This is a genomic window from Polaribacter huanghezhanensis, assembly GCF_030444335.1.
Lineage (GTDB): Bacteria > Bacteroidota > Bacteroidia > Flavobacteriales > Flavobacteriaceae > Polaribacter > Polaribacter huanghezhanensis.
On record NZ_CP128595.1, the window covers coordinates 1,556,053 to 1,613,723 of the forward strand.

Sequence of the window (57,671 nt, forward strand, 5' to 3'; positions counted from 1 at the left end):
AAAAGTTTCTTATGTTCCAGGAAAAGAAGATTTTATTCCGACCAATTTAAGATTGGGTGGAGGCTTTGATTTTATTTTGGATGATTATAATATCATTGGAATCAATTTAGAAACCACAAAACTATTAGTGCCAACTCCGCAGCCAGATAATTCTGATAAGGATAAAGGATTTTTATCAGGAATGTTTTCTTCTTTTGGCGATGCGCCTGGCGGATTTAGCGAAGAATTAAAAGAATTTACCTATGCTTTAGGTGCCGAATATTTGTACAATAATGCCTTTGCTTTAAGAACAGGATATTATCACGAAAGCGAAATGAAAGGAAATAGACAATATTTTACAATGGGCGGCGGATTTAAAGCCAGATCTTTTTCGCTAGATTTATCTTACTTGATAAATGCCTCAAATGTAAATCATCCTTTAGAAAACACGTTACGGTTTTCTTTATCGTTTGATTTAGGTGAAATTTATGAAGATTATTAGTACCTTCGTTTATACACTAGTTCACAAGATATATGAAAAAAATTGATGTAGTAGCTTCTGCAACCGTTTATGATGATGTTTCAGAATTGCCTTCAAATGTTCAATTGCTAATGAATAAAGCAATTGAAGCCCGTAATAACGCATACGCACCGTATTCTAAATTTAGTGTTGGAGCCGCAATGTTATTAGAAAACAATCAAATTATTTTAGGAAATAACCAAGAAAGTGCTGCATATCCGTCCGGAATGTGTGCAGAAAGAGTTGCAATTTGGAAAGCTGGCTCAGATTTTCCTGGAGTTAAAGTAAAACAATTGGCAATTACAGCAAGTTCTAGTATTTCTAAAGTTGATAGGCCTGTTGGTCCTTGCGGCGCTTGTAGACAAACCTTGTCAGAATACGAAATCAACCAAAAAGAACCAATAGAAATTTATTTTATGGGCGAAGTTGGTAAAATTGTAAAAACAGAATCGTTGTTGTCTTTATTGCCGTTTTCATTTGATAGCACTTATTTGTAATGCAGCAAGACATTTCTTCTAGAGAAGATATTCATTTTATTATTACAGAATTTTATCAAAAGTTAATTTCTGATTCAGAGATGCTTCCCTTTTTTGAGGAGATAGTGCGACAAAATCATTTAGAGAAACACATCAATACTATTACAGATTTTTGGCAAGATATTTTGTTGCAAACAGATTCTTACAAGAATAATGTTTTACAAAAGCATTTAGATTTTGATAAAAAAGTTCGATTTAAAAAAGAACATTTCACGAAATGGTTAGGCTATTTAACAACTATAATTGACGCTTCTTTTGAAGGTCAGGTTACTCAAAACATGAAAGACAGAGCAAATTCTATTGCAATGGTAATGCAAGTCAAATTTAAACTTTACGATTAGTTTAAATTATTCCATTAAAAAAGCATATTTATTTAAAATGAATTCTCAATTTTAGAGAATCCGTAAAAATGAATAAAAGGACATTTTGTTTTTATTTTTACCAGTAAAAATGTGTTACTTTGTTTAAGGTGAACTAATTCATAAAACAATTAATGAATAATGATGAATTCGAAAATTACAGGAACTGGTTGTTACGTGCCAACAATTATCCAAGGAAATGAAACCTTTTTGGAACACAAATTTTTAAATGAAGATGGTTCTAACTTTGAAAGCAGTAATGAAGTAATTATAGAAAAATTTAAATCAATTACTGGAATCGAAGAAAGAAGATACGCTACTAGTAATTATTCAGCTTCAGATTTGGCTTTTTTTGCTGCCCAAAAAGCAATAGAAAATTCGGGTGTAAATCCAGAAGAATTAGATTATATTATTTTAGCACATAACTTTGGCGATGTAAAAAAACCAGCTGGGCAAAGTGATATATTACCAAGTTTAGCAACAAGAGTAAAACACAGTTTAGGAATTGAAAACCCTAATTGTGTTGCGTATGATATTTTATTTGGATGTCCAGGTTGGATCGAAGGTGTTATCCAGGCGCACGCATTTATAAAAGCCGGAATGGCTAAAAAAGCGTTGGTGATTGGTGCAGAAACTTTATCGAGAGTTGTTGATAAATCGGATAGAGATTCTATGATTTTTAGTGATGGAGCAGGAGCTTGTATTTTAGAAGCTACAGAAGAAAGCAAAGTCGGAATTTTAAGTCACGCTACACAAACATTTTCAAAAGAAGAAGCGTATTATTTGTACTTCGGAAAATCAAATGCAATAAATTCTAAGGATGATGAAAAATACATCAAGATGGAAGGACGTAAGATTTACGAATTTGCATTAAATCATGTGCCAGCAGCAATGAAATCTGCTTTAGATAAAAGCGGAGTTCATATTAATGATGTGAAAAAAGTGTTCATTCATCAAGCAAATGAAAAAATGGATGAAGCAATTATCAAGCGATTTTATAGATTGTTTAAGCAGCACGTTCCAGATGGAATAATGCCAATGAATATTCATGAGTTTGGCAATAGTTCTGTTGCTACAGTTCCTACTTTATTAGATTTAGTTTTAAACGGGCAAATTGAAAATCAAGAAGTTCATAAAGGCGATGTCGTAATTTTTGCGTCTGTAGGTTCGGGAATGAATATCAATGCAATTGTGTATCAGTTTTAAAGACTTATTTTTCATTTTTAGAGGAATAAAAAAAATGAAAATTCTTGTAAAAAAATCTAAATTCTTGTAGTATTTTTGCACATGCAACAACACAACGTACTTATCTTAGATTTCGGTTCGCAATACACGCAGCTTATTGCGCGTAGAGTTAGAGAATTAAACATTTATTGTGAAATTCATCCGTACAACAATCCACCAAAAGACTTATCAAACTTTAAAGCAGTTATCCTTTCTGGGAGTCCATTTTCTGTTCGTTCAGAGAATCCACTACATCCAGATTTATCAGAAATTAGAGGGGAAAAACCTTTGTTAGCAGTGTGTTATGGCGCACAATATTTAGCACATTTTTCTGGCGGATTGGTTGGTCAATCGAACACAAGAGAATACGGAAGAGCTCATTTATCTTTTGTAAAAGAAGATGAGCTTTTCTTTGAAAATATTTCTAAAGGAAGCCAAGTTTGGATGAGCCATTCTGATACCATCAAAGAATTGCCAACAAACGGTTTGCGTTTGGCAAGCACAAATGATGTTGAAAATGCAGCGTATAAAATTAAAGGAGAACAAACCTTTGCAATTCAGTTTCATCCAGAAGTGTATCATTCTACAGACGGAAAACAATTGTTAGAAAATTTTTTAGTGAAAATTGCAGGAGTTGAACAAACGTGGACACCAGATTCTTTTGTAGAAAGTACCGTTGAAAATATTAGAGCAAAAGTTGGAACAGAAAAAGTAGTTTTAGGATTGTCTGGTGGTGTAGATTCTACCGTCGCAGCAGTTTTATTACACAAAGCAATTGGAGAAAACCTGCATTGTATTTTTGTAAATAATGGGTTGCTTCGTAAAAACGAATTCACCGATGTTTTAAAGCAATATGAAGGAATGGGCTTAAACGTAAAAGGTGTTGATGCATCAGATCGTTTTATGGACGCTTTAAAAGGATTGACAGATCCGGAAGCAAAAAGAAAAGCAATAGGAAATGCGTTTATAGAAGTTTTTGACGCGGAAGCAAATCAAATAGAGGATGCAAAATGGTTGGCGCAAGGAACAATTTATCCTGATGTGATAGAATCAGTTTCTGTAAATGGAGGTCCATCAGCAACGATAAAAAGTCATCATAATGTTGGCGGTTTGCCAGATTTTATGAAATTAAAAATTGTAGAGCCTTTGCGCATGATTTTTAAAGATGAGGTTCGTAGAGTTGGCGCATCAATGGGAATTGATACAGCATTATTAGGAAGACATCCTTTTCCTGGTCCAGGTTTGGGAATCCGAATTTTAGGAGATATTACAAAAGAAAAAGTACGAATTTTACAAGAAGTAGATGCTATTTTTATAGATGGATTAAAAGAAAGCGGTTTGTACAATAGCGTTTGGCAAGCAGGAGCAATGTTGTTGCCGGTAAATTCTGTTGGTGTTATGGGAGATGAAAGAACTTATGAAAAAGTTGTAGCTTTAAGAGCTGTAGAAAGTACAGACGGAATGACAGCAGATTGGGTAAATTTACCCTACGAATTTTTACAAAAAACATCTAACGATATCATTAATAAAGTAAAAGGTGTAAATAGAGTTGTGTACGATATTAGCTCTAAACCACCAGCAACAATTGAGTGGGAATAATATACTAAGTTGCCTTATTTAATGTTATACTAAATAAAATTGTTAGTTTTAGAAAATGGTTTCTAAAAGCAGAAAAATAAATTACATGAAGCATTTTAAATTATTAATAACCCTTTTTGTTTTTACGATTGCAGTTTCTTGTGGGCAGCAAAAAAAATACATTACGTATAAAGTAAAGAAAGGAGAAACCATGCGGATTATCGCTAAAAAGTTAGATATTGCTACTAAAGATTTGTTACGCTTAAATCCGGATGTTGGTAGAAGACCAAAACCAGATACAGAAATTTTTATTCCGAGTAAAAACGCCACGAAACTGTTACACAAAAAAAACAATTCGAAAGATCTTGTTGTAAAAGAGACCATCCAAAAAGACACCATAAAACAACTAGATGACTTAGATGATTTAAATGAAGATTTTATCCTACATACCGTTCGTAAAGGCGATACTTTTTACAGTTTAACCAGATATTACAATGTATTAAAATCAGATTTATTGGCGTTAAATCCAGCCTTATCTGAAGGATTAAAACTCGGCGCAATTTTAAAGATTAAAGAACGCGTTGAAGGTGAAAAAATAGATGTAATTTACAAAGACACAATTACAGATAATGCTGTATTAAAAGTTGCTTTGTTGTTGCCTTTTAGAGCAACAGTTTTTGATACTGTTTCATCACAAGACATATTTAAAAATAGAGCCTTGCCAAATATTGTTACCGATTTTTATCTTGGAGCAGAACTGGCAATTGATTCATTAAGATATCAAGGAATTCAAATTGATTTTTCTGTTTTTGATACAGAAGATAGAAACACAAAAATAAACGATATTATTACAGATAATTCTTTAGAAGATAAAGATGTAATAATTGGTTCTATTTATTCTGATGAAACAATAAAATTAGCAAACAGCGTAAAAGCGCCGCTTGTTTTTCCTATTTTTTCTAAAGCACAAACTTCTTTTAGATCTTCTAGAATTGTAAAAACATCGCCAGATAAAAATTTGTATAAAGAGAAGTTGTTGTCATACATTTCTAAAGAATATAAGAATGAAAATATTATTATTGTTGGAGATTCTACAACAGCATCTATTACAGAAATAACTCAGATTGCAAATATTTTAAAACAGCACGATTCTATTAAAGAAGTTCATCAGATTGTTCCACATTATGGATACATCGCGCAAGAACGTTTTTTAGAAATGATGAAACCCGATTCTACACAAGTTACCAATTGGGTAATTATTGCAACAAATAATGATGTTATTGCTTCAGATGCAATCAATAGCTTAATCAGTTTTCCTGATCCACCAAAACCAGAAAAACCTAAAAATGGTGAAGAACCCGAAGAACCACAAGAAAAAATTAACTATAAAGTTAAATTATTTGGTTTTGATAAATACGATTATGTTGCTTACAACAAACTTGCGCAATTAGGATTTGTATATGTTACAGATTCTTATGTTGATGAAAGCTCTTTAGCGGCTCGGGTTTTTAACAATCAGTATTTGCGTAAGAATAAAGCATTGCCTTCTTATTACGCAACGCGTGGTTTTGATGTTACGTATGATGTAATTATGCGATTGGCGTCCGGAAAAGATTTGTATGACACCTTTAAAGACGGAGTTTCTTACCGAGTAGAAAGTAAATTCGACTTTAGCAAAAGACTGTTTGGGATATCACAAAACAGAGGCTTATTTTTGTTAGAATTTCAGCCAGATTTAAGTTTAAAAAGAATTGAGTAAACTAAAAAAGCTTCTGAATTTTCAGAAGCTTTTTTTTATACTATTAAGAAGAAACTAGATTTTTTTCATCTGTTGTTTCATCATTTTTATTTGATCGTTTAGCATGCCTTGTTTGTCTAATTTCTTAGCCTCGTTCATAAGCATTGTTGCTTCACGTTTTCTTCTTTTTGTCATCGCAATTCCAGCTAATTGTAGCTTTGCCATTGCCAAATCATGACTCATAGATAATCCAAGTTTCACCGCTTTCTTTAAATATCTTTCTGCTTGTGTAATGTTTGTTTGCGATAACATAATTCCGTGTAAAAAATTATAATATCCTTCTTGTTTTTTAGTTAAAGCTGCACTCGGATTTTTAATGTAGTTCAGCCATTTTTGTGCTCCAGGAAAATTTTGTTTACGCAATTGTAAAAACGCCAATAAAATAAATTCGTTTTTAAAATACAAAAGGATAAAAATTCCTGCTAGTAATAAAATAGAAATTCCATTCATGATATGTCCTTGCGAAAATTCGTACACAGACCAAGCAGTAATTAAAGTTGCAATTATTAATTTAAAATTTTTATGAAACATATATTGTTATTTTAATTTTAGGAAAGCAAAAATACAGCTTTCATTTTATTTTTGTTTGTCACTTCGGATGAAATCTCGGTAAATAAATTTCATCTCGATAAACTATTTTTTATAATATTTTTTATATTTAAACCAAGCAAAAGTTCCTAATATTGCTACGAATCCAACAGAGTAATATACCGAAGTTGGTGTAATAACTTTATCTCCACTTGCATACGAATGCAATCCAGATAAGTAAAAATTCACTCCAAAATACGTCATCATAATAGAAGCGTAGGTTATAATAGACCATAAGTTAAAAGTAAATCTACTTCTTAAACCAGGAATTAAACGCATGTGCAACACAAAAGCATATAACATAATGCTAATTAATGCCCAAGTTTCTTTTGGATCCCAACCCCAATAACGTCCCCAACTTTCGTTGGCCCACATTCCGCCTAAAAAGTTTCCAACAGTTAGCATAATTAAACCAACTGTAATAGACATTTCGTTAATAATGGTTAATTCTTTAATAGCTAAATCTAATTTTTTATGATTCTTTTTAGTAGTGAAAATCATTAAGAATAAAGAAAATATTCCTAAAATCATTGCCAAAGAAAATGGTCCGTAACTAGCAACAATAATAGATACGTGAATTAATAACCAATACGAATTTAAAACAGGCTGTAAGTTTGCAATTTCTGGATCTAACCAGTTTTGATGTGCAAATGCAAGAATAACTGCTGTTAAAAAAGTTGTTGCTGCAATTGTTAAAGAAGATTTTCTTCCAAAAACCAAACCAAATAACATGGTGGCCCAAGCAACATAAATGATGGACTCGTAGGCGTTACTCCAAGGAGCGTTTCCGCTAATGTACCAACGCGCACCTAATCCTAAAGTATGGAAAACAAACAATCCTATAATGATTGCAATCAATCCTTTGATTAAGTAATTGAGTACTTTTTTATCAGAAAAAATTTGAGCAATTACCACAAAAATTAACAGCGCTCCAGCCAAACCTAAATATTTTGCCAAGCGACTAAAAATGTTGAATTTATTGTAGGCAATTTCTAACTCAATTTTAGTGTCAGAAGGAATTACTTTTGCGCCAAATTTCTTTTGGAATTTTTTAATTCCAGTTAATATTTTATCTGCCTGTGTGTAATCTTTCGTTTCTTTTGCTTTTTGCAGCATCTGAATATAAACAGGTAAAACTTGACGAACAAAAACAGAATCGGTTCCTTTAAAACCTGCGTGTAATGTTTCTGGTTGAGAAACCCATTTGTTATTTGGATCATTTGGAATTGGAAAAATTTTAAATATTTGTCCGCCAATTGCCCGGTACAATAAACCAACTCTTTTGTCAATGTTTATTAAATCTTTTTCAAACTTATTTTTTACATTTTTCTTTTGAGCGTAATCAACTTTTGTTTTTATGATATACACACCTTCGTTAGATAAAAAGTCAGACAATCTTGCATGTGTAGCATCTTTTGGAACGCCTAAAATTTCTCTTATTTCTGTATTTCCTTTTTCTAAATAAATCATTGGAACTTCAATCCAAAACCGTGGATTTTCAATGATAGACAATAACACTTGACTAGGGCTCATTCCTTTGAAAGTCTCTTCATGCGTTACTTTTCTAACCAATTGAGAAGCAAAAGTATGTGCAGGTTTCATTCGCCCACCAGCATCTTGTATAACCAACGTATTAAATAATTCTGCATGTTTTGCATCTACAGAATTAGCAGCTAAAATGGAATCTACTTGCTGTTCTGAGATTGCATGTTCTTGGTGTTGTGCCGAAACAGCAACTGAGAAAAATAAAAATCCTAAAAGCGATAAAGCGGCTTTTTTCTTTCTAATTTTTTTCAACGTACTTTTTAAATAATCAAATCGAGTATTTTTTGCAAATAGAATGCAAATCAACCCAAAATACAACATTGAATAACCGATGTACGTAATTAAAGTTCCCCAAAAATCATGATTTACAGATAAGTGTGTTTCTTCAACTTCTTTAGAATTATCATAACTAGATTGAAATAATTTATAGCCTTTATAATCTAAAATATGATTCATAAATATTCTATAATCAAATGTTTCTTCTTTTGTAATTACAGTTACTTCACTTGCATACGAAGCGGCACTTTCTGAGCCAGGATATTTTTCTAACTGAAAATCTCTTAATTTCACGTGAAATGGGGTTTCTATGGTTTTAGAACCATACAACATTCTGAAATTTAAATTATCAACACTCAATTGTTCAGAGTTTTGCGTGTTGTACTGTCCACCTAATAATTCTACTCTTTTTGTTTTGTTATTTGTAGTGACTTCTATAACAATAATGTCGTGTTTTTTATCATCTTTTGGGCCGCTAACCATTTTTAGAATTCCTTTTTCTGCGGGTCTTGGAATTACAAATTGCAAACCAGAAATGTGATGTAATGATAAATATTTGAAAGTTGCTGTAGAATCTTTTACGATTTTTCCTTCGGCTTGATCGGCCATTCGCAACCAATTTCCGTCTTCTTTAGACGTCATTTTTAGCTCTCCATCTACAGTTGTAAAATTAATTGTCGAATTATTTTTAGAATCAAATCCAACTAAAACATTATGAATGTTTTGTGTAGTTCCTTTTTTAATATAATGTTCGTGTCTGGCGCCTTCGCTAGATTCTACAAAGAATAAATATTCATCCCCTTTTTCATCTTCAATTAATTTTTTTTCTGCCCACGGAATGTAATCTACTAGTTTGAAATCTACTTCTTGACCTCTAAATTTTGTAGAAAAACCCCAATTATTTTTTCCCCAAGTCGATAATAAAATCGGTTGATGAATGGTTGGTTTTTGTTGATTATTATCATCAATTACAACATTTAAATAGGTTTTTTCTGTAATAAATTTATTGGTAACTTCCCCTTCCTTAATAATCATTAAACCTTCATACCCAATATAACGCGTAACTCCCGCGCCAATCAATATGAATAAGAAAGCAGAATGAAATAATAAAACAGGCCATTTTTCTTTTTTGTACAACCTATACCTAAAAATATTTCCAAAAAAGTTGATTACAAAAAACACCATAATAGCTTCAAACCACCATGTGTTATAAACTAATGCTTTAGAAGTTTGTGTGCCGAAATCATTTTCTATAAAAGTGGCTACGCCCATTGATGCTGCAAACAGGAAAAATAAGACAGCCATTAAACGAGTAGAGTAAAGTATATTTAAGATTTTTTTCATCTTTGAAAAGTGTAAAATAAAAGTTTACAAATTTAAGGATAAAAGCTTGAATAAACGTTTGGATTTAACTGTTTTTTAAATAGAAGAAGTGTTAAAAAAAGAGTTTTTTAGATTGTGCTGTTTTGAGAATTTAGCTAACGTGTTTGTACAAGGTTAGTTGCTGTGGTTATGCTATAAATTTAATAAATAATTACTAACAAAGAATATTCGCGAGGGCTTTTATAAGTAGTCTAATTACTAGGTAATTAATTTAAGATGTTGTTGTGTGTCATTTTTTATCCGATATTTACATTGAAGAAATAACCAACTAAAGCTGTCAGTCCCATTGCGACAGTTCCCCAGAAAGTAATTCGGATTATAGCTCTTCCAATACTCGAGCCACCTGTTTTGGCCGCTAATGCTCCTAAAATTATTAGAAAAAATAATGCAAATCCGTAAAGTGAATATTCCATACTTTTTAATGGTAAAAAAAGCGTTACTAAAAAAGGAAGTAATCCGCCAACTGTAAATGCTGCACCAGAAGTAAATGCAGCTTGCATTGGCTTGGCTTGGCTAATTTCATTAATTCCTAATTCATCTCTAATGTGTGCTCCTAGCGCATCGTGTTCTGTTAATTCTTTAGCAACAGTTAATGCAGTCTCTTTTTTTAGGCCTCTTTTCTCATAAATTTCAGCTAATCTTTCTAATTCGATTTCAGGCATTTCATTTAGTTCTTGCTTTTCACGTTCGATATCAGCATTCTCCACATCAGTTTGTGAGCTAACAGAGACATATTCTCCAGCTGCCATTGATAAAGCCCCTGCGACAAGTCCAGCTAATGTTGCTAAAATAATAGGTTCTCGCATATGGCTTGCAGCTGCAACTCCAATAGCAATACTTGCTGTCGACAAGATTCCATCGTTAGCTCCAAGAACAGCAGCTCTTAACCAATTACTTCGGTGGATGTAATGGTTATCTAAATAATTGTCTAATTCTTTTGTTTTTTTTGTCATTTCTACTGTTTGTTCAAACTTCAGTGAATGTTAAGAATATGATTTTGTTTTAATAAAATCTATTCAGTGTTAGCGAAGTTACCGAAAAAGGAGTTTAGAAAAAAATCAAGTTATTTCCTCTTAAACAACCACAATCCAACGAAGGTAATCAATCCATTTAGTATCAATAAAGCAAAACTAAAATCAAAACTTAAATAGGTTATGCACAAATAATTGATTAAAAAAGTAAGTATTGGAGAAGATAAACATATAAACGGAACAGCTTTGTCTTTTACGTTGAGTTTGGTAAATAAACCAAAAGCATACAAACCTAATAAAGGTCCGTACGTATAATTTGCAAACGTAAATATCTTGGCAATAACACTTGCATCCGCAATAAAATATTTAAAAATAAGAATGGTTGCTATCAACACAAAAGAAAACAACACATGAATTTTCTTACGAATTTTCTCTTGTTCACTTTTCTCTTTTTTCTTGTCAATTTCTAAAATATCAATACTAAAAGAAGTAGTTAAAGAAGTTAATGCAGAATCTGCACTAGAATATGCAGCGGCAATTAATCCTAATAAAAAGAAAATAGCAGTTGCCAAACCTAACGTTCCTTTGGTAGCGATAATCGGAAATAATTGATCTTTGTGTGCGTTTATTCCGTTTTTCTGAGCATAATCTGTTAGTAAAATTCCCAATGCTAAAAAGAAAAAGTTGACAATTACCAACACAATGGTAAACCAAAACATGTTTTTTTGAGCGTCTTTTAAATTTCTACAGGTTAAGTTTTTCTGCATCATATCTTGGTCTAATCCTGTCATTGCAATGGCAACAAAAGCTCCGGCTAAAAATTGTTTCCAGAAATAATTTCCTGCTTTTGGATCATCAAAAAAGAAGGTTTTAGACAAATCGCTATCCGCAACATAACTAAATATATTGCTAATTTGCATTTCGCTAGAAATGGTGTAAATACAAACTCCAACTGCAATTAACATAAATAAGGTTTGCAAAGTATCTGTCCAAACAATGGTTTTAATTCCGCCTTTAAAAGTGTACAACCAAATTAATAAAATGGTAATTGAAACGGTTACCCAAAACGGAATTCCGTATGCATCAAACAATAATAATTGCAATACATTTGCCACTAAAAACAAACGGAAAGCTGCGCCAATAGTTCTAGAAATTAAAAAGAACGTTGCGCCAGTTTTGTAAGAATATTTTCCAAATCTGTCTTCTAAATACGTGTAAATAGAAGTTAAATTCAATCTATAGTACAAGGGCAATAACACCAAGCCGATAATTGCATATCCAACAACATACCCCAAAACCATTTGCATATAACTCATGCTTTGATCTTCTACCCAACCAGGAACGGAAATAAATGTGACTCCAGATAATGAAGCGCCAATCATACCAAAAGCCACTAAATACCAAGGCGATGAATTATTTGCTTTGAAAAATGTTTGGTTAGTTGCTGATTTCCCTGTGATGTAAGAAATCAATATCAATACACTAAAATAAGCGACGATTAATAAAATAATATGAAGTGGTTGCATTGTTAAGTTGTAAATGTTGAATGATCAGTTTTGAGTTACGAATATAGTTTTTTTAGAGGATAGATAAGAAGGAAAATAAAATAGATCAACTGAAAACTATTTTTTCTATTTTCTCTCTTCTTTTTTCTTTTGAAATTGTAGATTTGCATCTATGGATTTTTCATCAAAATTGTTAGAAAATGCAGTGAACGAAGTTTCGCGTTTGCCGGGAATTGGGAAGCGAACTGCTTTGCGCTTGGTGTTACATTTGTTAAAACAACCAACAGAACATACCAATTATTTGTCAGAAGCTTTGTTGCATTTGCGCAACGATGTAAAGTCGTGCGAAAAATGTCATAATATTTCTGATACCGTTTTATGCGAAATCTGTAACAATCCGAAACGAAATTCAGAAATTGTGTGTGTTGTAGAAGATATTCGTGATGTAATGGCGATAGAAAGTACCTCGCAATTTAAAGGTTTGTATCATGTGTTGGGCGGAAAAATTTCTCCGATTGAAGGAATTGGTCCACACAATTTACAAATAGAATCTTTGGTGGAAAAAGTAGGGAAAGGAGAAATTAAAGAATTGATTTTTGCTCTGAGTTCTACCATGGAAGGCGATACAACCAACTTCTATATTTTTAAACAAATAGAAAAATTTGAAATAATAACTTCTACCATAGCACGCGGAATTTCTGTTGGAGACGAATTAGAATACGCAGATGAAGTTACGTTGGGAAGATCTATTGTAAATAGAATTCCGTTTGAACAAAGTCTTAGTAAGTAGCAGTATTCAGTTGCAGTTTTCAGTGTTTTACTGAATACTTTAACCTAGGTTTCTTCTTTTAAAAACAGCTTTTGTAGAGAATGGAACTAAAGTTCGTGTTTATGAACAATTGTTAATTATAAATTGGAATTAAATTGCATTGTATTACAATGCAAATGCAATAGTTTTTTATATTTGTATTATAACTACTTAATAGTTGTAAAAAAAAACGCCAATGCTACGAACATTGACGTTTAAATAAGGTAGTTAGCTTTGGACACTATACTGGTTATTTTGTTTTCGAATTTATAAGGTTTGGAATCTTATAAATTGCTCATCAAATTCAAATTAACTTTTACCTTAAATGAAGAACATTAATTAAAGGTCTTCATCTCTTCAAAGATACTTCTAGTTGTCTGTAAGTCAAAGTTATACTTATTCACGAAAAGTTGAAGTTTTTAACAAAACGTTCACATTTACTGAGGTTTTATTGATGAAAAAATAACAGTTAAGTTGTTGGTTAACAATATATTGAAAATAAGTATTTTTTTAAACCCTTGATTTTACTGACTTTGTAAAAATTAGTTTTTTATAAAAGAAAGATTCTTAAAATCTCTAATATTTAAAAGTTAGTCTTCTAAATCTTCTTCTTCCAATGCATCATCTTCGTCAGAAGTATCCCAATCTTTTTTAGCTCTAATATTTTTATAGAGTTTGATTCCGAGCATTAATAAAATTCCGAAAAGCGCAATTCCAACAACTCCCCAAATCCAGTTGATAGCACTTTTTAAAGTGACTAAAAATACAATTGCAAATAAAATAATAGTAGCTACTTCGTTCCAAATTCGCAGTTTAAAAGAAGAATATTTAATAATGTCGTTTTGTAATTGTGTGTATATTTTTTGACAAGCGCCGTGATAAAAATACAATGCTAAAACAAAAGCCAGTTTCACCAACATCCAATCCATTTTTAAATACGCAGGGTTTTTATACAACATCCAAAAAGCAAAGAAACTCGCCAAAACTGCAGATGGCCACGTAATAATGTACCACAATCTTTTCGCCATCAATTTGTATTGAGTTTGTAAAATTTCTTTTGCTGGTTCTTCTTTATCTTCTGCTTCTACATGATAAATAAACAAGCGAATAATGTAGAACAAACCGGCGAACCAAGTGACTACAAAAATAATGTGTAATGCTTTTACGTATAAAAAATCCATAGTTTTTAATTTAGTAGCAAAGTTAAAAGTAATTATTCTAATTTTAATGAGATTGCCGCGTCATGCTTCCTCGCAATGACAACTGCAAACTGCTTCTGAATACTGCCAACTAATTATTTGCCCATTCATCAATCCAAGTATTCATTACTTGTACCCAATCATCATTGTCGTTCATACACGGAATGTGTTTGTAATCGGTTCCGCCGCCAGCAAAAAATTGTTTTTCTCCTTCCATGGCAATTTCCTCTAAAGTTTCTAAACAATCAGAAACAAAAGCTGGAGTAACCACTGCCATTTTTCGTTTTCCTTCTTCTTTCGGAATTCTATCAAATTCAAAATCTGTGTATGGTTTTAACCAAGGATCTTTTAATAAGCGAGATTGAAAAGAATTGCTATACGTTCCTTCTTTTAAATTCAACGTTTTTGCAATCTCTTTGGTCGTTTCAAAACATTGATGACGGTAACAAGTTTCGTGCGCTTTCGATGGTTTTTCACAACAAGAACCATCAATTTTACAATGATTTTTTGTTGGATCTGTTTTTAAAATATGACGCTCTGGAATTCCGTGATACGAAAACAAAATATGATCATACTCAAAACCGTTTAAATGATTTTGGATGTTGTCAGACATCGCTTTAATATATCTCGGTTCGTTGTAAAACGATTGTATTTCTGTCGTTTTTATATTCGGGTAAAATTGCTTTCTAACTTCTTCTGCTTTTACCAAAACGGTTTCTGTAGAAGACATTGCAAAGTGTGGATACAAAGGCACAATTAAAATTTCATCAACTCCTTTTTTAGCCAATTCATCAAAACCTTTTTTAATTGTCATCGTTCCGTAGCGCATTGCTAAAGCAACAGGAATTTCTGTATTGTCAGCAACTTTTTTTGCAAAACGTTCAGAAATTACAACTAAAGGCGAACCTTCTTTCCACCAAATTTTTTTATACGCAGCAGCAGATTTTTTTGGACGTACGTTTAAAATGATTCCTTTGATCAATAAAAAACGTTTCCAATACGGAATGTCAATGACGCGTTCGTCCATTAAAAATTCGTCTAAATAAGTACGAACGTCTTTCGTTTTTGTGCTTTCTGGTGATCCTAAGTTGATTAATAAAACTCCTTTCATTGTTGTCTGTTGATGCGTTTATTTATTGATGAAGTTGATCATTGTTTATTGTTAATTGATTTGTTACTTCATACAGCGCAATCGATAAACTATGGATTACGTTCATGGAAGAATTTCTTCCGTACATTGGTATTGCAACCGTTTTATCAACGATATTGATGTTTTCAATTCCGTTGCGTTCACTTCCTAAAAGCAATACAATTTTTTCGTGTTTTGTAAAATCAAACTCTTGAATTGAAGTGCTTTTATCCGTAATTTCAATTCCGATAATGGTGTTTTCTTCTGCTTTTAATTGCTTGATGATTTGCGTAAAATCCGAATACGTTTCATGTTCAATTTGATTGAGCGTATTTCTCGCTGTTTTTTGTACAATTCTGTTTTCAATTGACGGCGAAGTTTTGTGTAAATAGATTTTTTGCACACCAAAACTTTCAGAAATCCTAAAACACATTCCGATGTTTTCCGGAGTTCTTATTGCGTCACAAACAATGGTAATTGGGAAGCTTTGTTGTTTGTTTTCTATTTCTGTGTGATGTAGTTGTTTCATTAAATGATTTTACAAGGAATTCACATATTTTTTTGGAGTGGTTCCAAATTTCTTTTTAAAAGCAGCAATAAAATGACTTGAGGTGCTGTAGCCGATTTTAGAACCAACTTCATTTACATTGTGTTGATTGCGTTCTAATAATCTCCTGGCGTGTTCCATTTTATAATCTAATAAAAAAGCATAAACGGTGTCGCCATAAATTTGTTTAAAACCTTCTTTTAATTTTTTTAATGACAAGCCAATTTCGTTAGATAATTCTTGTAAACTTGGCGGTTCTGCCATTCTAGAAATGATAATATCTTTTGCTTTCCTGATTTTTAAAACATTCTGTTCGTCAACCAAAAAAGGACAAAAATCGGCATTTGCTGTATCTTCTTGCTGAAAATGCAAACTCAATAATTCGTAAATTTTCCCTTTGATAAACAATTCTTTTATTGAACTATTTACATTAGAATTGATGATTTGTTGCAAAACAATTAACACCGAAGGCTTGATAATATCGTCGTTGTAATATTTTCTATTGATGTTTTCATCGCTTAAAAAAGGAATGTGATTTGCCTCTTTAGAAAACAACGAATGAAATTTTTCTATAGAAATCAACAAAGAAACCAAAGAAGTATTCGGGTCAATTTCTAAATTAATTGGTAATTTTTGTTGTGGATTGTACAGTAAAATACAATGCTGATTTAAAACATCAAGTGTGTAACTTCCGTTATTAAATAAAAACTTAGCGTTTCCTTTAATACAAAAATGCAACTGAATAAAAGAGTTATCTATGTCTCTTTCAAATCGTTGTGTTTTTTTGCTTTCGTTGTCAAAGTGCAATAAGAAAAATAAATTCTCAATACTGATTTCTTTGAAAGTACTTTCTGCGTTGTTTTTTGTCATTTTAAAAATTTAATAAGAATTCTTTTTATTTAGAATCGTTCTATATAAAAATCAATAGAAGCCCTTATTTTTCAACAAAAATACATAAATTTTAGTTTTATTAAATATTAAATTGTTAAAAAACGTAGAACGACATTAATAGTTCTTTAAGCGATACTTTTATTGATAGGAAGTTTTTACTTTTGAGCTACTTTTTGAAAAACAATACATGACAACCAAAAATCATCAAGTAAGTTTATACAATATCGGAGTAAGCTATAAAAAAGCAGAAGCCGATGTTAGAGGTAAATTTTCGTTAACCAAAGATGCTCAAGTTAAAGTCTTAAAAGAGGCAAAAGAAAGCGGAGTTGATGGTATTTTTGTATTATCAACCTGTAATAGAACAGAAATTACTGGTTTTGCAGAACATCCTTTTCAATTAATTAATTTATTGTGTAAATATTCTAAAGGAACGGTAGAAGAATTTGCTGCTGTTTCTAATGTGTATAAAAACCAAGAAGCTATTTCGCATTTGTTTAGAATGGGAACGGGTTTAGATAGTCAGATTTTAGGAGATTACGAAATTGTAGGTCAATTAAGAAACTCTTTTAAGCAAGCGAAAAAGCAGAAAACAACCAATGCTTATTTCGAAAGACTTTTAAATCAGGTGATGCAAGCAAGCAAACGTGTTAAAAACGAAACGCGTTTAAGTTCAGGTACAACATCAGTTTCGTACGCGGCAGTTCAATATATTATCGCCAATTTATCAAATTATAATCACAAGAACATGTTGGTTTTTGGTTTGGGTAAAATGGGAAAACATACCTGTAAAAATTTAGCGGAATACACAGAAAATAAATCGGTTTGCTTGATCAATAGAACTGAAGAAAAAGCAACAGAGTTTGTTAAAGAACATCAATCAATTAGAAAAGCAACGATAGAAAATTTAACTTCTGAAGTAAAAAAATCAGATGTTTTAATTGTTTCTACTGGTGCTGATGTTCCAACAATTACTTTAGCCCATATTCCTACGGATAAAGAAATTCTAATTTTAGATTTATCAATGCCCGCAAATGTTGCTGTTGAGGTGAAGAACTTGCCAAATGTAACGCTTGTAAATGTTGATGAATTGTCAAAAATTACAGATAAAACCTTAGCAATTCGTCAACAAGAAATTCCTTTTGCAGAGTCAATTATAGAAACGCATAAAAATGAGTTTAATGAATGGTTAAATCATCGTAGATTTACACCAGCAATTAATGCGTTGAAACAATCGTTAGAAACGATTCAGCAAGATGAAATTGCTTTTCATAAAAAGAAGTTGAAAAATTTTGATGAAGAACAAGCAGAAGCTATAACATCAAGGTTTATTCAAAAAATAACAACACAGTTTGTAAAACATTTAAAAGACGACGAAACGTCAATTCCGCAAAGTATTGATGTGGTTAGTAAAATGTTTGGAACTGAATTAGAAAAACTACATGCAGAAGATCATTAGAATTGGTACAAGAGACAGTGAACTAGCACTTTGGCAAGCGAAAACAGTTCAACAACAATTAGAATATTTAGGACACAAAACAGAGATCGTTGCCGTAAAATCAACAGGAGATTTAGTCTTAGATAAACCTTTGTACGAATTAGGAATTACAGGAATATTTACGAAGAATTTAGATATTGCTTTAATGAATGATGAAATTGATATTGCAGTTCATTCTTTAAAAGATGTGCCAACAATATTACCAAAAAGTATTGTTCAAGCTGCAGTTTTAAAAAGAGGAAACTCTAATGATATGCTTGTTTTTAAAGACAACGAGGAGTTTTTAACGCAAGAAAACGCCATTATTGCTACTGGAAGTTTAAGAAGAAAAGCACAGTGGTTGCATCGTCATCCAACACATCAAGTTGTTGGTTTAAGAGGTAACATACAAACCAGATTAGAGAAATTAAAAAACAACGATTGGAATGCCGCAATTTTTGCAGCTGCCGGATTGGAAAGATTAAAGCTAAAACCAGATGGCGCTTTTAGTTTGGACTGGATGATTCCTGCTCCAGCGCAAGGAGTTGTAACTATTTCTGCATTGGCGGAATCTACGGGTGTTTTAGAAATATGTAAAGAATTAAATGATGAAGAAACAGCAATGCTTGCAAAAGTAGAGCGCGATTTCTTAAATATTTTAGAAGGTGGTTGTACCGCGCCAATTGGTGCCTTAGCTTTTATAAAAGAAGACGAAGTGTATTTTAAAGGTGTTTTATTAAATGCTGATGGAACCAAAAGAATAGATGTTACTTCTAAAGAGAAAATTGGGAGACATAATTACATCGCCAAAGAATGTGCAGATTTTGTACTGAATAGAGGCGGAAAAAAAATAATGGATTCGCTAAAAGGAAATAAAGTAAAAGAATTTGCAGTGTATTCTACAAAGAAACTTTCTGAAATTCAAAAACGATTATTGCCAGAAACTGTTGCAATTGATGACAGTGATTTTATAAAAATTCGTTTTAATAGGATTGCACCAAAAGTGATCAAAAATGACATTGAAAATGTGATCATAACAAGTAAAAACGGTGTAGAATCGTTGTTGAATAGTTTTGTGAAACAGGAATTAAATTTCAAAAATATTTACTGTGTTGGTAGAAGAACAAAGAAGTTAATCGAGCAGAAAATAGGAAAAGTAACGCATTCAGAAAAGAATGCAGAGAAGTTAGCTGAATATCTTTCAAAGAATATTAAAGGACAAGAAGTAACGTATTTTTGTAGCGATTTACGTTTAGATACCTTGCCAGAAGTGTTGACAAAAAGCGAAATTACAGTAAACGAAGTAGAAGCATATAAAACCATGTTTAGTCCAGTAAATGTGAGAGAACAATTTTCTGGAGTGCTATTTTACAGTCCATCTACCGTTGAAAGTTATTTGCAAGATAATCAACCAAATAAAATTGCTTTTTGTATCGGAGAAAGTACCGCGAAAGAAGCAAGAAAACATTTCGAAAATGTACAAGTTGCCAATTTACCAACTGTAGAAAGTGTGTTGGAATTGGTGAATTTACATTATGTGAAAGAATAAATTAAAATGTCTCCACGAGTGGAGTAGAGAGGTTTTAATTAGGTCTCGACTCCGCTCGACCTGACATCGACATAAATAAAGATAATGTTCAGAACAAGAAGACTTAGAAAATCAGAAGCAATCCGCAGATTGGTTAGAGAAACCAAATTGTCTGTGGATGATTTTATCTATCCACTTTTTATTGAAGAAGGAGAAAGTATAGAAACAGAAATTGTTTCGATGCCCGGAATCAAACGTTTTTCTTTGGATAGAATCTCTAAAGAATTAGGTGAAGTTGTTTCTTTAAATATTCCTGCAGTTTTGTTATTTGGAATTCCGTCTAAGAAAGATGATGAAGGAACAGAAACTTGGAATGATAACGGAATTATGCAACAAGCAATTCGTTTTATCAAAAAGAAGTATCCGAGTTTATATGTCATTACTGATGTGTGTTTTTGCGAATACACGTCTCACGGACATTGCGGAATTATCCATGACAATGATGTAGATAATGATGCAACTTTGGTGAATATTGCAAAGCAAGTAATTTCGCATGCAAAAGCTGGAGTTGATATGGTTGCGCCATCAGGAATGATGGATGGAACAATTGATATGGTGCGTCAGTCTTTAGATAATTCGGGTTTTGTGAATTTGCCAATTATGGCATATGCTGTAAAATATGCATCTGCTTTTTATGGTCCTTTTAGAGATGCGGCAGATTCTGCTCCAACTTTTGGAGATAGAAAAACCTATCAAATGGATCCTGCAAACAGAGATGAAGCAATGCGGGAGGCAACTTTTGATGATCAAGAAGGAGCAGATATTTTAATGGTAAAGCCAGCACTGTCTTATTTAGATATCATTAGAGATTTAAAAAATAATTTCGACCGACCAATTGCATGTTATAATGTAAGTGGCGAATATGCAATGATAAAAGCAGCGGCAGAAAAAGGTTGGATTGATGGCGAAAAAGTAATGATGGAAAGTTTATTGTCCATGAAAAGAGCAGGAGCAGATATTATCATTACCTATTTTGCGAAAGAAGCAGCAAAGGTTTTGTTGAAAAAAAGATAGAATGTCTCCTCGAGCGGAGTCGAGAGGTCTCGAATGCGTTCAATCAGACAAAAAAATAAAAAAAATGAAATTCGAAAAATCACAAAAACTATACGAAAAAGGATTGGTACATCTTGTAGGAGCAGTAAATTCTCCTGTAAGAGCATTTTCTTCTGTTGGAGGAAACCCATTGTTTATCAAAAAAGCTAAAGGAACTAAAATTACCGATGTTGATGGAAATGAATATGTAGATTTAGTATTGTCTTATGGACCAATGATTTTAGGGCATCGTCATAAAAAAGTACAAAAAGCAATTAGCAAAGCGTTAAAAAAAGGGTATTCTTTTGGAGCATCAACCAAAAATGAAATCAAACTTGCAAAAATTGTTTGTGATGCTTTTCCAGGAATGGACAAAGTACGTTTTGTAAACTCAGGAACAGAAGCTGTATTAAGCGGAATCCGTTTGGCAAGAGCATTTACAGGAAAAGATAAAATCATCAAATTTTCGGGTTGTTATCACGGACATCAAGATGCGTTATTAGTTGCAGCAGGATCAGGATTGGCAACGTTAAGTTTGCCGGGTTCTAAAGGAGTTCCGGAAGGAGCAGTAAAAAATACTTTAATTGCAGGATTTAATAATTTAGAAAGTGTAAAAAAGCACTTTGAAAATGATGATAATATTGCTGGTGTAATTATTGAGCCAATTGCAGGTAATATGGGAGTTGTAATTCCGCAAGATAATTTCTTGGTAGAATTAAAAGCGTATTTAGAAACAAAAGGAGCTTTGTTAATTGCTGATGAAGTAATGACAGGCTTCCGTTCTAAATTTGGTGGAGCGCAAGAGATTTTGGGAGTTGAAGCAGATATTACGTGTTTAGGGAAAGTAATCGGAGGAGGTTTTCCTGTGGGAGCATACGGAGCCAGAAACGAAATCATGCAAGAAGTTGCACCTTTGGGCGGAATGTATCAAGCTGGAACTTTGAGTGGAAATCCGATTGCTATGGCAAGCGGAATAGCTACGTTAAAAGAATTAAAGAAACAAAATCCATATGCTGAATTTGAAGAGTTTTCGAGTATTCTAGAAGTAATTTTATTAGAAACTGCGAAAAAATACGATGTAGATCTAGTTGTAAATAGATTTGGATCAATGGTAAACCCATTTTTTAGAAAAGGAGAAGTTACCAATTTCGAAGAAGCTCAAGAATCTGATACAAAGAAGTTTGCAGTTTTCTTTTGGGAAATGATTAAAAATGGAGTGTTTTTGCCGCCATCGCAATTTGAATCTTGGTTTTTATCATCAGCATTAACAAAAAAAGATTTAGAAAAAATAACAAAAGCTATTGATTTGGCAATGAGAAAAGTAGCTGATAGCTTTTAGCCTTTTGATTTTAGAATTAATTGAAAAAGAAGGAAAAATGATTAATGGATTAATAAATACGATAAAGAATAGCTAAAAGCCAAAGCGAAAAGCTAAGTGCTAATAGCCAAAAGCTATAATATGATAAAAACGATTTATTTTTAAGAGCATTAAAAGGAGAAGTAGTAGATCGTCCTCCAGTTTGGATGATGCGTCAAGCAGGAAGATTCTTGCCTGAGTTTAGAGAAATTAGAGACAAATATGATTTCTTTACGCGTTGTAGAACTCCAGAATTGGCGTCAGAAATTACGGTGCAACCCATTCGTAGATTTGGAATGGATGCTGCAATTTTGTTTTCTGATATTTTGGTGATTCCACAAGCAATGAATATTGAAGTGGAAATGAAACCCAATTTCGGCCCGTATTTGCCAAATCCAATTAGAGATCAAAAAGGTGTTGATGCTGTAATTATTCCTGATGTTCATCAAGAATTAGGATACGTAATGGAAGCAATAAAAGCAACCAAAGAAAAGCTAAATGATGAAATTCCATTAATTGGTTTCGCAGGTTCTCCTTGGACCATTTTATGTTACTGTGTACAAGGTCAAGGTTCTAAAAACTTTGACAAAGCAAAAGAATTTTGTTTTACAAATCCGATTGCTGCACATCAATTATTACAAAAAATTACAGATACCACAATTGCATATTTAAAAGCAAAAGTTGCAGCTGGTGTTGATGCTGTTCAGGTTTTCGATTCATGGGGGGGAATGTTATCTCCTGTAGATTATCAAGAATTTTCTTGGCAATACATTCAGCAAATTATTGATGCTTTAAAAGAGGAGGCGCCAGTAATTGCTTTCGGAAAAGGGTGTTGGTTTGCACTTAATGAAATGTCAAAATCTGGTGCTTCTGCATTAGGAGTAGATTGGACCTGCTCTCCAAGAAATGCACGTTATTTATCTGGTGGAAATATCACTTTACAAGGAAATTTTGATCCAACAAGATTGTTTTCTCCGCCGGCGGAAATCAAGAAAATGGTGCATCAAATGATCAATGAATTTGGAAAAGACAAGTACATCGTTAATTTAGGTCACGGTATTTTACCAAATATTCCGTTAGAAAATGCAAAAGCATTTATTGATGCTGTAAAAGAATATAAAGTAAATTAAAATGTTTTGGGCGTTCCCTAAAGGTCGCGCTTTCCGTTATATCTTTTTGCAAAAAAGCAAAAAGGATGTCACTTCAATCGCTAACGCACATTTTAGTCAATACAAACAATGAAGAACAAGTTTTACGCTTACATAGAAAACTTACAAGACAGCATTACTTCAGCATTAGAGAAAGTTGATGGAAAAGCAATGTTTCAAGAAGATAATTGGAAACGCGCTGAAGGCGGTGGAGGTAGAACTCGTGTTATTGAAAATGGAAACATTTTTGAAAAAGGTGGCGTAAATATTTCTAAAGTCTTTGGTGAATTGCCAGAAGCATTGCGTAAACAATTCGGAGTAGAAGAAGGAAATTTCTTTGCTTGTGGATTGAGTTTGGTATTGCATCCAAAAAATCCGTTTGTGCCAACTGTACACGCAAATTGGCGTTATTTTGAAATGTATAATTCTTCTGGAGATGTTGTTACCCAATGGTTTGGTGGCGGACAAGATTTAACTCCGTATTATTTGTTGGAAGAAGATGCAGTTCATTTTCATACCGTATGTAAAACAGCTTGTGACAAACATCATTCAGAATTTTATCCGAAGTTTAAAGAAACCTGTGATACTTATTTTTGGAATGCACACAGAAATGAAGCGCGTGGAGTAGGAGGTTTGTTTTTCGATTACTTAAAAGAAACAGATGAGTTTTCAATAGAAGACAGATTTAATTTTGTAACAGAAGTTGGCAACAGTTTTTTAGAAAGTTATGTACCTATTGTAGAAAAAAGAAAAGATATTGAGTACTCTAAAAAACATAAAGATTGGCAAGAAGTGCGCAGAGGTCGTTATGTTGAGTTTAATTTGGTACACGATAGAGGAACCTTGTTTGGATTGAAAACAAATGGAAGAATAGAAAGTATTTTAATGAGTTTGCCTCCAGTTGTTCAATGGAAATACAATCATCATCCAGAAGAAAATTCTGAAGAAGCCAAATTATTAGAAGTGTTGGCAAATCCGAAAGATTGGATTTAAAATATTATTATATATTTATTAATAAATCATATTAACTGCGAATATGATTTTTGATAAACAAATAGTTGTACTTATTTGCGAATAGTGTAATTTTTTATTTTACTTCATTTTTATTTTTCAATAAAAATTTCAATAAATAATCATTGAAATTTAGTACTTTCGCATTCTATAAAACAAATAATGTAATGGCTAGATTTGAATTAAAACTTCCTAAAATGGGTGAAAGTGTTGCAGAAGCAACAATTACATCATGGTTAAAAGAGGTTGGTGATACGATAGAGTTAGATGAAGCAATTGTAGAAATTGCTACAGATAAAGTTGATTCTGAAGTGCCGAGTGAAGTAGAAGGAACTTTAGTTGAAATTTTATTTGAGAAAGATGATGTTGTTGCAGTTGGTGCAACAATCGCAATCATTGAAACCGAAGGCGGAGAAACTGTTGCGGTTTCAAATAAATCGAATGAGTCTCCAAAAGAAGTTGTTGAAATAGAAAAAGAAGTAGAAGCAACAATAGAGCAGGTTGCTACCCCGATTACAAAAACTTCTGAGAGTGGTAAATTTTACTCTCCTTTAGTTAGAAATATCGCTCAGAAAGAAGGCGTTTCTATGCAAGAATTAGAAGCAATTTCTGGTAGTGGAAAAGACGGAAGAGTTACCAAAGACGATATTTTATCATACATAGAAAACAGAAGTGCTGCTCCTCAAGAAATTACAGAGCAACCAAAAACTACACCGAGTAAACCTCAAACTACAAAAGAAGTTTCTAAAGCTGCTCCTGTTTCTGTAAACGGAGAAGATGAAGTAATTGAAATGAGTAGAATGGGAAAATTGATTGCCAAACATATGGTAGATTCTGTGCAAACATCTGCGCATGTACAATCATTTATAGAAATTGATGTTACAAATATTGTAAAGTGGAGAACTAAAGTAAAAGATGCATTCTTTAAAAGAGAAGGAGAAAAATTGACTTTTACTCCAATTTTAATGCAAGCCGTTGCATCTACAATTAAGAAATATCCAATGATAAATATTGCTGTTGATGGTGATACTATCATTAAAAGAAAAAATATTAACTTAGGAATGGCAGCTGCTTTAGCTGATGGTAATTTAATTGTACCTGTAATTAAAAACGCAGATCAGTTAAACTTAGTTGGTATGACAAAAGCGGTGAATGATTTAGCAGGAAGAGCAAGAGGAAATCAATTAAAACCAGACGATATTCAAGGTGGAACTTACACAGTTACTAATGTTGGAAGTTTTGGTTCTGTAATGGGAACACCAATTATAAATCAACCACAAGTGGCTATTTTAGCATTGGGTGCAATTCGTAAAGTTCCTGCTGTCATTGAAACTCCAGATGGAGACTTTATCGGAATCAGACAAAAAATGTTTGTTTCTCATTCGTACGATCATAGAGTTGTAAACGGTGCTTTGGGCGGAATGTTTATCAAAACATTGAAAGAAACATTAGAAGCTTGGGACATCAATCAAGATTTTTAAAATAAATTAGATATTGATTATTAAAAAAACGCTTGGATTTTCCGAGCGTTTTTTATTTTCTAATAATTACAGCATAAATCAATAATTGATAGTATATTTAGCTCCTTAATTATATATCTAAGAAAAATGAAAAAACTACTTATTTTAATTGTAATTGCATTTACAGTTAACATTAACGCACAAGAATCAGCTTTATTAAGGTTAAACTATAAAAAAGGAGATTCGTATGTAATGCACATGAAGATGTCTCAAGACATGGGTGCTGTTATGTCTATGGATATGGGCATGAAAATGAAACAAGATATTACTAGCGTAACTAAAGATGCTTATATAAGTGAAATGAAGATTACTCAGATATCTATGGATATGAGTCAAGGAGGAATGAATATGAGCTATGATTCTTCTAAAAGTGATGAGGAATTAGATGCTACAGGGAAAATGATGAAAGGTCAAATGGGACCAATGATGCAAGCTGTAATTACAATTAAAGGAAACAATATTGGAGAAGTTTTAGAGACTACAGTTGTGCCAGATATCCCAGGAACGAGTGATTTTGCAAATCAATCTAGTAATGTGGTGTACCCAAAAAAGGTTGTTAGAGTTGGAGATACTTGGACAATGAATAAATCTGATAAAGGATTGGACATGAATTTTACCTATACAGTGAAATCAATTACTAAGAGCAATGTTCTATTAGAGGTCTCTGGAGTTGTATCTGGAGTAGGTGAAGGTACAATTACGGGTGATATGAAAGTGGATAGAAATTCTGGAGTGCCTTTAGTTTCTAATATAAACATGATTATCTTAGTACAAGGGCAAGAAATGAGTACAAAAATGACTGCAACTATGACTAAGCAGTAGTTTTATGACTATTCTAAAATAATAAAAAAGCCTCAAGAAAATTCTCTTGAGGCTTTTTTATTATTCTACACTTACATGAAAAAGTGCATCTCCTTTATTTACAATCGGAGTTTTATTCGTGCAAAAAATATGGCAATCAAAAGGCGCATAAATTTTTTTCTTGAATTCTCCAAAAGGATCTTCAATAACTCCTAAAACTTCTTTCTTTTTTACTCGAGCCCCGTTTTTTACTGAAATTTTAAACATACCAGAATGTAAAGCGCGTAGCCATTTTGCTTTTTTAATATAAACAGAAGGTTCTTTTACCGTAATTTCTCCTTCTATCAACCCTAAATAAATCAATACATTTTTTGCGCCATTTACGCCTTCATTAATAACGGAAGCGTTAAGTTCTTTAGATTTTCCACCTTCAAAAAGCAATACGGTTTTTCCCAATTTATCAATGGATTCTCTTAAAGATTTTGCAATATTATTAGAAAAAACTATGATTGGCGGATTAAAAACTTTAGCCAATTCTAATCCTTTTTCATCATCATTATTAATTCTTATTTGAGGAATATTATCGCGTTCGCCACCACCTGTATGAAAATCGATTACATAATCTACATGTGGAGCAATTTCTTTGGTAAACTGATAGGCAAACTGACTTGCTAAAGAACCATTTAAAGAACCAGGAAACATTCTGTTTAAATCTCTGCCGTCAGGAAACTCTCTAGTTTGAATTAAGTATCCAAAAATATTAAAAACCGGAATACAGATGATCGTTCCGTTTAAAGGTTTGTTGATTTTTTGATCAATAATTTCTCTTAAAATACCAACACCATTTGTTTCATCGCCATGAACACCTGCTAATAATAAAACTACTGGCCCAGGATTTAAAGACCGCTCAATAATCACAGGAACTTTTAAAGTAGTTCTTGTGTGTAATTTAGCAACTTCTAAATCTAAAACGGTGCGTTCTCCTTTAGGAATCTCTTTTCCTAAAATAGTAAAAGGTTTATTCAACATTTAATTCTAAATAACGAATGATTTCTTTCGCAATATTTTTCTTAGTAGCAATTTCTATTCCTTCTAAACCTGGAGAAGAATTTACTTCTAAAACTAATGGACCTTTAGAAGATTGCAACATATCAACTCCAGCAACACCCAGTCCCATTGCTTTGGTAGCTTTTAAAGCTGTTTTTTCTTCTTCGTCTGTTAGTTCAATTACATTTGCATTTCCTCCTCTGTGTAAGTTAGACCGGAATTCACCTTCTTTCCCTTGTCGTTTCATGGCGCCAATAACTTTTCCATCAACAACAAAAGCTCTAATATCTGCGCCGCCTGCTTCTTTGATAAATTCTTGTGCAATAACTCTTGCTCCAAGTCCATTAAATGCTTCTAAAACAGAGGTGGCTGCATTTGGAGTTTCTGCTAATACAACTCCTAATCCTTGAGTTCCTTCTAGTAGTTTTAAAACCAAAGGTGTTCCTCCAACAGATTCTACAACATGCTCAACATCTTTTGTGTAATTTGTAAAAACTGTTTTTGGTAAACCAACTCCAGCTCTTGCTAATATTTGTAAACTACTTAATTTATCTCTAGATCTTACCAAAGCCGTTGAAGAAACGGCGGTAAAAACTTTCATCATTTCAAATTGTCTAATTACTGCAGTTCCATAAAAAGTTACAGAAGCACCAATTCTAGGAATAATTGCATCGATATCTGTTAAGTATTCGCCTTTATAAAAAATCTTTGGCGCCCTTCTTTCAATTTCTATATTGCACTTTAAATGATCAACAACAATAACTTCATGACCTCTTTTTTCAGCAGCTTCTATAAGTCTTCTTGTGGAGTATAATTTTGGATTTCTTGATAAAATGGCAATCTTCATAATTAGATTCTTTATTTTAATTTGTAAGAATTATTTTTTTGTGATGTATCTACAATAAACTTTTTGGTAAGAAACTTTCTTCCTAGTAAAATAGGATATTTCATGTCGCTTCTTTCGCTTAAAGTTAATTCGATATTGTGGGTTTCGTTAAAAAGAGTAATAGTTGTATGTATTGCAAATCTTTCTTCGGATGTGCCGTTAGAACTTTTAATTACTTTTTTATAATAGTTTTTAGTTCTGAATTCTTTTTCGTTGTATTGAATGTGTTCTGGATCTAAAAGTGTAAAATTAATCAAATTTTCTCCATTAATAGTGATTTCTTCTATTTTATGTGCATGTATTGCAGAGGTATAGGCACCAGTATCAATTTTCGTTTCAATATCTAAAAGACCAAATTCTGGAAAATCTACTTTGTCAATTCGTCCAATTGTTTTTTTAATCATGATCTTAAAATAGCTAATGTTGTTGTATATAAAAGTATGCTAATGTATAACAATTTAAAAAAAAAGAGCTCGAAAATACTTTTCGAGCTCTTTTTTTATCAAATATAAAAACCCTTTATGCCAACATGGTAACAGGGTTTTCTAAATAGGTTCTTAGTGTTTGTAAAAATTGGGCTCCAACAGCGCCATCAACAGTTCTATGATCACAAGCTAATGTTACTTTCATGGTGTTGCCAACTACAATTTGTCCGTCTTTAACAACAGGTTTTTGTACAATTGCTCCAACAGATAAGATTGCTGAATTAGGTTGATTGATAATAGACGTAAATTCTTGAATGCCAAACATTCCTAAGTTAGAAATTGTAAAAGTGCTTCCTTCCATTTCGTTAGGAACAATTTTTTTATTTCTCGCTTTTCCAGCTAACTCTCTAACATTTCCGCCAATTTGAGTTAAACTCATTTGGTCTGCAAACTTTAAAACTGGAACAACCAATCCTTCATCTACAGCAACAGCAACTCCAATATGAATATGACTTTTAAAGATGGTAGCATTATCTGTCCAACTTGTATTTACTTGTGGATGTTTTTTTAATGCCATTGCACACGCTTTTACAACCATATCATTAAAAGATACTTTTGTGTCCGGAATAGCATTGATCGTTTTACGAGAATCCATTGCGTTGTCCATATCAACTTCTATGGTTAAATAGAAATGTGGTGCAGTAAATTTTGAGTTTCCTAAAGCTTTTGCAATTGCTTTACGCATTTGCGAGTTTTTAACTTCTTCTGTATGTTCTTCTCCTGCCGGAACAAATTTTGCTACTGGTGCAGAAGATGTTGCTGCTGATGCTTCTGCAACTTTGGTAGATGGAATGTAGTTTTCTACGTCTTTTTTAGTGATTCTTCCATTGTCTCCAGAACCATTTAAATCTGCCAAATTGATGCCTTTATCACTCGCAATTTTCTTTGCCAATGGCGATGCAAAAATTCTTCCGCTTGTATTAGAAACTGTTTTTGTTTCTACAGCCTCAACAACTGGTTCTTCAGCTTCCTCTTTTTTAGGAGTATCTTCCGTTTTCTTTTCTTCGGATTTAATTTCTTCCGTTTTCTTTTCTTCAGGTTTAGCTTGAGCACTTAGTAAGCTAGAGATATCTTCTCCTTTATCACCAATAATAGCTAATAAGGTGTCAACCGGAGCACTCTCTCCTTCTTGAACACCAATATATAATAAAGTTCCTTCGTTAAACGATTCAAACTCCATTGTTGCCTTATCTGTTTCAATTTCTGCTAAAATATCGCCTTCTTCAATAGAATCTCCAATATTTTTTAACCATTGTGCCACAACACCTTCTTCCATGGTGTCACTTAAACGCGGCATGTTTACTACTATTGCCATAATCTATCTTTTGATAAAAGGATAATCTTCTTGTTCGTATACAACATCGTATAATTGATTTACTTCTGGATAAGGTGAGTTTTCTGCAAACTCTTCGCATTCTTTTACTAACGCTTTTACCTCTTTATCAATTGTATCAATTTCTTCTTGCGAAGCATATTTTTTCTCTTTGATAACATCTAATACTTGCGTAATTGGATCAATTTTTTTGTATTCCTCTACTTCGTCTTTCGTTCTATAATGTTGTGCATCAGACATAGAATGTCCTCTATAACGATAGGTTTTCATTTCTAGGAAAGTAGGTCCATCACCACGACGAGCTCTTTGAATTGCTTCGTCAACAGCTTCTGCAACTTTAATAGGATTCATTCCGTCAACGGGTCCACAAGGCATTTCGTATCCTAAACCAAGTTTCCAGATGTCTGTATGATTGGCAGTTCTTTCTACAGAAGTTCCCATTGCGTAACCATTGTTTTCAACAATAAAAACAACAGGTAATTTCCAAAGCATTGCCATGTTAAAAGCTTCGTGTAAAGAACCTTGTCTTGCAGCTCCATCACCAAAATAGGTTAATGTTACTCCGTCTCTACCTGCATACTTGTCTCCAAATGCAATTCCTGCACCTAAAGGAATTTGTCCACCAACAATTCCGTGGCCACCATAAAATCCTTTTTCTTTAGAAAAAATGTGCATAGAACCTCCCATTCCTTTAGAAGTTCCGGTTACTTTACCGTACAATTCTGCCATTACAGCTTTAGGATCTACGCCCATTCCGATTGGTTGAACGTGGTTACGGTATGCGGTAATCATTTTGTCTTTACCTAATTCCATTGCGTGTAATGAGCCTGCTAAAACAGCTTCTTGCCCGTTATATAAGTGTAAAAAACCTCTTACTTTTTGTTGGATATAAACCGCAGCAAGTTTGTCTTCAAACTTTCTCCAAAACAGCATATCTCTATACCAATTTACGTAAGTTTCTTTGGTGATTTTTTTCATTATTTGTATGATGTTAAAAGTCTAATTTAAGAAGCATAAAATGGAATGCTAACTGCAAAAATAAGGGTTTTTTAGTTTTTAAAAAAAATGTTTTTAATAAAAAGTAAAACGCTTCAAAAACTAATTTTAAGAATAGATTTTTTATTTATCTTTTGCGATTAAAATTGTAGCAACAGCACCAGTTGCAAGATTCCATTCGTTAGATGAAATTAAGTTGTTTTTATCATCATACACTTTAAATGCAGCCGTATTTGGACCAGAAGTACCTTGGTTTAATGCTATAAAAGCAATTTTGTTAATTCCTATACCGATGGGAATTGTAAATTTTTTATAATTTCGTTCTAAAGTAATATTTCTAATTATGGGAATATCGTTTACAAGAATGGTAACCATATCTCCGTCTGGATATTGAAAATCTCTACAAATAATGGTTATATTATTTGAATCTGTTCTAAAACTCCCTAAATCTTGGTCTATTTTTGGATATTGGTATCTACCATTTATTTTTTTATAGGCTTTTAAAATGCGCTCTTCATTTATTTTAGCTTGACTAATAATTCCTTTATTTTTTAAATCAAGATCTTTTTGTGCTTGTGTTTTTTGAGAATTATTATATGCATTTTTAAACCCTTTTGTTGCATCAAAATTTAAGTCGCCAGATTTATTTACTGAAGTTGTTTTTGCTTTTATAGAAATGGTTTTTTTCGCCCCAATTTTATCCTCTTGAGAATGCATTGATTGAGCCGTTATCAGCAGGAAGCTTAAAACAAAAAAAAGATGTTTTTTAAAATTCATAAATGAAAAATATAATTTCTATGTTACAAATATAATACCGTTAAATTTAAGTAGTGTTTTAGTTCTGTTAAAATTGATTTAATTAATAGGAAAATTAAAATAAGTACTTGGGAAAGGTTCATTTTTTAACGTAAAATGCCACCATTCGTTTTCGTAAGGATTAAATCCGTTAGAAAGCATTAAACTTCGAAGTAATAATCGATTCGCCCTTTGTTTTTCCGTTAGTTTTTTATAGATAACATGCGATGTATTTCCAAAGAAATCATACGGACTTCCCATATCTAACTCTTTTCCTGTTGTTACATCTACAATTGTTAAATCTACTGTGCTTCCTCTCGTATGTCCAGATTTTGAAGCAATATATCCTAATTTAAACAATTGGTTTTTTGGGACCTTCGGGTAATAGTATTGTTTCATTAATGTATCGTTCAATCTTTTTGCCCAACGCACAAAATGATCTACAGCTTGTTGCGGTCTGTAGGCATCAAAGACTTTAAGACTTAGATTGAATTGCATCAATTTTTGCTGTACTTTTTTTAAAGCGATCGCGGCAGGTTTAGAAACAATAATGGTTGCTTTTTGATAACCATCAATGGGTTTTCCTATAAAATTATTGTGAGAAATATATCTCATTTCTGATTGAATAGTATGATCTACATCTTTTAAATACACAAATCCTTTAGGTAAATTTTGTCCGAAACTAGAAATTGAAATGCAAAAGAGTAGTAAAAGTAATGTTGCTTTTTTCATGTTATAAAAGTACTAAAAAAAGCAAAAGCCATATTATTAAAATATGACTTTTACAAAGTAAACTAATAAAACCAAGTATTAGTACTATAAGTAAGGCTGAAGATGCCTTACCATAGATTTTAAATAGGTTAATGGAGGCTAATCACTTTTGTAATTTTCCAAGTATTTTTTTCTTTTTTCCAAATCATAATAAATTTACTAGGAATAGATTTTGCATTAGGTTCTTCTTTATTAAAGAATTTGTGATATCCAATTTCTATAGCTCCGTAATTTTTAATTGGATAAACTTCTATGCTTCCTTTTATCAATGTTCGTGTTACTTTATTGCAAATATTTTCTTTTAACGCTTTTAAAAGTCCATTTTTATCTGTTGATAAACCGCCTTTATCATGAAAAAACTCAATGTTTTCATCGTATAAATCTGCTTGAGTTTCCATATCGCACGTATTGTAGGCATCAAAATATGTTGCGTCCATTTTTACAATTTGATTGTGTAAATCTACATTTGACGGTTTGTATTTCGGAATTTCATTTACTTGTCCTACGACAAAAAATGAAGTTAGAAATACCAAAAAGCATAAGCAATTTTTAATAAATGTTATTTCTCTAAGCATATTTTTAAATTGAATTTAATTTTCTAAAAATGATGTTTTTTGCCCTGCTGCTAGACACTTTAAATCCGGTAATTTGATAGTTTTTATTTCTTGTAAATGTTATATCTCTGAAAGAACCTTTGTTGCCAATAAAGAAGGCGTTTTTTATAGCTTTTAACTTAAAATCTCCAGTTCTTTGATGATTTGCTATTAGTCGATTTTCTTTTGAATAAAATGTATATGTTGTGTTTAATTCTTCACTGTAATAGGTTCCTGTAAACTCTTTAATACTTTTTTCATTGTAGTTTGCTGGAATATATTTTTCAAATTTTAATGTATAACCATCATCTAGAATAACATTCATTTTTGTTTTATCAATTTTAACAGCAGTATATTCTTTGGTAGAAAATTCATATTCATTTTTATTAACGGCATTTAGTTTTGTTAATTTTCCATCTCCGCCAACATAATTTAAATGACCATTATTAATTCTTAATTCTCTTGTAAATCGATCTTTATAATTCCAGTAAAATCCTACTTGTTTTTTAAAATTGTTAAGGTCAACTTTTATATAGGTATTTTTCTTTGTTAATTTTTTTGAAACCTTTTTTTTCTGTTTCACAAAACTGTCTAAACAAATTCCTGTTAGCTTGTTAATAATTCTACCGCCGTTTAACTCACCGTTATTACTTAGAAAAATAATAGACATATTTTGTTTTGGAAACCAACCAATATATGCTTGGTAACTTGCATCAAGCCCACTATGTTCTATTTTTGGAATTCCTTTGTAATTATTTATAAAAAGCCCCAAACCATAATCATAAGAATTCCCATTATTTAGTTTTCCTAATTGTTGCATTTTTTCAAATATTTTTTTAGATCCAACAGAGTAAGTTGTAAAATTTATAGCCCATTTACTTAAATCGTATAAAGATGTTGAAAGATTTGTTGCGCCAACACTTGCGTTTTGAAAAATGTTTTTTATAAAATTGTTATTTTCTTTATAATAAGAGTATGCTTTGTTTTTTATTAGTAAACCTACTTTGTCTGTAAATTGAGTTTGATTCATTTTTAAAGGGATAAAAATGCGTTCTTTCGTAAAATCAGCAAACGATTTTTTTGAAACCCTAGCAACTACTTCTGCTAATAATGTGTAGCCAGAATTACTATACATAAATTGCTCGTTTGGAGCAAAATTTAGATTTTTTTGTTTGTAAATTAATTCTAAAACTTGTCTATTGGTAATAATATCATCAGAGTTCCAACCCGCCATTCGTGCTAAGTTATGTTGATCTCTAATTCCACTTGTATGATTTGCTAATTGTCTTAATGTGATTTTTTTTTCAAATTGATGTAATTCAGGAATGTACTTTCTAATGTCATCTTCTAAAGACAGCTTTCCATCAGCTTCTAATAACAATATTGCAAAAGCAGTAAATTGTTTAGAAACAGAAGCTGTATGAAAAACAGTTGAATTTGTTATGGGTATTTGATATTCTAAATTAGCCAATCCATAATTTTTTTGAACAATAAACTTGTTGCCTTTTATAATTCCAACACTAACTCCAGGGTCAGTATCTTTAATATCTTTAAAAAGAATATCAACCTTATTTTCTATAGATAACTTTGAATTTTCAATTACTTGACCAGCGGCAAATAATGACATTAAAAATGCGATGATAGAAAGAAAGACCTTGATCATAATTTTAATTTTTAAAACTCCTTATTTTAGTTTGAAGAAATACTTCCGCCAGAAGATTTCTTTTTATCGATCTTTTTAGGATTTCCTCTGTAGTCAATATCTCCGCCGCTACTTGCTTTTGCTGTTAAAGATTCTATTGCAAATACATCGATATCTGCGCCGCTATTTACTTTTACGGTTGCATTTTTACTTTCTAAACCGTATGCTCTAATCGAACTTCCACTAGTTGCTTTTGCTGTAAAATAGTTGGTTGTTCCTTTAAGTCTTAAATCTGCTCCGCTAGAAGCACTAGAACTTACGGTGTCTGCATTTATAGCTATTCTTGCATCTGCGCCGCTACTAACATGCACATCAAAAATAGCTGCTTTTATTGTGTTTTCGGTCACAACATCGCTTCCGCTTGTTGCTTTAATTGCGTTAATGTTTGGAGCAGAAAGATATATTTTTTTAGATTTTGCTCTTCTAATATTTCTTTTGGATGTAATTTTTAATACGCCGTTTCTAACTTCAGTTCTAATTAGTTTGTGTAGATTTTCATCCGCTTTTACAACTAATGATAAATCATTGTCTTGTGTAATGTACAACTGAATTCCTTGACCAACTTCTACTTTTGTAAAGGCGTCATTAATTTTACGCGTTTCTGTAATTACATTTCTATTTCCTGTAACCGAATTAAGACCCTCTATCATACAAGATGTGGTAACGGTTGCGATAAAAAGTAATGCGAATGTTTTGGTGATGATTGATTTCATGGTTTTTTATTTTAAGATTCAAAGGTCAATATATAGACGCTTTGAAACGAATTTTGGTTACTCAATTGTTGATTTTTATTGATGAATTGTTATTCTTCTACGTTGTCTTCTAGCATTTTTAATTCTTTACTATTCAATCCATCATCAGTCATCATAAAATAATGCTTTACCATATTTCTATCATACGTGTTTGTAGTGTTTTCTATGTTACGCAAATAACTTTTTGTAGAATCGTCAAAATATACAGTTACATCATTTGGAATAAATAGTTTTATATAAACATCTTCATCTTTAAATGCATTTTTAAATTCGCTAACAAAATACGCATCTAATAAAATTTCATTGCCTTCCATTTTATAGTTGTACGAAATGCTTTCTGCATTTTCAATTGCATTTAATTTATTTCTTCCTTCAGAAGATTTTCTAATTTGTAAATATGCTTTGTTAGAATCGCTTTTTTCTACATCAATATATACATCGGTTGATGCTAATTTTTTTTGATCACCTTGATAAATAACTTCTACATTATTGTTTCTGTAATTGTTGTATTGATAATAGAAATCTTTGTTTTTTACCATTTTTAAAGTGATGGTGTCATTTGCAACAGCGGTTAAATCGATGGTTTCAATTTTATTTCCTGATGAAGCTTTTGTAGTTCCAAATTCTATTCCTGCAAAAACAAATACTAAAATTGCAGCCAACCAAATACCAAATAAGGTTAATGATGTTGCTTTGCTAAACTGTTTTACATTGCTCGATAAGATTCGCAATCCTAATACAAATAGAATTAAAAATGGAATTCCGATGACTAAAAATGCACAAATCATTAATAACCAATAAGGCAATACTGAGTCATAAAAAAAGGGTTGATATAAAGGGAAATCACCATCAAATCCTAGAAATTCTAAACTTCCTATAGAAAATGCACCAATAATTAAAGAGATTAATGTGACTGCGGCAACAAACATTAGAATCACTCCAATAAACTTTCCAATTATTTTAAAAATGGTTAGAATTATTGAGCCTAAAGTGTCTAAAAAATCTTGAAAACCCGATGTTGCTTTTTTGCTTCCTTTTTTTAACCCTTCGTTTACTTTGGATGCACCATCTTTAATTTTACCCGAAACTTCACTGGCACTATTTTTTATGGTTTCTGATACATGGCTAAATTCTTCACGAATTTTTTTTTCAATATTATCAATATTTACGGCTTCGCCTTCCATTTGTAATTTCTCTGCAGTTGTTGCTGCTTCAGGAATTACAATCCAAAGAATAATATAAGTTACAATACTAAATCCGCTAAATGCTAATAAGATAAATGCCAAACGAATCCAAACAGTATCTACATTAAAATAATGTGCAATTCCTGATGCAACACCACCTAAAAACTTGTCGTCTCCGTCTCTAAATAGTTTTTTGCCAGAAGAAGAAGAAGTTCTTCTTCTTTGATAGTTGTAATCTTCATTTGCATAGCCTTCTTCTGCATCTGCATAATCTTCTGGTTGTCCCATGATTTTGATCACTTCATCAATATCACTTTCGTTCACAACCTGACGGGCGTCTGTTATTTTTTCTGATAACAATTCGCTTATACGAGCTTCGATATCTGAAATAATTTCATTTTTTCCTTGAGGATCATCGCTTAAAGACCTAGAAATAGAATCTAAATATCTTTTTAATTTTTGAAAAGCAATTTCATCTATATGGAAAAAGAATCCTCCTAAATTTATGTTTATTGTCTTATTCATTATGTTGTTTTTTTACTTGTTATTTGGTTTACAGCTGTTACTAGGTTTCCCCAGGTTTTGTCTAATTCTTTAGAAAACATGGTTCCGTTTTCTGTTAATACATAATACTTTCTCGGTGGTCCAGAGTTAGATTCTTCCCATCGATAAGTTAATAATCCTGCGTTTTTTAATCTTGTTAGTAGCGGATAAATAGTTCCTTCTACTACAATCATTTCTGCACCTTTTAATGTTTCTAAGATTTCAGAAGTGTATGCATCGCCATGTTTTAAAATAGATAAGATGCAGAATTCTAAAACTCCTTTTCGCATTTGTGCTTTTGTATTTTCTATCTTCATATAAAGAGTTTTATACGTGTTATTTAATAAATTTTATCGTAAAAGGATATTTATAATCTTCTCCTTCTTTAGATTTTAATGCTGCAATAATGATCAATGCAATTTTTATAAATCCGATTAATGTTATTAGGGATGCCATTCCAAAGATTCCAAACAAACCTCCGTTGCCCCAATCCCAATGAAAATTATTATAATCGTTCATGTGTCTTATAAAAGAACCAAGAGCAAATGGAAAAATTGAGACTCCTAAAATAAAAATATACAAAGCGTAACTAATGTTAAAGTTGACCGCTTCTTTTCCTTGTTCATCTAAAAAACGACTTCTGTCTTTCATCGTTTGCCATAATATTAATGGTACAATTATACTTCCAAATGGAATCATAAATCCAGCAAAAGCCGAAATATGGATTAAGAATGCGTTGGTGTTTTCGTTATTTTTATTCATGATTATAATTTTATATACTACTTGACTATGCAAATATATATATAAAAGATGGTACTATGCAAAACAAAGTACTATATTTTTTTAAAATATTTTTTATTTAATGATTTTTTTATTGATTAAAAAGACTTACATTGCTTGCTGATAAAGGGTTTTATGATTTTTTATTTCCATCAAAAAAACAGCTAGAACATGAAAATTACACCTCGTAAAATCAATTTATACATGCTATTTAAATTGCCATCAGCATTTTTCTGTGGTGTTAGAGTCGTGTCAATTTCTGATACAAAAGCAGTTGTAAAAGTAAAACACCGATGGGTCAATCAGAATCCGTTTAAATCGTTGTATTGGGCAGTGCAAGGAATGGCTTCAGAATTTGCTACTGGAGTTTTAATGATTGAGGAAATAAGAAAATCAAACAGAAAAATATCGATGTTGGTGACGCATCAAGAAGGTCGTTTCACAAAAAAAGCGACTGGTAGAATCAACTTTACATGTGAAGATGGAAACTTGATAAAAGATGCAATTCAGAAATCAATTGAAACAGGTGAAGGACAAGTTATTCATTTAACGGCAGCAGGAATTGACACATCTGGAGATGTAGTTTCTCAGTTTGTGTACGAATGGAGTCTTAAAGTGAAACTTTGATTAATTATCAGTTATCAATTATCGGTTAGCAGTGTTTAGTTACGATGAAAACCGATTTTAAATACGTATAATTATTTAGCTTTTATTGGAACCCAAATTTCTTCTTCAGAGTTAGAATCGGCATTTTTATAATTTTTCCCCAATACTTCAAAATGTGGTCTGTTGTCTAAAAAGTACTCTGAACTTGGCAACCAAGTTCTAAAAATATATTCAAAAATACTTGTGTCTAAACTAGACCCTTTATGATCAAAAACAGCGTAAAGTCCAGCAGTTAAGACAAATTTTTCCATGCCGTTTGGAATGGTATCAAAATCAGAAACTTCTGTTGTTGCCCATTTTTCGAAAACAGCACTAGGATTAGAAGTTTCAAAATGTGTTGGACTGTACACTTGCATGCTCATCAAATCGGTAGATACATTATTGGTAATTTCTCTACGCCTTTGCATAAAACTTTTCCAAAGCTCGCCGGTTTTATTATCAACTAACGACATTGATGTATGCAAACCAACTAATTTTTTTTTGGATAACTTTTCTATTCTAGGTTTCATTTCCTTTTAAATAGTTTTTACAAAATCTAAAAAGACTTTTTTGTGCAATTCTAAATCCATATTCGGAGAAAGCGCTGTACGGATAATATAATCTTTATCGCCTTCTTTTGTAGTTCCTTGTGTTGAGGTTGCAGGAATCGTCCAATAACACCCTTTTAACTGACCATAACTTACACAATACTTGCTTTCATTCGGAATTTTAGCAATCATTAAATTGATTAATTGAAGATTCAATGCGCGTTTATAGGTTTCTTTTTCTTCGGCAGTAGTTCCTTTTGTAGGTAGGTCTAATGAAAACACAGAAGGTGTAAATCCTTGTGTTGCCAACTCTTCTGAAACAAAATTTATTTTTGCTTCTGGTAATGTTTCGTGGATAAAGTTTACAAATTCTCGTGTGTTTTTATACGCATCGCTAATTCGTTGCTTCATTGATGGCAATTGTGTTGCTAATATTTCATACTGAAGCGCCGTTGCTTCGTTATCACACAAAGTTAAATGCAGTTCTATTTTATCTAACAACGCAGTTGTTTTTGTATTTCCGATTACATAACCAGCTGTACATTTTCCGCCACTCGGAAATTTAGATCCGCTTGCATATGAAATCGTTCTAACGGTTGATAGGATTTCTCCTTCGCCTAAGAAATGTACATTCGGACAAAATGTTTGATCTAAAATAAAAACTGGATCAACCGCAATTTTGCCTGTTGAAGTTGTACGTTCTTCACTTAAAACATTTTTTAATTGAATCAAATCCGGAACTTCAACTCTTGGATTTGTAGGAATTTCTGCAATGATAAAAGGAATTGCATCTTCACTAGCAATTTTAGTTAAAACGGCATCAATACTTTGTACCATATCGTTATCGCCATCAACAGGTAAATCTACCACTGCTACATTTTCTAAACAAGCAGCAACGCGTCTTGCTTGGTCGTTAGTGCCTCCGTAACAATTTGGTGGAACAATAAATTTGATTGCTTTTCCTGGGTGATTTTCTAAAGCATCATCAATTAATCCCATCATAATTGCATACTGAACAGACAATCCGCTTGAGCCAACCAATGCTTTTGTGTTAGAACCTGTAATGCTTTTTATAGCATCTGTAACACGTTTTTTGTTTGTTGCTACATCACTGTTTTGAATAGCAATTGCAATATTTTCTGTCAACGATTTTAAAGCAACCAAAGAATTTGCTGGCGTCATCGCAATGGTTTCTCTTCTTCTAACATGTTGAATTTCTGAAATGTAATTCTTGTTTTCTTCACCATTTACCAATAAAACACTTCCTAATCCGTTGTGTAAATTGATGTAAAAATCGATATTTTTAGACCGTGTTGTTGTAGAAATTTGATGGTGTTCTGAAATAAAAATAGTACTTCCGTCAAATGTAGAAATGGTTGATTCATTTTCAACCTTCTTCAATTCAAATTGATACCCATACACACTTTTTATAATGTCAGCATCAAAAGTTGCTGGTAGTTTGTCTGTATAAACAATTTGCGTTTTTTTATTTTCTAATAGATTTTTTCTTAGAATTGCCAAAACAGGAACTGTTTGTGAAGAAAAACTAATCACGCTTTCAGATGTTAACTGATGTAAATTTGCAATTGACCATTCTAACACACAAGATAATGGATGTCCTAATCGAATATAATCGTACGCGGTTGGCAATTTGCTCAATGCAGAAGACGTAGCATTGTTGTTGTGAAACAAGGTTTCAAACTGATCTAAAAATTGCGTTTTCGCCAATTTTTCATTATAAATATCTAGTTGATGCGTTGTTAGGTTTAGCCAATCTGTTGGCATATTTTCTAAAACATCTTTTATATAATTGATTCTTTTAGTGTCTTCCATAATCCTGTCTTAATTTCGGAGGGCAATTTACGTTAAATCTTAGTGCTTTAAAAGTGATGCAAGATGTTTTATGTGTTTGATGGAGAATTATTCTTTAATAGATTCGAATAAAATTTGTGAGGGTTTTTGTCAGGAATTTGAATGAGGAAATTAAGAGGTGTAAGCGTCTTAATTTTATCTTTTTATGACAATCATTTAGTTTGTAAATTTTTTTTAAAATAAGTTTAGAAACAAGTTAAACTATTCCGTTATAGAGTCAATTAAAATCGTCAACATATCAATAGCGGCTTGTGCAATTTTTGTGCCTGGACCAAAAACACCAACGGCGCCAGCGTCAAATAAAAATTGATAGTCTTGTGCAGGAATTACGCCACCAACAATCACCATAATATCTTCACGTCCGTATTTTTTTAATTCTTGAATTACTTGCGGAACCAGCGTTTTATGTCCAGCTGCTAACGAAGAAATTCCTAAAATATGCACGTCATTTTCTACGGCTTGTTTTACCGCTTCTTTCGGCGTTTGAAATAACGGACCAATATCTACGTCAAAACCTAAATCGGCATAACCTGTTGCCACCACTTTAGCGCCTCTGTCATGACCATCCTGTCCTAGCTTGGCAATCATTATCCTTGGACGTCTTCCTTCTAATTTGGCAAACTTATCTGCTAACTTAGTTGCTTTTTTAAAGGTTTTGTCTTCTTTTATTTCTTTACTATACACGCCAGAAATGGTTTTATGAACTGCTTTATGTCTTCCGAATATTTCTTCTAAAGCATCAGAAATTTCGCCTAATGTTGCTCTATTTCTTGCAGCAATAATTGCTAATTCTAACAAATTTTTATCCTGATGAATATCAGGATTTTTTGAATTAGAACTAAATTTTGCAGCTTCAGTCAAAGCTAACAAAGATTTTTCAACTTCGGTAGTATTTCTTTCAGATTTTAGTTTGTTTAATCTTTCAATCTGTGACAAACGAACCGCTTCATTATCAACTTCTAAAATATGTAAAGGATCTTCTTCTTTTAATTGGTATTTATTTACGCCAACAATTATATCTTTTCCGCTATCAATTTTTGCTTGTTTAATTGCAGCAGCTTCTTCAATACGCATTTTCGGAATTCCCTTTTCAATAGCTTTGGTCATTCCGCCCAATTCTTCCACTTCTTTGATTAGCTCCCACGCTTTATTGGCAATATCTTCTGTTAGTTTTTCAACATGATAACTCCCTGCCCAAGGATCAACCGTTTTAGTAATATTGGTTTCTTCTTGTAAATATATTTGTGTGTTTCTTGCAATTCTAGCAGAAAAATCTGTTGGCAAAGCGATGGCTTCATCCAACGCATTTGTATGTAAGCTTTGCGTGCCACCAAAGGCAGCTGCCATTGCTTCAATAGTTGTTCTGGCAACATTATTAAACGGATCTTGCTCTGTTAAAGACCAACCACTCGTTTGACAATGTGTTCTTAATGCTAACGATTTTTGATTCTTCGGATTAAATTCTTGAACGATTTTTGCCCACAACATTCTTGCTGCACGCATTTTTGCAATTTCTCTAAAATGATCCATTCCAATGGCCCAGAAAAAAGATAGGCGAGGAGCGAAGCTGTCAATATCCATTCCGGCTTCAATTCCTTTTTTGATGTATTCTAATCCGTCTGCTAGCGTATAAGCCAACTCAATTTCTGCAGTTGCTCCAGCCTCTTGCATATGATACCCAGAAATGGAAATAGAATTAAATTTTGGCATTTTATTACTTGAATATTTAAAAATATCAGCAATAATTCTCATGGATGGCGTTGGTGGATAAATGTAGGTATTACGCACCATAAATTCTTTTAGAATATCATTCTGGATTGTTCCAGAAAGATTTTCTGGAGCAACTCCTTGCTCTTCTGCAGCAACAATATAAAAGGCCAAAATAGGTAAAACTGCTCCGTTCATTGTCATAGAAACCGACATTTTATCTAACGGAATTTGGTCAAATAAAATTTTCATATCCTCAACAGAATCAATGGCAACTCCAGCTTTTCCAACATCGCCTTCAACGCGTTCATGATCTGAATCATAACCTCTATGTGTTGCCAAATCAAAAGCAACAGACAATCCTTTTTGGCCAGCTTCTAAGTTTCTTCTATAAAAAGCATTGCTTTCTTCTGCGGTAGAAAAACCAGCATATTGTCTAATCGTCCAAGGTCTGCGAACATACATTGTAGAATATGGTCCGCGTAAAAAAGGCGGAATTCCAGCAACAAAATCTTCATGAAAAAAAGTATTTTCATCTTGATTTTTAGGAGTTGATAAAGAAATGTTTTGAAGATTTTTTCTACTCATTTTATAAGAACTTATAACTTCATTTTTTTATACATTTTTTCTCCTAAAGATTTAACTTCTTTATTGATGTCTTTTATTTTAAGAGTAATCATAACGATGTAAATAGCTGTTGTTAAGACAAAAAAAGCGCTAATAATAGGGATTAAATTATAACTATTCCCTAAGAACTTATCTAGCTTTCCATCTAGTAAAAATACAAGCGCTATTGCAAAAAAAATAAAAATAGAGTATGGTGTTTTTCTTTTTATTTTTTTGACACGCTTTTTTAGTACACGTTGTTTTGTTTCGTACTCAATTACAATCTTTTCTTTTTCCATAGTAATAGTTTTATTCTGAGTTTATTCTATTTTTTTCAATAGCTTCAGATAAGCGTCTTTTTATTACGGGAGATACTAATGTTTTGATTGGGTTTGTTTTTACAAACGGGTAAATTTCAATTTCATTTTTCATCAAATCATCTTTATTCGCTTGTTTATTTGTGCCTAATAAAACGATTTCCTTCTTGTCAAACTTCCCCTGTTCTTTGATGGCACTTTCGGTAATTTTTCGTTGGATAACACCTTGTTTTAATTGTTTTAAAAAGCCGCCAGATTTTTCAATATCTTTAAATATTTGTAATGCTTTTTCTGCTAATTGATTGGTGATGCTTTCTATATAATACGAGCCGTTTGCAAAAGTATTTGCATTTTCAAAATAACTTTCTTGTTGTAAAATCAGCAATTGATTTCTTGCAATTCGTTCTCCAAATTCATTTTTTTTATGAAAAACACTATCGTAAGATACATTATTAATTGTATTTGCGCCACCTAAAATTGCACTCATACATTCTGATGTTGTTCTTAACATATTTACATTATAATCGTAAATTGTTTTATTCCGCACTGTTGGTTGTGCAAAAATATGTGCGTTTGTTGCTGAAACATCATACTCGTTTAAAAGCGATTTCCAAAGAATTCTAAAGGCTTTTATTTTAGCAATTTCGAAAAAATAATTACTTCCAGTCGCAAAGTTAAAATGAAATTTATGAGCGATCTCTTTTCCAAAATGATTTAGATATTCGTTTGCATGTGCTAATGCATATGCTAATTGTTGTGTAATTGTTGCTCCAGCATTTTGATATAAAGTAGCGTCAATACCAACAGAATTAGTACAAGAATTTACAACATTTTCAAACGCTAAATGATCTACTTTTAAATTGCTAAACCAATTGCCGTTTTGTGCTAAATTATTGATGATATCAATCTGTATAAAGCAATTTTTAGAATCGACAAATTTAGAAACTTCATTAATAAATGCAGCGTCTAAAAAATGAAACCGAAAATAAAGTGTCGTTTGTTTTGCATCAATTTTTTTAAGAACAGTTTTGTAATCAAAGGTTTTATCGGCAATAAATTCGATTGCATTTGCGCCTTTTTCTAAAGCGTTTAACGCAATATAATTGGCTATTTTTTCGTCATTAATAAAAATAGATTGAGAAATATTGCAATTGAATTTAGCTTCTGTTGATATACTATTTTTTCTGTCTTCTTTTGTGTAAAAAGGTTTTACAACAATATCTTCATCAGTTTTCCATAAAAGCGTATCGTTATAATCTGCACCTTTTAAATCAACTTGGATTTTTTGTTTCCAAGCTGCAGCAGAAGTGGTATTAAAATGTTTAAATAACGTTGAGTTCATTATTTTTTTATGGTATCAAATTCTATAATATAAATGTCTTCATTTTCTTTCTTCATCAAATATTGCTCTCGAGCAAACCGTTCTATTTGTAAAGAATCATCTAAGTTTTTTATAGTCAATTTATCTTCTTCTATCTTTTTCTTGTAAAAATCGATAGCAGTTTCTAATTCGTCAATTTCTTTATTGAACTCTCTGTGTACAAGATAAGAATTTTCATCAAAAAATAACATCCAAACAATAAATACAATTAGTATAATTATATATCTATTGGTAAAAAACCGAACAAACTTATTTCGTTTAAACTGCTTAAAAGTCATTATAGTTTATTGCTAATTACAGTTCTAACTATATCTATGGCAACATTATTATGTCTGTCGTTAGGGATTATAATATCTGCATAATTTTTTGTTGGCTCAATAAACTGTTGATGCATTGGTTTTAAAGTGTCTTGATATCGACTTAAAACTTCGTTAATATCTCTACCACGTTCATTAATATCTCTACGAACTCTTCTGATTAACCGCTCATCTGTATCTGCGTGCACAAAGATTTTAATATCAAAAAGATTTCTTAATTCTTCGTTATTAAAAATTAAAATACCTTCAACAATAACTACTTTTCTTGGATGTGTTTTTATAACATCTGTTGTTCTATTGTGCGTAACAAAAGAATATACGGGTTGATTAATAGTTTTTCCAGTTTTCAATTTTTTTAAATGCTCAATAATTAGTTCGAAATCGATTGCCCTAGGATGATCAAAATTTATTTTTGTTCGTTCTTCGTAGCTTAAATTATAGGTAGCTTTATAATAAGAATCTTGTGATATTACACAAACCTCATCGGTAGGAAGCTCTTTTATTATTTTATTGACAACAGTAGTTTTTCCACTTCCTGTTCCTCCAGCAATTCCAATTATAAGCATAATGATAAGGTTGTTTATATGTGATAATTGTGAACAAATTTAATGAAAATTCGTTCAAGTTAAAGCATAAAAAAAGCCCTTTCTTTCGAAAGGGCTTTAAAGAGCCGATGAAGGGACTCGAACCCCCGACCTGCTGATTACAAATCAGCTGCTCTAGCCAGCTGAGCTACATCGGCTTTTGCTTATTTTTAAGCGTGGCAAATATATTATCATTTCTGATATTGACAAACTATTTTTTATTTTTTTTTTATTTTTAAAAACAATGTGTTAAGGGTAGTAGTGTGTTCGTTTTTTATGAATCAAATACGTCTAATTTTATCTGTAAAATGAATTGTATTTTTTTAAAAAAAAGAACAAAACATATAATTATGTTGCAAAATAATCCTATTTTGTAGCCTAAGTCTGACTCTGTCATCGTAATTTAATAAATTATGAAGAGGTTTGACTCTAATTAGAATCTTACTTATGAATAAGCATCTTACCCTAAAAAAAGAGTTTCAAAAATTGCTTCAAGAGCATCCACACTTATATGTTTGGTTAACAGAGGATATACTTTATGGCGTATGGTATTGTAATTTTAAGAACCCTGATGAATTTTTTATAAATGATGCTTTTAAAAAAACACTAAAACATCCTCCTCTTAAAGTTCAAGGACCTTCAGTGTCATTTACTGATATTTTAACTCCAAAAGAAAAGAAAAAAATAGAGAAGCAGGTGCGTTCTTGTCAAAAAAGTGTTTCAGGAAATTTTGACGCTCTTTTTCAATTTAAGAATTATCAGAATGAAACTATAGTTCTACGGGCTATAGGAAAAACCATTTTAGAAGAATCTGGGAGTAAGAAAGGGCTCATCATAAAGTTTTTAAACCCTGACATTTTTGAAAATCAAACCCTTGATTTAAAGAAAAAAACCCTTGCTTTAGAAAAACTACAGAAAATATATGATGAAACGAATGAAATTGCAAGAGTAGGTGGATGGGAAGTTGATTTGGTGGCAGGTTCTGTTAATTGGACTAAAGTAACAAAAGATATTCATGAGGTGGAGCAAACTTACAATCCCGATTTGGCTACCGGGATCAATTTTTATAAAGAAGGCCATTACCGAGATCTGATAACCAAATTGGTTAATGATGCCGTAGAAAAAGGTACTCCTTTTGATACAGAGCTAAAAATCGTAACCGCAAAAGGGAACGAAATATGGGTAAGATCCTTTGGTAAACCTGAATTTGAAGAAGGAAAATGCGTCAGAATATATGGAGCCTTTCAGGATATTAACGACAAGAAGAAACGAGAGCTTCAGATGAAGGAAACCAAGGAACATTTCGAGAAAATTTTCACGAATTCTTCCATCGGAATGTTACTTGTAAATACAGATAATAAGGTTATAATGGTCAATCAGGCTATTTATGAAATTTTTGAGTTTAAAAAATCAGATAAAGAAAAGATTCTGAATTTGACTTTTAGGGATTTGTTGCATTCCGATTATGTGGAAAAAGCAATATTAAATCGACAAAAACTTCTTGCAGGAAAAATTAGTAGTTATAAGACTGAAGCGAGATATTCTACAGCTAAAGGGAAAATGATATGGTGTGCCACAAGTTCGGCCATGGTGCGTGGGCATAGTGGTTCTGAAGATCTTATTATTACACAGGTAGAGGATATTACTAAAAGAAAGGAGCTGGAGCATCTTGCATTGGAAAATTCTAATAAGTTTATGAATGCTTTTGAATATTCCCCCAACGGAATGGGAGTTGTTTCTATAAGCGGAAAATGGCTAATGATTAACAAAAACCTGTCTCAGATGATCGGGTACAGTAAAGAAGAACTTTTACTCCTAAGGTCAAAAGAGATAACCCATAAGGATGATTTATATAATGATACGGAGTTTTTACGTGAGTTAATAAGTCAAAAACGCGAGTCGTACAGTGTTAAAAAGAGATATATTCATAAAAATGGAAAAATAGTATATTGTTTCTTAAATGTTTCTTTATTAACCGATAAATATGGCAAGCCTACTTCGTTAATCGGTCAAGTTGTGGATATGACTGAAAGTATAAAGTCGGAGAGGGAATTAAAAGAGACGTTAAATGATCTGCAAAATCTTCTTGCCGCAACTACACATGTATCTATAATAGAAACAGATTTAAACGGTATTGCTCGTAAATTTAATAAAGGAGCTGAAAATCTTTTGGGGTATAAGGCAGATGATGTAGTGGGGTCGCTTAATGTAGGAGTATTGCACGATCCTACAGAAGTAGCAAAAAAAGGCTTGGAACTGTCAAATAAATATAAAAAAGAGATTACAGGCTTCAATGTATTTATACACAAAGCGAACTTTGGGGAACACGACTCAAGCGAGTGGACTTATATCCGTAAAAATGGAAAAAGATTCCCTGTACAATTAGTCGTTACAGCTATCAAAAACGCCGAAGGGGAAATAACCGGTTATTTAGGTGTAGCTACAGATATATCCAAATTAAAGGAAATGGAAATCTCTTTGGTTAAGGCAAAACTCAAAGCAGAAGCGGCCAGCAAATCCAAATCTGAATTCTTGGCAAATATGAGCCATGAGATAAGAACGCCGTTAAACGGTGTGATAGGTTTTACCGATTTATTAATGAGGACCAAACTTTCTGACATCCAAAAAAAATACATGCATACGGTATATAATTCAGCAAATGTCTTGTTGGATTTATTGAGTGACATACTTGATTTTTCAAAAATCGAAGCGGGTAAATTAGAAATAAGTATAGGAAGAACTGACTTAGTGAAGCTTTGTGGGCAGACAATTGATATAATTAGACATCAAGCACATGAAAAAGGATTGGAAGTGCTACTAAATATACCCCCAAATACAAATAGGTTTATACAAGCGGATTCAGTGCGTTTACGCCAAGTCCTCACTAATTTGCTGGGCAATGCTGTGAAATTCACCGAAACAGGGGAAATTGAGTTAAAAATAAGGTCGAAGCCAAATCCAAACAACAAAAAAGAGATGCTTTACAAATTCTCTATTAGGGATACAGGTGTGGGTATTGCTCCGAAGAATTTAAAGAAAATATTTACTGCGTTTGACCAAGAAGATGCGTCGACCACTAGAAAATATGGAGGAACCGGTTTAGGTTTAACAATTAGCAATAAATTGCTTCAACTGATGAATAGTCAACTAGTCGTAGAAAGTAAATTAAGCGTTGGTAGTACCTTTTCATTTACGGTGAGTTTTGAAATCGAAAAAGAAGAAAACCATAAAGTTAGGAGGTCAAAAAGCATTAAAAATATTTTGATTATTGATGATAATTTCAATAATCGTACTATTCTAGAGAACATGTTGGCTATTGATAAAATTGATTCAACATTGTTTGCCAATGGTGTAGATGCCATTGAATTTTTGGAGAAGGAAAATCCTTTTGATTTGGCAATAATAGATTACCACATGCCACATATAGATGGTTTGGAATTAATTAGGCATTTTAGGGAGAAAATGTCACTGACTTCTGTAGACCTTCCGATAATCTTATTACACAGTTCTGGAGATGATAAAAAAATACATAAAGTATGTAAGGATCTTGACGTGCAATTTAATGTGGTTAAACCTATTCAAATGAATACTTTATTTGAATTGATTGGGAAAATTGATGACCCATTAATAAAAGTTAAACAGGAAGAGTCTGACGTTGAAGGTGTAGATTTATCCCAACGATCCTTTAATATATTGGTAGCAGAAGATAATCCAGTAAATAAATTTTTATCTAAAGTCATTATACAGAAAATTCTTCCCAAAGCAACCATTTATGAGGCAAATGACGGACTTGAAGCTGTTAGGTTTTATGAAATAAAAGAGATAGATCTTATTTTTATGGATATACAAATGCCAAATATGAGTGGTTTTGAAGCTACTGAACAAATAAGAAAGATGGAAAAAGGAAAAGAACATATACCTATTATTGCTTTAACAGCAAGAACTGTAAAGGGAGAAAAAGAACGCAGTTTAGAAAATGGAATGGACGATTATATTACCAAACCTGTAATTTTAGAGACAATAAAAAAGGCTATTATAGAATTTTTGGTCAAACCCCAAAAATAAACACATAAAACAAAAAAAGCAAATAAAAAAACTGATAATCAGATGGTTATCAGTTTTTTTATTTGCTTTTTTAAGATTTAGTCGGTGTGGAAGGATTTTTATAAAATTACAACTGATTATATTTCAGTGTTTTAAGCACTTTTAATTTAGTCTGGTTTATTAAAATCAAGAAGAACTATTTAAAAACAACATTTTGAGTTGCTTTTAAAATTCTAGGATTATTCAATGATATATAATCATATTTTAATTAGTATAATTATTAATTATCTTTTCATGAAAACTCTAAATATTTTTTAGCTTAAAAGTCAAAACCTATGAATTATACAAGTCTTCTTTAAAATTGTGTAATACATTAGCCCCCATGTGTCATCACCTTTGTAATGTGAAAATATAATCACAAAAAAAAAGAATTATGAACTTAACTTTTAACATTATGAAAACTAAAAAATTTTTAACAGCACTTGCTTTTGCATCTGTAGTCTTAATTTCGGGATGTTCACAAGATGACACTAGTATTGTACTTACGCCACCTGCGATAACTACTACCGCCCCAGCAGACAATACAACAAACGTAGGCCGTTCAGCTAGCATTTCAGTTACTTTCACCAAAAACATGGATGAAGCAACAATTAATACTACAACATTTGTGGTGAAACAAGGAACTACGGTAGTACCTGGTGTGGTAAGTTATTCAGCGAAAATCGCAACATTTACACCAACAAATGCCTTGGCAGCTGGTGCAAAATATGACGTTTTAATTACAACGGGCACAAAAGATATAGCGGGCACCCCTATTGCTGCTGAAAAAAAATGGAGTTTCACAACTAAAAGTGCTTCTGCAGCTCAAGCGGTAGTAAATCTTAAATCATCAGTAAATTATGTGATTCTTGCCAAAACAGCAATCAACAACAGCCCTACTTCAAATATTACTGGAGATTTAGGATTAAGTCCGGCAGCAACATCTTATATAACAGGACTTTCATTGACAAATTTCACTGGGTATGCAACATCTGCACAGATTACAGGAAAAATATATGCAGCAGATATGGCTACACCTACTTCAGGTAATCTAACAACAGCAGTTCAAGATATGATATCTGCATACAATGATGCCGCTGGTCGTCCAACACCTGATTTCCTTAACCTTGGAACAGGAAATCTTGGTGGTAAAACACTGACTCCTGGGTTGTATAAATTCACAAGTTCAGTTACATTACCAACAAATGTTACTATTTCAGGCGGCGCTAACGACGTATGGATTTTTCAAATATCTGGAGATCTTGTTATGAGTGCGGATGTAAATATTACACTTGAAGGTGGTGCACAAGCTAAAAACATTTTTTGGCAAGTAGCTGGTGAAGCAGTTTTTGGAGCCACGTCACATTTTGAAGGTGTTTTATTATCATGGACAGGAATCACATTTAAAACAGGTGCTACTTTTAAAGGCCGAGCTTTAGCAGGAACTGCAGTTATTCTTGACATCAACACTGTTGTGGGTCCAAACTAAAACCTTAATGAATTTAACTTATTATAGCATATTATTTGAGTACAAAAAAGACAGGGATTAATCCCTGTCTTTTTTGTTTTTTTTTAAGCTTTCTTAGAATTTAGAAATTAAAAAAGATTCAGAGAATGCAACGAAAACGAATTTTAGGTTGTTATCTAAATTATTTTAGAACTATAAAAATTTATACTGCCTTGAGTAAATACAACCCATATATAATAAGTTGTTTGGCTGGTGAAAATTATGTAAATTGATTACCTGTTTTTTAATATTTAGAATATGTATTCAAAAAACTACACCACGCACAGTACTTTTAGTTTGCTTTCATTCATCACTGTAGTTTTTATACAAACTCCAAAGAATAAAAAATCATCAATTAGTGGTGTAATATAATAAAACAAAGACACTATAATCATACAATTAATAATGCTTTGATACTTCTTATTTCTAGGTTCGTCGGGGTGGCAGGATTAACTTCGTTCATCCTGATTTAGGGTTTGTTGCTAATAAAAGCTATCACTCTCTTGGGTCATTTTCTTTTTTTATGCTGTTGTTTTTGAGCTTGCTCAAACAAGTTCATAAAAAAAGCTCTGCAAAAATTGCAAAGCTTTTATTGTCGGGGTGGCAGGATTCGAACCTGCGATCTTCACGCTTTTAGCGTGACGCGATGTCGTTCATATATCTTTTAGCTCCACGTTTTTTAATTTTTCTTTCAAATGCAATTGCTTCAGGTTTTGAAGAAAAATTAGTTTGATAAATGATATTCCAGTCTTTTACTTTTGCTGTAAATCCTTTGTGATTAAATAAGTGTTCTTGAAGTCTTTCTTTTACATCTTTGCAAGTATAACCAACATAGTGTTTTTGGAGTTGAATAGAAAAAAGAATATAGACAGTAAACATTCTTCTAAAATAAGAAAAAGTTGAATATAAATTAAATATTCAACTTTTAGTCGGGGTGGCAGGATTCGAACCTGCGACCTCCTCGTCCCAAACGAGGCGCGATGACCGGGCTACGCTACACCCCGAAATATGAAATTTAGTGTAAATTGTATCAAAATAGAAACACTTTAATATACTATTAATTTCGGATTGCAAACATACTATATTATTTCTATATTGTAAAGCAATTCTGTTTTAAAAATAAGGAACAAGATGAAGAATTTAAAATCAATTTTTGGAATACTACTAATGTGTGTTTTACTGCTTAGTTTTATCAAACAAAACAAAGGAGAATTGCAAAAAAGTAAAGAATACGAATTGGTTGTTGCAGATTTATCAATTCCGTGGGGATTTACTTTCTTGCCAGATAATTCGATGCTGATAACAGAAAAAGAAGGAAAGTTAATTCACTTTATAAAAGGCAAAAAAACAGATATTACTGGATTGCCAAAAATTAAAGAACAAGGTCAAGGTGGTTTGATGGATATAGAATTGCATCCAAATTATAAAAAAAATGGTTGGATTTATCTTTCTTATGCATCAGGAAACTCTAAAGGAGCAAACACAACGTTGATGCGTGCAAGATTAAACAATTCTAAATTAATCAACCAAGAAGTTTTATACAAGGCAAGTCCGAATTCTAAAAGAGGACAGCATTTTGGTTCTCGAATTGCTTTTGATAAAAAAGGGTATGTGTATTTTAGTGTTGGTGATAGAGGAAATAGAGATGAAAATCCGCAAGATATTACAAGAGATTGTGGTAAGGTTTATCGTTTGCATGATGATGGTAAGATTCCAAAAGACAATCCGTTTGTAAATGTGAAAAACGCGAAAACTGCAATTTATAGTTTCGGACATCGGAATCCGCAAGGAATGGAAATAAATCCGTTTACGGGAGAAATTTGGACGCACGAACACGGACCAAGAGGCGGAGATGAAATTAATATCATTAAAAAAGGAAAAAATTATGGCTGGCCAACAATAAGTTACGGAATCAATTATAGCGGTACAAAATTTACAGATAAAACCGCTTTACCAGGAATGGAACAACCGTTGCATCAATGGACACCGTCAATTGCGCCAAGCGGAATGGCTTTTGTAAACTCTGATAAATATCCAGGTTGGAAAGGCAATTTATTAGTTGGTTCTTTAAAATTTCAATACATTTCTAATTGCACTTTAAAAAATGGAAAAGTACTCAAAGAAGAAAAAATATTGGAAGGCTTGGGTAGGGTTCGTTCTGTAGAACAAGGAAATGATGGTTATTTGTACGCAGGAATTGAGCAATTAGGGATTGTTAGAATACTTCCAAAGAACTAATTTGAAGCACGATTGGTTTTTGTTATAAAACTATTTTAATTTATCATATCATATTCTTCAAGAAATAGTTTAAAAAAAATACATTTGCAATTATAAAATTAAAACAACAATGGCAGAAAGAATTAAATGTTTAATTATCGGTTCAGGTCCAGCAGGATATACAGCAGCAATTTATGCAGCAAGAGCAGATATGAAACCAGTAATGTACACAGGAATGCAAATGGGCGGTCAATTAACGACAACCACAGAAGTAGATAATTACCCTGGTTATCCAAACGGAACAGACGGAACTGCAATGATGAATGATTTGCAAAAACAAGCAGAACGTTTTGGAACAGAAGTGCGTTTTGGAATGGTCACCAAAGTTGAATTGAATGAACAAGTTGGTGGAATTCACAAGATTATTGTGGATGAATCAATAGAAATTGAAGCAAATACAATAATTATATCAACAGGAGCAACTGCTAAATATTTAGGCATAGAAAGTGAACAACGTTTAATTGGCGGTGGAGTTTCTGCTTGTGCAACCTGTGATGGTTTCTTTTACAAAGGGCAAGATGTAGTTGTTGTTGGAGCAGGAGATACAGCAGCAGAAGAAGCGACGTATTTAGCAAATATTTGTAAGAAAGTTACCGTGTTAGTGCGTAAAGATTTTATGAGAGCTTCAAAAGCAATGCAACATCGAGTTAACAAAACGGCAAACATTGAAGTTATATATAATTCTGAATTAGATGAGGTTCTTGGAGATAATGTTGTAGAAGGTGTTAGAGTTGTAAATAATCAAACAAAAGAGAAGCATACTATTGATGTTACTGGAGTTTTTATTGCCATTGGGCACAAACCAAATTCAGATTTGTTTAAAGGTGTTTTAGACATGGATGAAGTAGGTTATTTAATAACGAAAGGAAAATCTACAAAGACAAATTTACCAGGCGTTTTTGCTGCTGGTGATATTCAAGATAAAGAATACAGACAAGCAGTAACTGCAGCAGGATCAGGTTGTATGGCAGCTTTAGATGCCGAACGTTATTTAGGTGCTTTAGAATAAAAAATGTTTAAACATAAAGTATAGAAAAGAGGATTTATATCTATAATCTGTGTTTTTTGTATTAAAAAGACCGTTAATTTTTTAACGGTCTTTAACAAACAACTAAATTCTAAAACTTATAAAAGTTTAAGAAAATTTTAAATATTTTTAGAAACAATATTTGTTTTCTGATTTTACTTTTTCTGCAATAGCAATACGTAAATCTACAATATCTGGATAGTTTACATATTTTACAAAACGTTTAAGACCCATAAGTAACATACGTTGCTCATCACCTTCAGCAAAAGAAATAATACTTTCTTTTCCATTTTTTTCTACTATTGAAACGGCATTATATAAGTATAATTTTGCCATAGCAATTTGTACCGTTTGTGCATTTTCACCAAAGCGTTTTGCGTTCTTTTCTGTTCTTAGTATAGCAGATTCTGCCATATAAATCTCAATTAATATATCAGAAGCAGCAATAAGTAATTGTTGGTGAGCTTCCAGATCTGGGCCAAATTTTTGCACAGCAGCTCCTGCAACCATAAGAAAGACTTTCTTAAGTTTAGCAATCATTTCTTTTTCTTCAGCAAATAGCTCAGAGTAATCTGGTGTATCAAAAGAAGGAATTCCCATGAGTTCTTCTTGAACCGCTTGAGCTGGACCTAATAAATCTACATGACCTTTCATCGCTTTTTTCACCAACATTCCAACAGATAACATTCGGTTAATTTCGTTAGTCCCTTCATAAATACGAGCAATTCGGGCATCTCTCCAAGCGGCTTCCATTGGTGTATCTTCTGAGAATCCCATACCGCCAAAAATCTGGATACCTTCGTCTGCACAATTCTGTACATCTTCAGAAACCGCAACTTTTAGAATAGAACATTCAATTGCATATTCTTCAACACCTTTAAGTTCTGCCTCCTGATGCGAATTTCCTGCAGCAACACGCATTGCAATACGATCTTCAATATTTTTTGCAGCTCTGTAAGTTGCCGATTCGCTAACATAGGCATTGGTCGCCATTTCGGCCAATTTTATTTTTATAGCTCCAAAATCAGCAATTGCTGTGTTAAATTGTTTGCGCTCATTGGCATAGTTTATAGCAGTTGTTGTGATGCGACGTTGCGAATCTAAACAAGCAGCAGCTAATTTAATTCTGCCAACATTTAGGGCATTCATGGCAATTTTAAAACCTTCTCCACGTCCTGCTAACATATTTTCTGCAGGAACAACGGTATCACTAAAAAATACTTGACGTGTTGAAGAAGCTCTAATTCCTAATTTGTGTTCTTCTTCTCCTAAAGTAATTCCGTTTGGATTTTCTCCATCATATTCAACAATAAATCCAGTAATATTTTTATCTTTTTCGATACGCGCAAATACAATCATCAAACTACAGAAACCTGCGTTTGAAATCCACATTTTAGCACCGTTAATTTTATAACTTTTTCCGTCTTCTGATAAAGTAGCAGTTGTTTTTCCAGAGTTTGCATCAGAACCAGCTCCGGGTTCAGTTAAACAATACGAGCCAAACCATTCTCCGGTAGCTAATTTAGGTACGTATTTTTGTTTTTGCTCTTCAGTTCCGTATAATGTAATAGGCATTGTTCCAATACCTGTATGAGCACCAAAAGCTGTACTAAAAGAACCTGTTCCGCTTGAAATATAATCACACGTTAACATGGTAGAAACAAAACTCATTCCTAATCCACCATAAGCTTCAGGAACAGCAACACCTAGAAAACCTAATTCACCAGCTTTACGCATTACTTCTTCAGTCAATGCATACTTTTTTGCTTCAAATCTTGCTTTGTGAGGAATAATTTCACGTTCGTTAAACTCCATCACAGCTTCTTTCATCATGGTTTGCTCTTCCGTAAAATCTTCTGGAGTAAACACATCTTCACAGTTTGTTTCTTTGACAAGGAATTGTCCTCCTCTTAGTAATTCTTTATTTGTTGTTTCCATTTTCCTATCCCTAACCCTTTCCGAAGGAAAGGGAACTTGTCCGGGTTATTTTAAGTTATATTTTATTTTAATTATATATTTTTATTCAAATACTCTAAGTCTTCTAAGTCTTCCCTTTGGGAAGATTTAGATGGGATTTTATTATTTCAAAAACTCATAAATTCCTGCAGCACCTTGTCCGGTTCCAACACACATGGTAACCATTCCGTATTTTCCAGACATATCTCT

Annotated in this window: 51 protein-coding genes and 2 tRNA genes (2 of these 53 only partly in view); 20 read left to right on the plus strand and 33 right to left on the minus strand. The window is 32.3% G+C overall.

Features of this window, described 5'->3' with window-relative positions; translation table 11 throughout:
• The 6 genes from porV to KCTC32516_RS07425 form a co-directional block, all read left to right on the plus strand.
• A protein-coding gene (gene porV, locus KCTC32516_RS07400) for a type IX secretion system outer membrane channel protein PorV (protein WP_301399783.1) crosses the window boundary here: on the plus strand, positions 1–481 show its 3' end. Its footprint begins 632 nt before the window's first position; the window shows 481 of its 1,113 coding nt (coding positions 633–1,113); the start codon falls outside the window, past its left edge; it ends in the stop codon at positions 479–481.
• A gap of 32 nt (positions 482–513) precedes the next feature.
• Positions 514–996, plus strand: a complete 483-nt coding sequence (gene cdd / locus KCTC32516_RS07405; protein WP_301399784.1) for a cytidine deaminase — start codon at positions 514–516, stop codon at positions 994–996.
• A complete protein-coding gene (locus KCTC32516_RS07410; RefSeq protein ID WP_301399785.1) occupies positions 996–1,376 on the plus strand; it encodes a group III truncated hemoglobin in 381 nt (126 codons plus the stop codon). The genes cdd and KCTC32516_RS07410 overlap by 1 nt, the downstream gene beginning before the upstream one ends.
• A 159-nt stretch (positions 1,377–1,535) precedes the next feature.
• On the plus strand, positions 1,536–2,600 hold the full coding sequence (locus KCTC32516_RS07415; protein ID WP_301399786.1) for a 3-oxoacyl-ACP synthase III family protein: 1,065 nt from the start codon (positions 1,536–1,538) through the stop codon (positions 2,598–2,600).
• An 81-nt stretch (positions 2,601–2,681) separates the two neighbouring features.
• Entirely contained in the window at positions 2,682–4,217 is a 1,536-nt protein-coding gene (gene guaA, locus KCTC32516_RS07420) for a glutamine-hydrolyzing GMP synthase (protein ID WP_301399787.1), read from the plus strand.
• A gap of 85 nt (positions 4,218–4,302) precedes the next feature.
• Positions 4,303–5,955 (plus strand): LysM peptidoglycan-binding domain-containing protein, encoded by a 1,653-nt coding sequence (locus KCTC32516_RS07425; protein WP_301399788.1) that lies wholly within the window; start codon positions 4,303–4,305, stop codon positions 5,953–5,955.
• Between the two features lie 54 nt (positions 5,956–6,009).
• Here KCTC32516_RS07425 and KCTC32516_RS07430 read toward each other — a convergent pair whose 3' ends face one another.
• The 4 genes from KCTC32516_RS07430 to KCTC32516_RS07445 all read right to left on the minus strand — a co-directional run bounded on the left by KCTC32516_RS07430 (position 6,010) and on the right by KCTC32516_RS07445 (position 12,283).
• Entirely contained in the window at positions 6,010–6,525 is a 516-nt protein-coding gene (locus KCTC32516_RS07430) for a DUF2892 domain-containing protein (RefSeq protein WP_301399789.1), read from the minus strand.
• 102 nt (positions 6,526–6,627) lie between these two features.
• On the minus strand, positions 6,628–9,747 hold the full coding sequence (locus KCTC32516_RS07435; protein ID WP_301399790.1) for a cytochrome c biogenesis protein CcsA: 3,120 nt from the start codon (positions 9,745–9,747) through the stop codon (positions 6,628–6,630).
• 275 nt (positions 9,748–10,022) lie between these two features.
• Entirely contained in the window at positions 10,023–10,739 is a 717-nt protein-coding gene (locus KCTC32516_RS07440; protein ID WP_301399791.1) for a VIT1/CCC1 transporter family protein, read from the minus strand.
• A 110-nt stretch (positions 10,740–10,849) separates the two neighbouring features.
• Positions 10,850–12,283, minus strand: a complete 1,434-nt coding sequence (locus tag KCTC32516_RS07445) for a sodium:solute symporter (RefSeq protein WP_301399792.1) — start codon at positions 12,281–12,283, stop codon at positions 10,850–10,852.
• Positions 12,284–12,434: 151 nt separating this feature from the next.
• Here KCTC32516_RS07445 and recR point away from each other — a divergent pair, with 151 nt between their 5' ends.
• Positions 12,435–13,052 (plus strand): recombination mediator RecR, encoded by a 618-nt coding sequence (gene recR, locus KCTC32516_RS07450; protein WP_301399793.1) that lies wholly within the window; start codon positions 12,435–12,437, stop codon positions 13,050–13,052.
• A 608-nt stretch (positions 13,053–13,660) separates the two neighbouring features.
• On the opposite strand, the gene KCTC32516_RS07455 is transcribed toward recR, so the two are convergent.
• The 4 genes from KCTC32516_RS07455 to KCTC32516_RS07470 form a co-directional block, all read right to left on the minus strand.
• On the minus strand, positions 13,661–14,251 hold the full coding sequence (locus tag KCTC32516_RS07455) for a CopD family protein (protein ID WP_301399794.1): 591 nt from the start codon (positions 14,249–14,251) through the stop codon (positions 13,661–13,663).
• A gap of 109 nt (positions 14,252–14,360) precedes the next feature.
• Positions 14,361–15,380 (minus strand): ferrochelatase, encoded by a 1,020-nt coding sequence (hemH, locus tag KCTC32516_RS07460; protein WP_301399795.1) that lies wholly within the window; start codon positions 15,378–15,380, stop codon positions 14,361–14,363.
• Positions 15,381–15,402: 22 nt separating this feature from the next.
• Positions 15,403–15,927, minus strand: a complete 525-nt coding sequence (locus KCTC32516_RS07465; protein ID WP_301399796.1) for a TrmH family RNA methyltransferase — start codon at positions 15,925–15,927, stop codon at positions 15,403–15,405.
• A gap of 9 nt (positions 15,928–15,936) precedes the next feature.
• Complete coding sequence (locus KCTC32516_RS07470) at positions 15,937–16,815, minus strand: helix-turn-helix transcriptional regulator (protein ID WP_301399797.1); 879 nt, start codon at positions 16,813–16,815, stop codon at positions 15,937–15,939.
• Between the two features lie 208 nt (positions 16,816–17,023).
• On the opposite strand from KCTC32516_RS07470, the gene hemA reads away from it, so the two are divergent.
• From hemA to KCTC32516_RS07510, 8 genes are all read left to right on the plus strand, one after another.
• Complete coding sequence (hemA, locus tag KCTC32516_RS07475) at positions 17,024–18,292, plus strand: glutamyl-tRNA reductase (protein WP_301399798.1); 1,269 nt, start codon at positions 17,024–17,026, stop codon at positions 18,290–18,292.
• Positions 18,276–19,859: a hydroxymethylbilane synthase gene (gene hemC / locus KCTC32516_RS07480; RefSeq protein WP_301399799.1), complete on the plus strand. Its 1,584-nt coding sequence runs from the start codon at positions 18,276–18,278 to the stop codon at positions 19,857–19,859. Before hemA ends, hemC begins: the two co-directional genes overlap by 17 nt.
• A gap of 84 nt (positions 19,860–19,943) precedes the next feature.
• Entirely contained in the window at positions 19,944–20,912 is a 969-nt protein-coding gene (gene hemB, locus KCTC32516_RS07485; protein WP_301399800.1) for a porphobilinogen synthase, read from the plus strand.
• A gap of 64 nt (positions 20,913–20,976) precedes the next feature.
• Positions 20,977–22,269: a glutamate-1-semialdehyde 2,1-aminomutase gene (hemL, locus tag KCTC32516_RS07490; RefSeq protein ID WP_301399801.1), complete on the plus strand. Its 1,293-nt coding sequence runs from the start codon at positions 20,977–20,979 to the stop codon at positions 22,267–22,269.
• A 185-nt stretch (positions 22,270–22,454) separates the two neighbouring features.
• The gene (hemE, locus tag KCTC32516_RS07495; RefSeq protein ID WP_301399802.1) at positions 22,455–23,417 is read left to right on the plus strand and encodes a uroporphyrinogen decarboxylase; all 963 of its coding nucleotides are present in this window, start codon (positions 22,455–22,457) and stop codon (positions 23,415–23,417) included.
• A gap of 108 nt (positions 23,418–23,525) precedes the next feature.
• The gene (gene hemF / locus KCTC32516_RS07500) at positions 23,526–24,428 is read left to right on the plus strand and encodes an oxygen-dependent coproporphyrinogen oxidase (RefSeq protein ID WP_301399803.1); all 903 of its coding nucleotides are present in this window, start codon (positions 23,526–23,528) and stop codon (positions 24,426–24,428) included.
• A gap of 185 nt (positions 24,429–24,613) precedes the next feature.
• The gene (locus KCTC32516_RS07505; protein WP_301399804.1) at positions 24,614–25,927 is read left to right on the plus strand and encodes a dihydrolipoamide acetyltransferase family protein; all 1,314 of its coding nucleotides are present in this window, start codon (positions 24,614–24,616) and stop codon (positions 25,925–25,927) included.
• Between the two features lie 126 nt (positions 25,928–26,053).
• Positions 26,054–26,788, plus strand: coding sequence for a DUF6263 family protein (locus KCTC32516_RS07510; protein ID WP_301399805.1), 735 nt, complete (start codon positions 26,054–26,056; stop codon positions 26,786–26,788).
• A 60-nt stretch (positions 26,789–26,848) separates the two neighbouring features.
• Here the strand turns inward: KCTC32516_RS07510 and KCTC32516_RS07515 are convergent, their stop codons facing one another.
• The 13 genes from KCTC32516_RS07515 to KCTC32516_RS07575 form a co-directional block, all read right to left on the minus strand.
• Positions 26,849–27,796 carry a succinylglutamate desuccinylase/aspartoacylase family protein gene (locus KCTC32516_RS07515; RefSeq protein ID WP_301399806.1) on the minus strand — a complete coding sequence of 316 codons (948 nt, stop codon included), beginning with the start codon at positions 27,794–27,796 and terminating at the stop codon, positions 26,849–26,851.
• The gene (rimK, locus tag KCTC32516_RS07520; protein WP_301399807.1) at positions 27,786–28,661 is read right to left on the minus strand and encodes a 30S ribosomal protein S6--L-glutamate ligase; all 876 of its coding nucleotides are present in this window, start codon (positions 28,659–28,661) and stop codon (positions 27,786–27,788) included. Before rimK ends, KCTC32516_RS07515 begins: the two co-directional genes overlap by 11 nt.
• An 11-nt stretch (positions 28,662–28,672) precedes the next feature.
• Entirely contained in the window at positions 28,673–29,104 is a 432-nt protein-coding gene (locus KCTC32516_RS07525; protein ID WP_301399808.1) for an ATP-dependent zinc protease family protein, read from the minus strand.
• A gap of 115 nt (positions 29,105–29,219) precedes the next feature.
• Positions 29,220–30,500, minus strand: a complete 1,281-nt coding sequence (locus KCTC32516_RS07530; protein ID WP_301399809.1) for a pyruvate dehydrogenase complex dihydrolipoamide acetyltransferase — start codon at positions 30,498–30,500, stop codon at positions 29,220–29,222.
• A gap of 3 nt (positions 30,501–30,503) precedes the next feature.
• Complete coding sequence (gene pdhA, locus KCTC32516_RS07535) at positions 30,504–31,496, minus strand: pyruvate dehydrogenase (acetyl-transferring) E1 component subunit alpha (protein WP_301399810.1); 993 nt, start codon at positions 31,494–31,496, stop codon at positions 30,504–30,506.
• Positions 31,497–31,637: 141 nt separating this feature from the next.
• Entirely contained in the window at positions 31,638–32,231 is a 594-nt protein-coding gene (locus KCTC32516_RS07540; RefSeq protein ID WP_301399811.1) for a hypothetical protein, read from the minus strand.
• Between the two features lie 138 nt (positions 32,232–32,369).
• The gene (locus KCTC32516_RS07545) at positions 32,370–33,041 is read right to left on the minus strand and encodes a M15 family metallopeptidase (protein WP_301399812.1); all 672 of its coding nucleotides are present in this window, start codon (positions 33,039–33,041) and stop codon (positions 32,370–32,372) included.
• 128 nt (positions 33,042–33,169) lie between these two features.
• The gene (locus tag KCTC32516_RS07550; RefSeq protein ID WP_301399813.1) at positions 33,170–33,655 is read right to left on the minus strand and encodes a nuclear transport factor 2 family protein; all 486 of its coding nucleotides are present in this window, start codon (positions 33,653–33,655) and stop codon (positions 33,170–33,172) included.
• 4 nt (positions 33,656–33,659) lie between these two features.
• On the minus strand, positions 33,660–35,336 hold the full coding sequence (locus KCTC32516_RS07555; RefSeq protein WP_301399814.1) for a serine hydrolase domain-containing protein: 1,677 nt from the start codon (positions 35,334–35,336) through the stop codon (positions 33,660–33,662).
• A 26-nt stretch (positions 35,337–35,362) separates the two neighbouring features.
• Positions 35,363–36,088: a head GIN domain-containing protein gene (locus tag KCTC32516_RS07560; protein WP_301399815.1), complete on the minus strand. Its 726-nt coding sequence runs from the start codon at positions 36,086–36,088 to the stop codon at positions 35,363–35,365.
• An 89-nt stretch (positions 36,089–36,177) separates the two neighbouring features.
• The gene (locus tag KCTC32516_RS07565) at positions 36,178–37,836 is read right to left on the minus strand and encodes a PspC domain-containing protein (protein WP_301399816.1); all 1,659 of its coding nucleotides are present in this window, start codon (positions 37,834–37,836) and stop codon (positions 36,178–36,180) included.
• Positions 37,836–38,171, minus strand: coding sequence for a PadR family transcriptional regulator (locus KCTC32516_RS07570; protein ID WP_301399817.1), 336 nt, complete (start codon positions 38,169–38,171; stop codon positions 37,836–37,838). Before KCTC32516_RS07570 ends, KCTC32516_RS07565 begins: the two co-directional genes overlap by 1 nt.
• Positions 38,172–38,190: 19 nt before the next feature.
• Positions 38,191–38,616, minus strand: a complete 426-nt coding sequence (locus KCTC32516_RS07575) for a DUF4870 domain-containing protein (RefSeq protein WP_301399818.1) — start codon at positions 38,614–38,616, stop codon at positions 38,191–38,193.
• 189 nt (positions 38,617–38,805) lie between these two features.
• Here KCTC32516_RS07575 and KCTC32516_RS07580 point away from each other — a divergent pair, with 189 nt between their 5' ends.
• Positions 38,806–39,261 (plus strand): DUF4442 domain-containing protein, encoded by a 456-nt coding sequence (locus tag KCTC32516_RS07580; protein WP_301399819.1) that lies wholly within the window; start codon positions 38,806–38,808, stop codon positions 39,259–39,261.
• 71 nt (positions 39,262–39,332) lie between these two features.
• On the opposite strand, the gene KCTC32516_RS07585 is transcribed toward KCTC32516_RS07580, so the two are convergent.
• From KCTC32516_RS07585 to KCTC32516_RS07620, 8 genes are all read right to left on the minus strand, one after another.
• Entirely contained in the window at positions 39,333–39,809 is a 477-nt protein-coding gene (locus KCTC32516_RS07585) for a GyrI-like domain-containing protein (RefSeq protein ID WP_301399820.1), read from the minus strand.
• A gap of 6 nt (positions 39,810–39,815) precedes the next feature.
• On the minus strand, positions 39,816–41,660 hold the full coding sequence (locus tag KCTC32516_RS07590) for a PLP-dependent aminotransferase family protein (protein ID WP_301399821.1): 1,845 nt from the start codon (positions 41,658–41,660) through the stop codon (positions 39,816–39,818).
• Between the two features lie 240 nt (positions 41,661–41,900).
• Positions 41,901–43,994 carry a methylmalonyl-CoA mutase gene (gene scpA, locus KCTC32516_RS07595; protein ID WP_301399822.1) on the minus strand — a complete coding sequence of 698 codons (2,094 nt, stop codon included), beginning with the start codon at positions 43,992–43,994 and terminating at the stop codon, positions 41,901–41,903.
• An 11-nt stretch (positions 43,995–44,005) separates the two neighbouring features.
• Positions 44,006–44,311 (minus strand): hypothetical protein, encoded by a 306-nt coding sequence (locus tag KCTC32516_RS07600; RefSeq protein WP_301399823.1) that lies wholly within the window; start codon positions 44,309–44,311, stop codon positions 44,006–44,008.
• A 10-nt stretch (positions 44,312–44,321) separates the two neighbouring features.
• A complete protein-coding gene (locus KCTC32516_RS07605; protein ID WP_301399824.1) occupies positions 44,322–45,671 on the minus strand; it encodes a methylmalonyl-CoA mutase subunit beta in 1,350 nt (449 codons plus the stop codon).
• Positions 45,671–45,988, minus strand: a complete 318-nt coding sequence (locus KCTC32516_RS07610) for an FtsB family cell division protein (RefSeq protein WP_301399825.1) — start codon at positions 45,986–45,988, stop codon at positions 45,671–45,673. The genes KCTC32516_RS07605 and KCTC32516_RS07610 overlap by 1 nt, the downstream gene beginning before the upstream one ends.
• Positions 45,988–46,593, minus strand: coding sequence for a uridine kinase (udk, locus tag KCTC32516_RS07615; RefSeq protein ID WP_301399826.1), 606 nt, complete (start codon positions 46,591–46,593; stop codon positions 45,988–45,990). The genes KCTC32516_RS07610 and udk overlap by 1 nt, the downstream gene beginning before the upstream one ends.
• A gap of 102 nt (positions 46,594–46,695) precedes the next feature.
• Positions 46,696–46,769: transfer RNA gene (locus KCTC32516_RS07620), tRNA-Thr, on the minus strand.
• 289 nt (positions 46,770–47,058) lie between these two features.
• On the opposite strand from KCTC32516_RS07620, the gene KCTC32516_RS07625 reads away from it, so the two are divergent.
• Positions 47,059–50,676: a PAS domain S-box protein gene (locus KCTC32516_RS07625; RefSeq protein ID WP_301399827.1), complete on the plus strand. Its 3,618-nt coding sequence runs from the start codon at positions 47,059–47,061 to the stop codon at positions 50,674–50,676.
• A gap of 433 nt (positions 50,677–51,109) precedes the next feature.
• Positions 51,110–52,183 carry an ice-binding family protein gene (locus tag KCTC32516_RS07630; protein WP_301399828.1) on the plus strand — a complete coding sequence of 358 codons (1,074 nt, stop codon included), beginning with the start codon at positions 51,110–51,112 and terminating at the stop codon, positions 52,181–52,183.
• 651 nt (positions 52,184–52,834) lie between these two features.
• Here the strand turns inward: KCTC32516_RS07630 and KCTC32516_RS07635 are convergent.
• Positions 52,835–53,080, minus strand: coding sequence for a GIY-YIG nuclease family protein (locus KCTC32516_RS07635; RefSeq protein WP_301399829.1), 246 nt, complete (start codon positions 53,078–53,080; stop codon positions 52,835–52,837).
• Between the two features lie 50 nt (positions 53,081–53,130).
• A tRNA-Pro gene (locus KCTC32516_RS07640) sits at positions 53,131–53,205 on the minus strand.
• A 127-nt stretch (positions 53,206–53,332) separates the two neighbouring features.
• On the opposite strand from KCTC32516_RS07640, the gene KCTC32516_RS07645 reads away from it, so the two are divergent.
• Entirely contained in the window at positions 53,333–54,439 is a 1,107-nt protein-coding gene (locus tag KCTC32516_RS07645) for a PQQ-dependent sugar dehydrogenase (protein WP_301399830.1), read from the plus strand.
• 109 nt (positions 54,440–54,548) lie between these two features.
• Positions 54,549–55,487, plus strand: a complete 939-nt coding sequence (gene trxB, locus KCTC32516_RS07650) for a thioredoxin-disulfide reductase (protein WP_301399831.1) — start codon at positions 54,549–54,551, stop codon at positions 55,485–55,487.
• 147 nt (positions 55,488–55,634) lie between these two features.
• Here the strand turns inward: trxB and KCTC32516_RS07655 are convergent, their stop codons facing one another.
• Together KCTC32516_RS07655 and KCTC32516_RS07660 are read right to left on the minus strand one after the other, a co-directional pair.
• On the minus strand, positions 55,635–57,443 hold the full coding sequence (locus tag KCTC32516_RS07655; protein ID WP_301399832.1) for an acyl-CoA dehydrogenase FadE: 1,809 nt from the start codon (positions 57,441–57,443) through the stop codon (positions 55,635–55,637).
• A 141-nt stretch (positions 57,444–57,584) separates the two neighbouring features.
• On the minus strand, positions 57,585–57,671 hold the final stretch of the coding sequence (locus KCTC32516_RS07660; RefSeq protein ID WP_301399833.1) for an acetyl-CoA C-acyltransferase. 1,104 nt of this gene lie beyond the right edge of the window; the window shows 87 of its 1,191 coding nt (coding positions 1,105–1,191); its start codon lies beyond the right edge, outside the window; it ends in the stop codon at positions 57,585–57,587.

What these genes read in the sequence shown, in the direction of transcription:
- cdd (WP_301399784.1), top strand. Translation starts at nt 514, where the DNA reads ATGAAAAAAATTGATGTAGTAGCTTCTGCAACCGTTTATGATGATGTT.
- KCTC32516_RS07410 (WP_301399785.1), top strand. Translation starts at nt 996, where the DNA reads ATGCAGCAAGACATTTCTTCTAGAGAAGATATTCATTTTATTATTACA.
- KCTC32516_RS07415 (WP_301399786.1), top strand. Translation starts at nt 1,536, where the DNA reads ATGATGAATTCGAAAATTACAGGAACTGGTTGTTACGTGCCAACAATT.
- guaA (WP_301399787.1), top strand. Translation starts at nt 2,682, where the DNA reads ATGCAACAACACAACGTACTTATCTTAGATTTCGGTTCGCAATACACG.
- KCTC32516_RS07425 (WP_301399788.1), top strand. Translation starts at nt 4,303, where the DNA reads ATGAAGCATTTTAAATTATTAATAACCCTTTTTGTTTTTACGATTGCA.
- KCTC32516_RS07430 (WP_301399789.1), bottom strand. Translation starts at nt 6,525, where the DNA reads ATGTTTCATAAAAATTTTAAATTAATAATTGCAACTTTAATTACTGCT.
- KCTC32516_RS07435 (WP_301399790.1), bottom strand. Translation starts at nt 9,747, where the DNA reads ATGAAAAAAATCTTAAATATACTTTACTCTACTCGTTTAATGGCTGTC.
- KCTC32516_RS07440 (WP_301399791.1), bottom strand. Translation starts at nt 10,739, where the DNA reads ATGACAAAAAAAACAAAAGAATTAGACAATTATTTAGATAACCATTAC.
- KCTC32516_RS07445 (WP_301399792.1), bottom strand. Translation starts at nt 12,283, where the DNA reads ATGCAACCACTTCATATTATTTTATTAATCGTCGCTTATTTTAGTGTA.
- recR (WP_301399793.1), top strand. Translation starts at nt 12,435, where the DNA reads ATGGATTTTTCATCAAAATTGTTAGAAAATGCAGTGAACGAAGTTTCG.
- KCTC32516_RS07455 (WP_301399794.1), bottom strand. Translation starts at nt 14,251, where the DNA reads ATGGATTTTTTATACGTAAAAGCATTACACATTATTTTTGTAGTCACT.
- hemH (WP_301399795.1), bottom strand. Translation starts at nt 15,380, where the DNA reads ATGAAAGGAGTTTTATTAATCAACTTAGGATCACCAGAAAGCACAAAA.
- KCTC32516_RS07465 (WP_301399796.1), bottom strand. Translation starts at nt 15,927, where the DNA reads ATGAAACAACTACATCACACAGAAATAGAAAACAAACAACAAAGCTTC.
- KCTC32516_RS07470 (WP_301399797.1), bottom strand. Translation starts at nt 16,815, where the DNA reads ATGACAAAAAACAACGCAGAAAGTACTTTCAAAGAAATCAGTATTGAG.
- hemA (WP_301399798.1), top strand. Translation starts at nt 17,024, where the DNA reads ATGACAACCAAAAATCATCAAGTAAGTTTATACAATATCGGAGTAAGC.
- hemC (WP_301399799.1), top strand. Translation starts at nt 18,276, where the DNA reads ATGCAGAAGATCATTAGAATTGGTACAAGAGACAGTGAACTAGCACTT.
- hemB (WP_301399800.1), top strand. Translation starts at nt 19,944, where the DNA reads ATGTTCAGAACAAGAAGACTTAGAAAATCAGAAGCAATCCGCAGATTG.
- hemL (WP_301399801.1), top strand. Translation starts at nt 20,977, where the DNA reads ATGAAATTCGAAAAATCACAAAAACTATACGAAAAAGGATTGGTACAT.
- hemE (WP_301399802.1), top strand. Translation starts at nt 22,455, where the DNA reads ATGATGCGTCAAGCAGGAAGATTCTTGCCTGAGTTTAGAGAAATTAGA.
- hemF (WP_301399803.1), top strand. Translation starts at nt 23,526, where the DNA reads ATGAAGAACAAGTTTTACGCTTACATAGAAAACTTACAAGACAGCATT.
- KCTC32516_RS07505 (WP_301399804.1), top strand. Translation starts at nt 24,614, where the DNA reads ATGGCTAGATTTGAATTAAAACTTCCTAAAATGGGTGAAAGTGTTGCA.
- KCTC32516_RS07510 (WP_301399805.1), top strand. Translation starts at nt 26,054, where the DNA reads ATGAAAAAACTACTTATTTTAATTGTAATTGCATTTACAGTTAACATT.
- KCTC32516_RS07515 (WP_301399806.1), bottom strand. Translation starts at nt 27,796, where the DNA reads ATGTTGAATAAACCTTTTACTATTTTAGGAAAAGAGATTCCTAAAGGA.
- rimK (WP_301399807.1), bottom strand. Translation starts at nt 28,661, where the DNA reads ATGAAGATTGCCATTTTATCAAGAAATCCAAAATTATACTCCACAAGA.
- KCTC32516_RS07525 (WP_301399808.1), bottom strand. Translation starts at nt 29,104, where the DNA reads ATGATTAAAAAAACAATTGGACGAATTGACAAAGTAGATTTTCCAGAA.
- KCTC32516_RS07530 (WP_301399809.1), bottom strand. Translation starts at nt 30,500, where the DNA reads ATGGCAATAGTAGTAAACATGCCGCGTTTAAGTGACACCATGGAAGAA.
- pdhA (WP_301399810.1), bottom strand. Translation starts at nt 31,496, where the DNA reads ATGAAAAAAATCACCAAAGAAACTTACGTAAATTGGTATAGAGATATG.
- KCTC32516_RS07540 (WP_301399811.1), bottom strand. Translation starts at nt 32,231, where the DNA reads ATGCATTCTCAAGAGGATAAAATTGGGGCGAAAAAAACCATTTCTATA.
- KCTC32516_RS07545 (WP_301399812.1), bottom strand. Translation starts at nt 33,041, where the DNA reads ATGAAAAAAGCAACATTACTTTTACTACTCTTTTGCATTTCAATTTCT.
- KCTC32516_RS07550 (WP_301399813.1), bottom strand. Translation starts at nt 33,655, where the DNA reads ATGCTTAGAGAAATAACATTTATTAAAAATTGCTTATGCTTTTTGGTA.
- KCTC32516_RS07555 (WP_301399814.1), bottom strand. Translation starts at nt 35,336, where the DNA reads ATGATCAAGGTCTTTCTTTCTATCATCGCATTTTTAATGTCATTATTT.
- KCTC32516_RS07560 (WP_301399815.1), bottom strand. Translation starts at nt 36,088, where the DNA reads ATGAAATCAATCATCACCAAAACATTCGCATTACTTTTTATCGCAACC.
- KCTC32516_RS07565 (WP_301399816.1), bottom strand. Translation starts at nt 37,836, where the DNA reads ATGAATAAGACAATAAACATAAATTTAGGAGGATTCTTTTTCCATATA.
- KCTC32516_RS07570 (WP_301399817.1), bottom strand. Translation starts at nt 38,171, where the DNA reads ATGAAGATAGAAAATACAAAAGCACAAATGCGAAAAGGAGTTTTAGAA.
- KCTC32516_RS07575 (WP_301399818.1), bottom strand. Translation starts at nt 38,616, where the DNA reads ATGAATAAAAATAACGAAAACACCAACGCATTCTTAATCCATATTTCG.
- KCTC32516_RS07580 (WP_301399819.1), top strand. Translation starts at nt 38,806, where the DNA reads ATGAAAATTACACCTCGTAAAATCAATTTATACATGCTATTTAAATTG.
- KCTC32516_RS07585 (WP_301399820.1), bottom strand. Translation starts at nt 39,809, where the DNA reads ATGAAACCTAGAATAGAAAAGTTATCCAAAAAAAAATTAGTTGGTTTG.
- KCTC32516_RS07590 (WP_301399821.1), bottom strand. Translation starts at nt 41,660, where the DNA reads ATGGAAGACACTAAAAGAATCAATTATATAAAAGATGTTTTAGAAAAT.
- scpA (WP_301399822.1), bottom strand. Translation starts at nt 43,994, where the DNA reads ATGAGTAGAAAAAATCTTCAAAACATTTCTTTATCAACTCCTAAAAAT.
- KCTC32516_RS07600 (WP_301399823.1), bottom strand. Translation starts at nt 44,311, where the DNA reads ATGGAAAAAGAAAAGATTGTAATTGAGTACGAAACAAAACAACGTGTA.
- KCTC32516_RS07605 (WP_301399824.1), bottom strand. Translation starts at nt 45,671, where the DNA reads ATGAACTCAACGTTATTTAAACATTTTAATACCACTTCTGCTGCAGCT.
- KCTC32516_RS07610 (WP_301399825.1), bottom strand. Translation starts at nt 45,988, where the DNA reads ATGACTTTTAAGCAGTTTAAACGAAATAAGTTTGTTCGGTTTTTTACC.
- udk (WP_301399826.1), bottom strand. Translation starts at nt 46,593, where the DNA reads ATGCTTATAATTGGAATTGCTGGAGGAACAGGAAGTGGAAAAACTACT.
- KCTC32516_RS07625 (WP_301399827.1), top strand. Translation starts at nt 47,059, where the DNA reads ATGAATAAGCATCTTACCCTAAAAAAAGAGTTTCAAAAATTGCTTCAA.
- KCTC32516_RS07630 (WP_301399828.1), top strand. Translation starts at nt 51,110, where the DNA reads ATGAAAACTAAAAAATTTTTAACAGCACTTGCTTTTGCATCTGTAGTC.
- KCTC32516_RS07635 (WP_301399829.1), bottom strand. Translation starts at nt 53,080, where the DNA reads ATGTTTACTGTCTATATTCTTTTTTCTATTCAACTCCAAAAACACTAT.
- KCTC32516_RS07645 (WP_301399830.1), top strand. Translation starts at nt 53,333, where the DNA reads ATGAAGAATTTAAAATCAATTTTTGGAATACTACTAATGTGTGTTTTA.
- trxB (WP_301399831.1), top strand. Translation starts at nt 54,549, where the DNA reads ATGGCAGAAAGAATTAAATGTTTAATTATCGGTTCAGGTCCAGCAGGA.
- KCTC32516_RS07655 (WP_301399832.1), bottom strand. Translation starts at nt 57,443, where the DNA reads ATGGAAACAACAAATAAAGAATTACTAAGAGGAGGACAATTCCTTGTC.